This window comes from Achromobacter ruhlandii (assembly GCF_902859695.1).
Classification (GTDB): Bacteria; Pseudomonadota; Gammaproteobacteria; order Burkholderiales; family Burkholderiaceae_B; genus Achromobacter; species Achromobacter ruhlandii.
Window position 1 is genome coordinate 1 of sequence record NZ_CADIJL010000028.1, and the last position, 57,671, is coordinate 57,671.

General features: G+C 67.8%; 46 protein-coding genes (1 of these 46 running past the window's edge). 14 read left to right on the plus strand and 32 right to left on the minus strand.

Annotation, left to right across the window (positions count from 1 at the left end; all coding sequences use genetic code 11):
* The first annotated feature begins 966 nt into the window (after window positions 1-966).
* Entirely contained in the window at window positions 967-2,448 is a 1,482-nt protein-coding gene (rng, locus tag HV742_RS24920; protein WP_049072669.1) for a ribonuclease G, read from the plus strand.
* Between the two features lie 288 nt (window positions 2,449-2,736).
* Window positions 2,737-3,441, plus strand: a complete 705-nt coding sequence (locus HV742_RS24925; protein ID WP_049072664.1) for a DUF3053 domain-containing protein — start codon at window positions 2,737-2,739, stop codon at window positions 3,439-3,441.
* 66 nt (window positions 3,442-3,507) lie between these two features.
* On the opposite strand, the gene HV742_RS24930 is transcribed toward HV742_RS24925, so the two are convergent.
* Window positions 3,508-4,995 carry a sensor domain-containing diguanylate cyclase gene (locus HV742_RS24930; RefSeq protein ID WP_049072663.1) on the minus strand — a complete coding sequence of 496 codons (1,488 nt, stop codon included), beginning with the start codon at window positions 4,993-4,995 and terminating at the stop codon, window positions 3,508-3,510.
* A gap of 146 nt (window positions 4,996-5,141) precedes the next feature.
* Here HV742_RS24930 and HV742_RS24935 point away from each other — a divergent pair, with 146 nt between their 5' ends.
* Window positions 5,142-6,287: a GGDEF domain-containing protein gene (locus tag HV742_RS24935; protein ID WP_054418317.1), complete on the plus strand. Its 1,146-nt coding sequence runs from the start codon at window positions 5,142-5,144 to the stop codon at window positions 6,285-6,287.
* Between the two features lie 48 nt (window positions 6,288-6,335).
* Here HV742_RS24935 and HV742_RS24940 read toward each other — a convergent pair whose 3' ends face one another.
* The 3 genes from HV742_RS24940 to msbA all read right to left on the minus strand — a co-directional run bounded on the left by HV742_RS24940 (window position 6,336) and on the right by msbA (window position 10,350).
* The gene (locus HV742_RS24940; protein ID WP_175146640.1) at window positions 6,336-6,563 is read right to left on the minus strand and encodes a hypothetical protein; all 228 of its coding nucleotides are present in this window, start codon (window positions 6,561-6,563) and stop codon (window positions 6,336-6,338) included.
* A gap of 145 nt (window positions 6,564-6,708) precedes the next feature.
* Window positions 6,709-8,526, minus strand: a complete 1,818-nt coding sequence (locus HV742_RS24945; protein WP_175146641.1) for a monovalent cation:proton antiporter-2 (CPA2) family protein — start codon at window positions 8,524-8,526, stop codon at window positions 6,709-6,711.
* Between the two features lie 48 nt (window positions 8,527-8,574).
* Window positions 8,575-10,350 carry a lipid A export permease/ATP-binding protein MsbA gene (msbA, locus tag HV742_RS24950; RefSeq protein ID WP_049072658.1) on the minus strand — a complete coding sequence of 592 codons (1,776 nt, stop codon included), beginning with the start codon at window positions 10,348-10,350 and terminating at the stop codon, window positions 8,575-8,577.
* A 109-nt stretch (window positions 10,351-10,459) separates the two neighbouring features.
* On the opposite strand from msbA, the gene HV742_RS24955 reads away from it, so the two are divergent.
* From HV742_RS24955 to HV742_RS24965, 3 genes are read left to right on the plus strand one after another with little or no spacing between them, the layout of a single operon-like run.
* Window positions 10,460-11,431, plus strand: coding sequence for a glycosyltransferase family 9 protein (locus tag HV742_RS24955; RefSeq protein WP_175146642.1), 972 nt, complete (start codon window positions 10,460-10,462; stop codon window positions 11,429-11,431).
* Window positions 11,432-11,446: 15 nt separating this feature from the next.
* Entirely contained in the window at window positions 11,447-12,211 is a 765-nt protein-coding gene (locus HV742_RS24960; protein WP_049072656.1) for a YdcF family protein, read from the plus strand.
* Between the two features lie 2 nt (window positions 12,212-12,213).
* Complete coding sequence (locus HV742_RS24965; RefSeq protein WP_049077601.1) at window positions 12,214-12,489, plus strand: YkgJ family cysteine cluster protein; 276 nt, start codon at window positions 12,214-12,216, stop codon at window positions 12,487-12,489.
* An 82-nt stretch (window positions 12,490-12,571) separates the two neighbouring features.
* On the opposite strand, the gene HV742_RS24970 is transcribed toward HV742_RS24965, so the two are convergent.
* The 7 genes from HV742_RS24970 to dnaE are packed head-to-tail and all read right to left on the minus strand — an operon-like array spanning window position 12,572 to window position 21,729.
* A complete protein-coding gene (locus tag HV742_RS24970; protein WP_175146643.1) occupies window positions 12,572-13,720 on the minus strand; it encodes a glycosyltransferase family 4 protein in 1,149 nt (382 codons plus the stop codon).
* Window positions 13,695-14,420, minus strand: coding sequence for a polysaccharide deacetylase family protein (locus tag HV742_RS24975; protein WP_100504340.1), 726 nt, complete (start codon window positions 14,418-14,420; stop codon window positions 13,695-13,697). Before HV742_RS24975 ends, HV742_RS24970 begins: the two co-directional genes overlap by 26 nt.
* A gap of 17 nt (window positions 14,421-14,437) precedes the next feature.
* Window positions 14,438-15,553 (minus strand): glycosyltransferase family 4 protein, encoded by a 1,116-nt coding sequence (locus HV742_RS24980; RefSeq protein ID WP_175146644.1) that lies wholly within the window; start codon window positions 15,551-15,553, stop codon window positions 14,438-14,440.
* Window positions 15,550-16,305: a glycosyltransferase family 2 protein gene (locus HV742_RS24985; protein WP_049072650.1), complete on the minus strand. Its 756-nt coding sequence runs from the start codon at window positions 16,303-16,305 to the stop codon at window positions 15,550-15,552. Before HV742_RS24985 ends, HV742_RS24980 begins: the two co-directional genes overlap by 4 nt.
* Complete coding sequence (locus tag HV742_RS24990; protein WP_059269705.1) at window positions 16,302-17,150, minus strand: polysaccharide deacetylase family protein; 849 nt, start codon at window positions 17,148-17,150, stop codon at window positions 16,302-16,304. The genes HV742_RS24985 and HV742_RS24990 overlap by 4 nt, the downstream gene beginning before the upstream one ends.
* A complete protein-coding gene (locus tag HV742_RS24995) occupies window positions 17,147-18,238 on the minus strand; it encodes a glycosyltransferase family 4 protein (RefSeq protein WP_175146645.1) in 1,092 nt (363 codons plus the stop codon). Before HV742_RS24995 ends, HV742_RS24990 begins: the two co-directional genes overlap by 4 nt.
* Window positions 18,238-21,729: a DNA polymerase III subunit alpha gene (gene dnaE, locus HV742_RS25000; RefSeq protein WP_059269703.1), complete on the minus strand. Its 3,492-nt coding sequence runs from the start codon at window positions 21,727-21,729 to the stop codon at window positions 18,238-18,240. Before dnaE ends, HV742_RS24995 begins: the two co-directional genes overlap by 1 nt.
* A gap of 129 nt (window positions 21,730-21,858) precedes the next feature.
* Here dnaE and lpxO point away from each other — a divergent pair, with 129 nt between their 5' ends.
* Window positions 21,859-22,758 carry a lipid A hydroxylase LpxO gene (gene lpxO, locus HV742_RS25005; RefSeq protein WP_049072645.1) on the plus strand — a complete coding sequence of 300 codons (900 nt, stop codon included), beginning with the start codon at window positions 21,859-21,861 and terminating at the stop codon, window positions 22,756-22,758.
* 71 nt (window positions 22,759-22,829) lie between these two features.
* Here the strand turns inward: lpxO and HV742_RS25010 are convergent, their stop codons facing one another.
* The 3 genes from HV742_RS25010 to hrpA all read right to left on the minus strand — a co-directional run bounded on the left by HV742_RS25010 (window position 22,830) and on the right by hrpA (window position 29,976).
* Window positions 22,830-24,125 carry an ABC transporter ATP-binding protein gene (locus HV742_RS25010; RefSeq protein ID WP_049072643.1) on the minus strand — a complete coding sequence of 432 codons (1,296 nt, stop codon included), beginning with the start codon at window positions 24,123-24,125 and terminating at the stop codon, window positions 22,830-22,832.
* 9 nt (window positions 24,126-24,134) lie between these two features.
* A complete protein-coding gene (locus HV742_RS25015; RefSeq protein WP_175146646.1) occupies window positions 24,135-25,868 on the minus strand; it encodes an ABC transporter permease in 1,734 nt (577 codons plus the stop codon).
* 169 nt (window positions 25,869-26,037) lie between these two features.
* Complete coding sequence (gene hrpA / locus HV742_RS25020; RefSeq protein WP_175146647.1) at window positions 26,038-29,976, minus strand: ATP-dependent RNA helicase HrpA; 3,939 nt, start codon at window positions 29,974-29,976, stop codon at window positions 26,038-26,040.
* A gap of 136 nt (window positions 29,977-30,112) precedes the next feature.
* On the opposite strand from hrpA, the gene argA reads away from it, so the two are divergent.
* The 3 genes from argA (at window position 30,113) to HV742_RS25035 (ending at window position 33,952) form a co-directional block, all read left to right on the plus strand.
* Entirely contained in the window at window positions 30,113-31,471 is a 1,359-nt protein-coding gene (gene argA, locus HV742_RS25025) for an amino-acid N-acetyltransferase (protein ID WP_059269702.1), read from the plus strand.
* 120 nt (window positions 31,472-31,591) lie between these two features.
* Window positions 31,592-31,864, plus strand: a complete 273-nt coding sequence (locus HV742_RS25030; protein WP_006384045.1) for an oxidative damage protection protein — start codon at window positions 31,592-31,594, stop codon at window positions 31,862-31,864.
* A gap of 135 nt (window positions 31,865-31,999) precedes the next feature.
* Window positions 32,000-33,952, plus strand: a complete 1,953-nt coding sequence (locus tag HV742_RS25035; protein WP_175146648.1) for a phosphocholine-specific phospholipase C — start codon at window positions 32,000-32,002, stop codon at window positions 33,950-33,952.
* 87 nt (window positions 33,953-34,039) lie between these two features.
* On the opposite strand, the gene phoU is transcribed toward HV742_RS25035, so the two are convergent.
* The 5 genes from phoU to HV742_RS25060 all read right to left on the minus strand — a co-directional run bounded on the left by phoU (window position 34,040) and on the right by HV742_RS25060 (window position 40,372).
* Entirely contained in the window at window positions 34,040-34,765 is a 726-nt protein-coding gene (gene phoU / locus HV742_RS25040) for a phosphate signaling complex protein PhoU (protein WP_049072639.1), read from the minus strand.
* A 163-nt stretch (window positions 34,766-34,928) separates the two neighbouring features.
* A complete protein-coding gene (gene rpiA / locus HV742_RS25045) occupies window positions 34,929-35,609 on the minus strand; it encodes a ribose-5-phosphate isomerase RpiA (RefSeq protein ID WP_049072638.1) in 681 nt (226 codons plus the stop codon).
* Window positions 35,610-35,647: 38 nt separating this feature from the next.
* On the minus strand, window positions 35,648-37,312 hold the full coding sequence (locus HV742_RS25050) for an isovaleryl-CoA dehydrogenase (protein WP_175146649.1): 1,665 nt from the start codon (window positions 37,310-37,312) through the stop codon (window positions 35,648-35,650).
* A gap of 54 nt (window positions 37,313-37,366) precedes the next feature.
* Complete coding sequence (locus tag HV742_RS25055; RefSeq protein ID WP_054418333.1) at window positions 37,367-38,896, minus strand: amidase; 1,530 nt, start codon at window positions 38,894-38,896, stop codon at window positions 37,367-37,369.
* A 99-nt stretch (window positions 38,897-38,995) separates the two neighbouring features.
* Entirely contained in the window at window positions 38,996-40,372 is a 1,377-nt protein-coding gene (locus HV742_RS25060; RefSeq protein ID WP_407061280.1) for a DNA recombination protein RmuC, read from the minus strand.
* A 178-nt stretch (window positions 40,373-40,550) separates the two neighbouring features.
* Between HV742_RS25060 and HV742_RS25065 the strand changes: the two genes are divergently transcribed.
* A complete protein-coding gene (locus HV742_RS25065; RefSeq protein ID WP_100509485.1) occupies window positions 40,551-41,285 on the plus strand; it encodes a PhoP regulatory network YrbL family protein in 735 nt (244 codons plus the stop codon).
* 14 nt (window positions 41,286-41,299) lie between these two features.
* Here the strand turns inward: HV742_RS25065 and HV742_RS25070 are convergent, their stop codons facing one another.
* From HV742_RS25070 to HV742_RS25110, 9 genes are all read right to left on the minus strand, one after another.
* Window positions 41,300-41,980 carry a DNA-3-methyladenine glycosylase gene (locus HV742_RS25070; protein ID WP_236747607.1) on the minus strand — a complete coding sequence of 227 codons (681 nt, stop codon included), beginning with the start codon at window positions 41,978-41,980 and terminating at the stop codon, window positions 41,300-41,302.
* Window positions 41,981-42,029: 49 nt separating this feature from the next.
* The gene (locus tag HV742_RS25075; RefSeq protein ID WP_049072630.1) at window positions 42,030-42,386 is read right to left on the minus strand and encodes a Spx/MgsR family RNA polymerase-binding regulatory protein; all 357 of its coding nucleotides are present in this window, start codon (window positions 42,384-42,386) and stop codon (window positions 42,030-42,032) included.
* Window positions 42,383-43,192: an ABC transporter permease subunit gene (locus HV742_RS25080; protein ID WP_006384055.1), complete on the minus strand. Its 810-nt coding sequence runs from the start codon at window positions 43,190-43,192 to the stop codon at window positions 42,383-42,385. Before HV742_RS25080 ends, HV742_RS25075 begins: the two co-directional genes overlap by 4 nt.
* Entirely contained in the window at window positions 43,189-44,109 is a 921-nt protein-coding gene (locus tag HV742_RS25085) for an ABC transporter permease subunit (protein WP_049072628.1), read from the minus strand. The genes HV742_RS25080 and HV742_RS25085 overlap by 4 nt, the downstream gene beginning before the upstream one ends.
* Window positions 44,106-45,233, minus strand: coding sequence for an ABC transporter ATP-binding protein (locus HV742_RS25090; RefSeq protein ID WP_049072627.1), 1,128 nt, complete (start codon window positions 45,231-45,233; stop codon window positions 44,106-44,108). The genes HV742_RS25085 and HV742_RS25090 overlap by 4 nt, the downstream gene beginning before the upstream one ends.
* 5 nt (window positions 45,234-45,238) lie before the next feature.
* Window positions 45,239-46,342 carry a polyamine ABC transporter substrate-binding protein gene (locus HV742_RS25095; RefSeq protein ID WP_049072626.1) on the minus strand — a complete coding sequence of 368 codons (1,104 nt, stop codon included), beginning with the start codon at window positions 46,340-46,342 and terminating at the stop codon, window positions 45,239-45,241.
* A gap of 150 nt (window positions 46,343-46,492) precedes the next feature.
* Window positions 46,493-47,158 carry a 3-deoxy-D-manno-octulosonic acid kinase gene (locus HV742_RS25100; RefSeq protein ID WP_254601246.1) on the minus strand — a complete coding sequence of 222 codons (666 nt, stop codon included), beginning with the start codon at window positions 47,156-47,158 and terminating at the stop codon, window positions 46,493-46,495.
* Between the two features lie 55 nt (window positions 47,159-47,213).
* The gene (locus HV742_RS25105) at window positions 47,214-47,636 is read right to left on the minus strand and encodes a group II truncated hemoglobin (protein ID WP_080977355.1); all 423 of its coding nucleotides are present in this window, start codon (window positions 47,634-47,636) and stop codon (window positions 47,214-47,216) included.
* Window positions 47,636-50,167: an ABC transporter permease gene (locus HV742_RS25110; RefSeq protein WP_059269694.1), complete on the minus strand. Its 2,532-nt coding sequence runs from the start codon at window positions 50,165-50,167 to the stop codon at window positions 47,636-47,638. The genes HV742_RS25105 and HV742_RS25110 overlap by 1 nt, the downstream gene beginning before the upstream one ends.
* A gap of 112 nt (window positions 50,168-50,279) precedes the next feature.
* On the opposite strand from HV742_RS25110, the gene HV742_RS25115 reads away from it, so the two are divergent.
* The 3 genes from HV742_RS25115 (at window position 50,280) to HV742_RS25125 (ending at window position 53,161) form a co-directional block, all read left to right on the plus strand.
* Entirely contained in the window at window positions 50,280-51,254 is a 975-nt protein-coding gene (locus tag HV742_RS25115; RefSeq protein ID WP_100504329.1) for a TRAP transporter substrate-binding protein, read from the plus strand.
* Between the two features lie 94 nt (window positions 51,255-51,348).
* Complete coding sequence (locus HV742_RS25120; protein ID WP_047993506.1) at window positions 51,349-51,849, plus strand: TRAP transporter small permease; 501 nt, start codon at window positions 51,349-51,351, stop codon at window positions 51,847-51,849.
* 34 nt (window positions 51,850-51,883) lie between these two features.
* Window positions 51,884-53,161, plus strand: a complete 1,278-nt coding sequence (locus HV742_RS25125; protein WP_049072616.1) for a TRAP transporter large permease — start codon at window positions 51,884-51,886, stop codon at window positions 53,159-53,161.
* Window positions 53,162-54,097: 936 nt separating this feature from the next.
* Here HV742_RS25125 and HV742_RS25130 read toward each other — a convergent pair.
* The 4 genes in view from HV742_RS25130 to HV742_RS25145 are tightly spaced (each overlapping or abutting the next) and all read right to left on the minus strand, a layout consistent with a single transcriptional unit that may run on beyond the window.
* A complete protein-coding gene (locus tag HV742_RS25130; protein WP_175146651.1) occupies window positions 54,098-55,081 on the minus strand; it encodes an ABC transporter ATP-binding protein in 984 nt (327 codons plus the stop codon).
* Complete coding sequence (locus HV742_RS25135; protein WP_049072612.1) at window positions 55,071-56,078, minus strand: ABC transporter ATP-binding protein; 1,008 nt, start codon at window positions 56,076-56,078, stop codon at window positions 55,071-55,073. The genes HV742_RS25130 and HV742_RS25135 overlap by 11 nt, the downstream gene beginning before the upstream one ends.
* The gene (locus tag HV742_RS25140; protein ID WP_175146652.1) at window positions 56,075-57,562 is read right to left on the minus strand and encodes an amidohydrolase family protein; all 1,488 of its coding nucleotides are present in this window, start codon (window positions 57,560-57,562) and stop codon (window positions 56,075-56,077) included. Before HV742_RS25140 ends, HV742_RS25135 begins: the two co-directional genes overlap by 4 nt.
* Window positions 57,562-57,671, minus strand: partial view of an amidohydrolase family protein gene (locus HV742_RS25145; protein WP_175146653.1) — the 3' portion only. 1,084 nt of this gene lie beyond the right edge of the window; the window shows 110 of its 1,194 coding nt (coding positions 1,085-1,194); its start codon lies off the right edge, out of view; the stop codon is at window positions 57,562-57,564. The genes HV742_RS25140 and HV742_RS25145 overlap by 1 nt, the downstream gene beginning before the upstream one ends.

Here is a 57,671-nt window from a genome sequence, read left to right on the forward strand (position 1 = left end):
CTACTTACTGCATCTTCTGCTTTCTTCGGCGATTTCGCTTTCGCGTCGATCGCTGTGTCAGCAGCAGAGAAACGAGATTATGAAGAAGTTTTTATCGTTTGTCAAGTCAGCTTCGTTTGATTCACTTCACTGCCTTGCCTACGACCTCTTCAGGTCTCACCAGGCTCGCGCCTGGCTTTCTCTTTAGCAGCTATCGAAATATCAGGGTTAACCCTAAGTTTTCGGTAACTGCCAAGCCCGAAACTATAACACAACTTTTGCAGATTATGCAACCGGCTTTTGCCTAATTTGCATCCCATCTTGCAACCCCGCCACCTCGTGAATCGCTTCACTTCGCAGCAGCCCCGGATCGCTCCAGAGGTTGGTTACCGCCCAGCCGGCTCGCAACGCCACTCAGACCACCCTATCGGGTAAACCCTGATTTGCCGTCACCAGCCAAGCCCAAGACTATAGCACAATTTTTGCAGATCGTGCAACTGGCTTCTGCCTGATTTGCACCGACTTACGCAAAATTCGCTGGCCGCCGGTTCGAGAAAATCATCGCTGACTCACCGCCTTGCTGCCCTGCGGCAGATTCGTCGCCGTGGCGCCAAATCCGTTGCACTTGCCTGGCTTCGCGGCTCACAAAACTGCGTGAACTGCGAAGGAGCGAGACTATAGCACAGAAATTTGGGCTGTCACACGCCGGACGCAAAAAGTCTGATGAATTTTGCGGGCCGCCCCGATATCTGATTTCCACGGGCCGCCCTCTTCCCCGCCGCGGCACTTGCCCAATGGTGCGTCTCTCTATATAGATAGCGCTATGCCCGCCTGCTCCACCGCGCGGTCACCGGAATCCATGCGGTGTCCGCCTATCTATATATATAGATAGGTCGTCTTGCCCTTGGGCTATCGCAATGCTTGCCCGGCGCTCCGCTACGTTTACTATTCGCCTTGCACTGCCCTTACCCTGGAGATGATGCCCCCATGCCCCCCACCATCGCGTTAAGCGAAGATATCCTGATCAACGTCACGCCCTTCGAGACCCGCGTCGCGCTGGTCGAGCAGGGATCGGTGCAGGAGCTGCACGTGGAGCGCAGCATCCAGCGCGGACATGTCGGCAATATCTATCTGGGACGAGTGGTCCGGGTGCTGCCGGGCATGCAGAGCGCCTTTATCGACATCGGCCTGGAGCGGGCCGCCTTCATCCATATCGCGGACCTGCGCGAGAACCGGAGCGAGCGCAGCCAGGGCCTGACGCCCACGCCCATCGAGAAGCTGCTGTTCGAGGGGCAGACCATCATGGTCCAGGTGGTCAAGGATCCCCTGGGCACCAAGGGCGCGCGGCTGTCGACGCAGATAAGCATGGCTGGCCGCATGCTGGTGTACCTGCCACATGATCCGCACATCGGTATTTCGCAGAAGATCGATTCGGAGTCCGAGCGCATCCAACTGCGGGAACGCCTGCAGGCGCTGATGCCGGCCGAAGAGAAAGGCGGCTTCATCGTGCGCACGCAGGCCGAGGGCGCCAATGACGAGGAGCTTGCGGCCGACCTGGAATACCTGCGCAAGCTGTGGACCAGCGTACAGGCGGCCGCCCGCACCCAGCCTGCGCCGGCACTGCTGCACCAGGATCTGACGCTGGCGCAGCGGGTGCTGCGCGACATGGTCGGCCCGAGCACCGGCGCGATCCTGGTGGATTCCCGCACCACGACCGCGGCAATGCTGGAATGGGCGCGCATCTATACGCCATCCGTGGTTGATCGCATCCAGCACTACAGCGGCGAGCGCCCCCTGTTCGATACGGCCAATGTCGATGAAGAGATCGCGCGGGCATTGTCGCGCCGGGTCGATCTGAAGTCGGGCGGCTACCTGATCATCGACCAGACCGAGGCGCTGACCACGGTCGACGTCAACACAGGGGGCTTCGTTGGCGGCCGCAACTTCGACGACACCATCTTCAAGACCAATCTGGAAGCGGCGCAGGCCATCGCCCGCCAGCTGCGGCTGCGCAACCTGGGCGGCATCGTGATCCTCGACTTCATCGACATGGAGGAACAGGAGCATCGCGAGACCGTGCTGGCCGAACTGAAAAAGGCGCTGGCGCGCGACCGTACCCGCATGACGGTCAACGGCTTCACCCAGCTTGGCCTGGTGGAGATGACGCGCAAGCGCACCCGCGATTCGCTGGCGCATCAGTTGTGCGAACCCTGCCCCATGTGCGAGTCGCGCGGCAACGTGCGCACGCCGCGCACGGTCTGCTACGAGATCCTGCGCGAGATCCTGCGCGAAGCGCGCCAGTTCAATCCCAAGGAATTCCGCATCCTGGCGTCGCAGGACGTCGTGGATCTGTTCCTGGAGGAGGAAAGCCAGCACCTGGCGATGCTGGGCGACTTCGTGGGCAAGCGCGTGTCGCTGGAAGTGGAGAACACATACTCGCAGGAAAAATACGACATCATCCTAGTTTGATGCTCGCTGCCTTGCCGCTACGCGGCAGGTTCCGCATGATGCGTGATACAGGAAAGCCGCCATCGCGGCTTTCCTGCCGTTGGCGCCCCCTTTGGATCATCGCCGTTATCAGTTGCGGCGCAAACTTTCACGTCAATGTGTGTGAATTTTGTATCGCGACACTTCGATTGAAATGAAGTTTGAAACCGATGGCGACGGCGACGATGACCCGATAAGCTCGCCACCGGCTGGCTGGCCCCAGAAGTCAGAGGGCTGCGCCATTTCCCATGTTTTCCGGAGAATCACGTAATGAAAACCCTGTTCCGTCCATTCCTGCTGCTGGCCCTGGCCCTGCCGCTGGTGCTGGCCGCCTGCGGCAACAAAGAACCCGAGCAACGCGCCGCGTTCATGCAGTTCCTGCAGACCCGCATCGTCGACAAGCCCGGCGTGCGCGTGCCGCAGCTGACGGACGAAGAAAAGAAGTCGTTCGGCGACTACGCTGCCCAGTATGCGGTTATCACCGATTTCAATGCCGGCATGGATGCTTCGGTCAAGCCGATGGGCAGCCTGATGCAGAAAGGCGCCGTGCGTTCGCTGAACGATGTGATTGCTCGCCGCGACGACATCAAGACGGTACAGACCGCGCTCAAGGACATGGGCGAGGCCCTGACCAAGGAACAGGGCAAGGCCGACGCCGCGCATGCGCAGCTCAAGCAGCCCGACGACCTGAAGGCGGTGTACGACAAGGCCTATGACAAGACCGTGACCGTGCCGGCCAACACGTTCCGCGAAGTGCTGCCGCAAATCAGCGGCACGCTGGACAGCAGCCTGAAGGTTGCGGAGTACGTGGAAGCCCACAAGACCCAGATCGACCTGTCGGGCCCGGCCCCGCGCGTGCAGGATCCGACCGTGCTGGCCGAGCTGAACAAGCTGCTGCAGGAGCTGAGCGCGCAGGCGCAGAAGGTGCAGCAGGCGCAGACCCGCCTGCAGGCGGTGATGCTGGGCGGACGCTGATCCCGCGTCGTTGATCGACGACAGGACGGCCCGACGCGGCCGTCCTTTTTTTTGCCAGCACGAGGGTCAGCCGGCAGCGGCGGGGTCGTCCGCCATCACCACCCGGTTCCGCCCCATCTCCTTGGCCCGATAGACCGCCGCATCAGCCGCCTCGACCAGGGTGGCGACATCGTCGTCCGGTCCGGGTATCACCGTGGCCACGCCAATGCTGACCGTCACGATGCCGCCCTCGTTGTCCTCATGCTGCGCGCGCAGGCCAACCACGGCCTCGCGGATGCGTTCGGCGACTTCCAGCGCTCGCTCCTTCGGGGTATCGGGCAGCAGCGCGACAAACTCCTCGCCGCCATAACGCGCCGGCAGGTCACGCGGGCGTCGCGCCTTGCCGCGAACCGTCAGCGCCAGCATCTTGAGCAACTGGTCGCCTTCCTGGTGCCCATAGCGATCGTTGTAGAGCTTGAAGCGGTCGGCGTCGAGAAACAGCAACGACAGCGGCTGGCGCTCGCGCGCGGCGCTGGCCCATTCGCGCGCCAGGGCTTCGTCGAACGTGCGGCGATTGGCGATACCGGTCAGGCCGTCGGTCTGGGCCTCTTTCTCGAGTTGGCTCTCGACCTCCCGCCGCAAGCGGGTCTCGCGCCGGTATAGGACGATCTGCGCCATCACCGAGGCGAACAGCGCGAGCGTGACGGGGATGATCAGCATTGCGCGACGCACCCAGGGCTCGAGCACCTCGTCGACCGCCATCGCCACATCGATGATCAAGGGCGCTCCGGGCACGCTGTCAAATGTGTAGAGGCGGTTGACACCGTCGGGCGCCAGCACGCCGACGAACACGCCCTCCCGCCGTGCCACGAACTGCTGGAAATCGAGCGCCTGGCCAATGTCCGAGCCGAGATCCCGCGATGAATAAGGCGTCCGCGCGATCACGACGCCATCGTTACGGTAGATGGTGATGGCGTCGCGGGGGCCGATCGACAGGCTGGCGAAGCGCTCGCGAAAATACGCCAGGCGCAACGAGCCGGAGACCACGCCCGCGAAACTGCCATCCGGATTGGAGATCCGGCGGCTGATGCCGATGCTTTCGTCGCCGCCGCGCAGGCGGCTGAGATAGGGGCGGCTGATGTACATGCCGACATCGGCATTGTCGCGATGGATCTGGAAGAAATCACGATCGGCGAAATTCACGTTCGACGGCAGCAGGCTCTGCGAGTCATAGCGAATATTGCCATCCTTGTCCAGGATGAGGATGGTGCCCAGATACTCGGCGCTGGCGGCGCGGTCGAACAGGAAGCGCTGCAGGGTGGCGCGGGGCAGGCTTTCGATGTCGGGCTCGTGCAGTCGCTCGATGACGCCCTGCAGCGACAGGTCGTAGACGCGGATGGTACGGCCGATATCGGCCGAGAGAACTTCCGCCAGATTGCTGGCGGCCACGTATGCCAGGTTCCAGGTGATGCGCCTGTCCATCCACAGCAACGCGACGGCGGCGGCGCAGATACCGATGGCGATCAGCCCCGCCAGGGCATACAGACTGCGGTGTAATAACCCGTGGGACTTCAAGACGGCGCTCCTTCGCTATCGCGGTGGGGTGTCGTGCATTTTTTACGGGTCATAATGCCGCAAGCCTACCCGCGCAGGCAAGCACGCGTACGCGGCGCTACCATGGCGCGTCGGCGTGACGTTTTCCTATCCCATTTAACAAATCTATGAATAACACGGACAGGATTTACAGCGTGCCCACCCTGCGGTTCACGCGGTGGCTGATCGATCCGGGCCGCAATGTGCCGCCCGATATCCGGGTCGCGCTGGTCCGCGGGCTGTTCGGTTCGCTGCCGATTTTCTTTGGCGGCATCATCAATACGCTGCTGGTGGCCGCGTTGATCACGCTGCGCCGTCCCGACCCGCCGTTCCTGATATGGCTGGCGTTGGAATTGATGATCTGCGCCTCGCGCATCGCGGTACTGGTGTCCGCCCGCCGCTCGGCGCTGGCCGGCCGACCGACCCCGACCGATCTGTACGTCGTGCTGGCGCTGCTCTGGGCCGGCAGCGTCGGCTACGGCACCTTCATCAGCCTCATCAGCGGCGACTGGATCGCGGCGACGCTGGCCTGCCTGTCCGCCGCATCGATGGTCGGCGGGATCTGCGTGCGCAATTTCGGCGCGCCACGCTTGTCTGCCACGATGGTTGCGCTAAGCGTGGGGCCGTGCGCGCTGGCCGCCCTGTTTACCAGGGAACCCATTTTCTGGCTGGTGCTGGTGCAGGTGCCGCTCTATATGGCGACGATGTCGATGGCTTCGTATCGCCTGAACGCCATGCTGGTGTCGACCATGCTGGCCGAGCGCGAAAACGAGCGCCAGGCGCGGCAGGATTCACTGACCGGTTTGCTGAACCGATATGGACTGCTGCGGGCGCTGGATCTGGCCGTGGGCCGCGCGGGCCAGGGCAAGGCCGAGTTCGCGGTGCTGTACCTGGACCTGGACGGCTTCAAGTCGGTCAACGACACGTATGGCCACGGCACCGGCGACGCGCTGCTCAGGCAGGTTTCGGAGCGGCTGCTAGCGCTCAAGCCATCCGATGCCGAGGCGGGGCGCATCGGCGGCGATGAATTCGTGTTGCTGATGCGGCTGGACAGCGCGGAGGACATCCGTCGGTTTGCCGAGCGCATCATCGACAGGGTCCGGCAACCCTATGATCTTCAACAGGAAATGCCGATCTACATCGGTGGCAGCATCGGTATCGCGCTGATTCCGCGGCACGGCGCCGACACCGCGGCGGTGCTGCACGCGGCCGACCGGGCGCTGTACCTGGCCAAGTCGGCCGGCAAGAGCCGGGCGGCGATGGCCCAACTCTGACCGGTAGCCGGGCGCGCGCCCCCCCACGGCCACGCGTCCGGACCGGCGTCAGGTCGCCGTGGCGGCGATGCGGAAGGGAAAGGCCTTGGCGCTGCGGACCTTGTCGGTTTCGCGGTGGGCATTGATGGCCCAGGCCTGACCGGCGCTGCCCGCCGCCTGGACCAGCTGGCGCATGGCGCCGGCGGAAAAGCCGCAACGCAGGGTCATCGCCTGGCGCCTTGCCAGCTCAAACCCGACAACGTGCGGGGTCGTGGAAATCCGATCCGATTGCAGCATGGCAGCCTCCTGGCAGAGACGCTTCGGAAGTGAAGCGCGGTTGGAGATAAATCTACCTCAGCCGCCCGGGCTTGCGCGTGAAATGATGCGTAAAGTAATGCAAAGAGGCTGTAATACGTAAATCGATCGGCCTGTCACACGCCGGTCATGCCGGCGCGCCAGGGTCGGCGTGACCCGCCGGCGCCACCGTTTCGCGGTCCGGTTGGTCATTCCTCCCATCGGCCGGGCCGGTCATGTTGCCGTACAGCAGCGACCGTCCGGCGAACAGCCCGCCGGCCACCTCCAGGTCGAAGCGGTCGCTGTCGCGCCTGCGCACATCGGCCACGACTTCGGCGGCCTCGTCCGGCGGCACGCCGACGGCGCGCAGCGCGGCTTCGCCGAAGACCAGGGCCGATTCAAAGGTTTCACGCACCTGATAGTCGACCCCTTCCTTGGCCAGGGCCAGCGAATGGATACGGTCGTAGGCGCGCACCACCAATTGCACCAGCGGAAATTCGGCCTTGATCAGCTTGACCATGTGGTCGACCGACTGCGGATTGTCGATACAGATGAGGATGGCCTTGGCGGTTTCGGCGCCGGCGGTGCGCAGCATGTCGATACGCGTACCGTCCCCGTAATACACCTTGACGCCCCATTTGGCCGCCGCGCGGATGGCGTCGGTGTCGGTATCCAGGATCGATACCTTCATGTCGCGCGCCAGCATCGCCTGGGTCACGATCTGGCCGAAACGGCCAAAGCCGACGATCAGGGCGCAGCCTTCCAGGTCCTGCGCCACGTCCACCCCCTCCATCGACGGCACGGGTTTGGGCAGCAGCCAGCGCAGCGCCAGCACGCACAGCGGCGTGAACGCCATGGAAATGATGACAACCGCGATCAGCACCGCGGCCAGGTGCGCGTCGAAAATGCCGGCGGCGGCGGCCGCGCCATACAGCACGAAGGCGAATTCGCCGCCCTGCGCCAGCAGCGCGGCGCGGGTCAACGCTTCGCCATGGCTGGCGCGCAGCAGGCGCGCGACCAGGTAGACGCCGATGGACTTGACCAGCATGAACACGACCACGCCGGCCAGGATCAGTTGCCATTCGCGCGCCACGGCGGCCAGGTCCAGTGACATACCGACGCCGAGGAAGAACAGGCCCAGCAGAATGCCGCGGAACGGCTCGATCTCGGCTTCCAGCTGGTGGCGGAAGGTGGACTCGGACAACAGCACGCCCGCCAGGAACGCGCCCATGGCCATGGACAGGCCGCCCAGCTCCATCAGCAGCGCCGCGCCCAGCACCACCAGCAGCGCGGCGGCCGTCATGACTTCGCGCGCGTGCGCCGCGGCCAGCAGGCGGAACAAGGGATTGAGCAGCCAGCGGCCAGCCGCCAGCAGCGCCAGCACGCAGCCGATGGCAATGCCCGCCTGCAGCCACGGATCGCCATGCTCGCCGGTGCCGGCCGGCGCCAGCAGCGCCACCAGGGCCAGCAGCGGCACGATGGCCAGGTCTTCGAGCAACAGGATGGAAACGATGCGCTGGCCCTGGGCGCTGGCGGTCTCGTCGCGCTCGGCCAGGATCTGCATGACGATGGCGGTGGACGACAGCACGAAGCCCATTGCCGCCATGAAGGCCGCCGGGCCCGACAGGCCGGCGGCCAGGCCGACCGCGGTCAGCAATGCGCCGCAGGCCACCACCTGGGCCACGCCCAGGCCGAAGATTTCGCCGCGCAGCTTCCACAGCCGCGACGGCTGCATCTCCAGGCCGATGATGAAGAGGAACATCACCACGCCCAGTTCGGCCACGTGCAGGATGGAGCGGGGATCGGAGAACCAGCCGATGCCAAACGGACCGATGGCCAGGCCGGCAGCCAGGTAGCCGAGGACGGAACCGAGTCCCAGGCGCTTGAACAGGGGCACCGCGATGACCGCCGCCCCCAGCAGAACGACGACGTTGACGAGCTGGTTGCCTTCTGCGGGCAGGGACATGGGCGGCTCCTGGGTGGCCTGGCGCGGCGCGCGCGGCGCCGCGCGCGATCAGTCTTCGCGGAACTGCATGTTGTAGAGCGAGGCGTAGAGTCCGTCCGCGGCCAGCAGCTCGGCATGCGGGCCCTGTTCGACGATCTTGCCGGCGTCCAGCACGATGATGCGGTCGGCGTTCTGCACGGTCGACAGGCGGTGCGCGATGACCAGCGTGGTGCGGCCCTTCATCAGGCGTTCGAGCGAAGCCTGCACCTGGCGTTCGGACTCGTTATCGAGCGCCGAGGTGGCTTCGTCGAGGATGAGGATGGGCGCGTTCTTGATCAGGGCGCGGGCAATCGCCAGGCGCTGGCGCTGGCCGCCGGACAGGCGCGCGGCATTTTCGCCAACGGGGGTGTTGATGCCCTGCGGCAGGCCTTCGACGAAGTCCAGCAGGTTGGCGGCGGCGAGCGCGTCGCGCACTTGCTGTTCGCTGGCCTCGCCCAGGGCGCCGTAGCCGACGTTGGCGGCGATGGTGTCGTCGAACAGCACCACGTCCTGGCTGACCAGCGACAGGTGCGAACGCAGGCTGCGCAGCTTCAGGTCGTTGATCGGCACGTCGTCGACGTAGATGGCGCCGCTGTCGGCCAGCACGAAGCGCGGCAGCATGTTGACCAGCGTGGTCTTGCCGCTGCCGGAGCGTCCCACCAGCGCCACGGTCTGGCCGGGTTCGACCACGAACGACACGTCGTTGACGGTGTCGCGGTCGGCGTCGGAAAAGCGATGGGTGACGTTGCGGAATTCGACCTTGCCGCGCACGGGCTCGGGCAGCTCGCGCGTGCCGGTGTCGCTTTCGGGCACCTGGTCGATCAGGGTGAACACGCTTTCGGCCGACACCAGCATCTTCTGCATGCGGGCGGCCAGGTTGGTCAGGCGTTTGATGGGGTCGAAGATCTGCGCCAGCGCGGCCATGAAGGAAGCGAAGCTGCCGACCGTGAGCGAGCCGTTGTTGGCCTGCCCCAGGGCGACGGCGATGACCGCGCCCACCGAGATCGAGATGCATACCTGCGTCAGGGGCGTCAGGGCGGCGTCGGCGGTGGCGGTGCGCATGGCGAAGCGGCGCAGGCGGCCGCTGACGAAATCGAAGCGGCCGCGTTCGACCTCGTAGCCGTCGAACAGCTTGATGACGCGCTGGCCGTCGATGCCCTCGCTGACCACCCGGGTCAGTTCGGCGTTCATGTTGACGGTGTCGCGGTTGATGCGGCGCAGGCGCTTGATGAAGGTGCGCGCGATCAGCACCGAGACGGGCAGCATGACCAGGATGATCAGGGTCAGCACCCATGAGGTGTACAGCAGCACGCAGATCAGGGCGATGACCACCAGGGTTTCTCGCACCAGCACGGTGATGACGTCGGTGGCGTAGCCGGTGACGTTGCCCGCGTCGATGGTGAAGCGGTTCAGCAGGCGGCCGGTGTCGCCGCGCTTGAAATCGGCGTCCGGCAGGCCCAGCAGGCGTTCGAACATGTCGCGCCGCATGCCCAGCAGGACGTTGTTGGCCACCCAGGCCAGCAGGTAATCGCTGAAGAAGTTACAGACCCCGCGCAGGAAGATCAGGCCCACCACCGCCAGCGGCAATGCCCAGACGTAGTAGGGTTTGGCGCCCGAGAAGCCGTCGTCCAGCAGGGGCTTCATAATGACGGCCAGCGTGGGCTGCGTGGCGGCGGCGCCGGCCATCAGCAGGGTCGCCAGCACCAGCCCCTTCCAGTAGGAGCCAACCCGGCTGTAGATACGGCTCCAGAGTTCGGCTCTGACGGGCTGGGAGCCCGCGGGCGTGTTGCGTGCGGCAGAATTCAATGGAATCACTCGCTTTTATACAATTGTGCCCCGGATTGTACTGGCTACGCGTTGCCGCGCGGGGCCGGGCGTCCCCCCTTTCAGTTCCTATCGCGCGGTGCGCCTGTCCATGTCCGAAATCAGTTGCCTCTACGTTCGCCTGCCCAATTGGGTGGGAGATGTCTGCATGAGCCTGCCCAGCCTGCGCACCTTGCAGGCGGCCGGCCTGCCCCTGGTGATCTGCGCCCGCCCCTGGGCGCGGGACCTGTTGGATGGCGTCGACAAACGGGAGTTCCTGCCGATGCTGGGAAAAGTGGGGCCGGATCGTGCGACGGTCGGCGCCCACCGCCGCTCCCTGGGCGCCGCGGGCCGCCATGCCCGGGGGCTGCTGCTGCCGGATTCGTTGTCCAGCGCGCTGGTGTTCCGCCTGGCGGGCGTGCCGTCGGCCGGCTACCGCGACGACGGCCGCAGCTTCCTGCTACGCTGGCCGGTCGCCAAGCCGGAGGCGACGCTGCATGCGGTGCAGTCCTGGCACCACCTGACGCGCGAAGCGCTGGGCCGCTGGGGACTGCCGACCGGCCCCGCCGAGCCGGGCCCCACGCTCGACCTGCCCCTGACGCCGGCCCACGAGAACGCCGCCGCGCTGGCGCTGGAAGCGGCCGGCCTGGCCGGACAGCGCTTCGTGCTGATCGCCCCCACGGCGACCGGCCTGCACAAAGGCAAGGTCAAGGTCTGGCCCGGATTCGATACACTTACCCGCGCGCTGCAGGCACGGGGCCATACCGTGGTAATGTGCCCCCCTCCAGCGGAAACCGACGAAGCCCGGCGCAACGCCCCCACGGCACAGTTGCTGCCCCCGTTGCCCCTGGGTGCGTTTGCCGCCCTGACGGCGCGGGCCGCGTTGGTGATTTGCAACGACTCCGGCGTGTCGCACGTCGCGGCGGCGGCGGGCGCGCGGGAGCTGACGCTGTTCGGCGTCACGCGGCCCGGCCGCACCGGCCCGTGGTCGCCCCGCGCGGTATGCGTCGGTTCGGAAACGGCGTGGCCATCCAGCGAAGTGGTGGAACAGCGGGCCAACGCGATGCTGGACGATGCGCAGTAAACAGTTTGTCTTGAAATGACCATGTCCAGCTATCTCACGAATCTGATCATTCCCTACAACCTGTGCCTGACCCTGGTGGTGGTCGGTCTCGTCCTGGGCCTGTTCCGGCTGCGCAAGACCGGCGGCGCCCTGATCGTCGCCGGCCTGCTCTGGGCGCTGGCATGGTCGCTGCCGGCGACCTCGCTGTGGCTCGGAGGCGCGCTGGAAAGCCGCTACCCGCACCTGCCGCCCGCCGAATCCCCCACCGCCGACGCCATCGTGGTGCTGGGCGGCAACACCGCCAATGGCCGCGCCAACTGGTTCCTGCCCTATGACAAGGACACCGCCGTGGTGCGCGTCGACACCGCGGCCCAGCTGTACCTGGCGGGCCGCGCGCCGAAGGTGGTGCTGTCCGGCGGCGCGCTGGAAGGCGACGTCAGCGAGGCCCGCGGCATGGCCCACGCCATCCGCCAGCAAGGCGTGCCGGAATCGGCGTTGATCCTTGAGAACGCCAGCCGCACCACCTACGAGAACGCGGCCCTGACCGAAGACCAGCTCAAGACCCGCGGCATCGGCAAGGTGCTGCTGGTGACGTCGGCCCTGCACATGCCGCGCGCCATGGCGGCGTTTTCCAAGCAGGGCGTGGTGGCCATCGCCGCCCCTGCTCCGCCGCAGATCGTGGCGCCGGCCGATGGTTCCCTGAATCCGTGGCTGCCCGACCAGCGCACCTTCGACGCCAGCCGTTCCATCATCAAGGAATACGCCGGGCTGTTCGTCTACTGGCTGCGCGGGTGGGTCTGAGCATGACGGCAACGCTGGCCTGCCGGCCGGGCTGCGGCGCCTGCTGCATCGCGCCGTCGATCACCCGGCCGATCCCCGGCATGCCCGATGGCAAGCCGGCCGGCGTCCCCTGTATCCAGCTGCTGCCGGACATGCGCTGCGCGATCTTCGGCCAGCCGTCGCGGCCGGATTTCTGTGGCGGGCTGCAGGCGCAGGCCGACATGTGCGGTGGCGATCGCGAATACGCGATCCGCTGGCTGGGCGAGCTGGAGCGGGCCACCGCGCCGGCGACGCATTGAATCGCGGACGTATCGATCGCATTGCATGAAAACGGGACCCTGGCGGTCCCGTTGTTGTTTTTGGGCCGCGGCGCGGCGGGGGTCAGCCGCGCTCGGCCAGCACGTCCTGGTACAGCGCCTCGTAGCGCGCCGCCACGGCCTCCCAGCTCTGGTCGCGGGCGATGGCCAGACCGCGCTCGGACAGGGCCGCGCGCAGTTCGGGCTCGTCGCCCAGCCGCTGCAGGGCCTGCGCCAGTTGAGCGCCATCGCGCGGGTCCTGCAGGATCAGGGCGTCCTTGCCCGCCGACAGGTACTGGGCGAAGCCGCAATAGGCGGGCGAACTGACCACCACCGGCAGGCCGTGCGACATGGCTTCCAGCGGCGCCATGGCGTAGCTGTCGTTGAGCGTCGGATGGGCGTAGATGTCGGCCGCCGCGAAATAGCGCGCGACCTCGGGCGTCGGGTCGACCAGCGACACGCGGCTGGCAACGGCGCCTGCCGCGCGCACCCGGTCGCGGGTGGCCTGGTCTGCGCCCACCACCAACAGGCGGTACCTGGGCGGCAGCAGCGCCAGCGCATCGAGCAGCGCCGGCAGGCCCTTGCGCAGCGGATTGCGCGCCACCAGCAGGCAGCCGACGGTGTCGGCATCCCAGCCGACCTGCGCCCGGGTGGCGGCGCGCGCGGCGGCGGACTCGGGCGCCGGCAGCTTGACCCCGGGCGCGATGATCTCGACCGGCAGCCCCGGGCCGTAGCTGCGGTGCAGTTGGTCCATGATCAGGCCGGACACCGCGACCACGCGCCGCGCGGGCGCGCGGCGCACGCGCGATTTCTCCAGCAACAGGTAGGTGGCCAGGCGCGGGCTGAGCCAAGCGAGCGCGCGCTTGAGCGGCTTGACGCGCGTCAGGCGGTTGTAGCGCACCGGCGTGACGTGCATGACCTGGATTTCACCGGCCCAGCCATTCATGTGCGAGTGCACGATGTCATAGCGGCCGCGGGTCAGGCGGTCGGCCTTCCAGGCGAAATACAACACCCGCATCCAGCTGGGCAACCAGCCAGGAAAGCGCACCGGCAGGAAGGGAAAAGGCAGGTCGCTGTCGAAGTCGCGCGCCACCACGGAAACGTCGTGGCGCTGGCCCAGCACGCGCATCAGCTCGACCCCGTAGGCCTCGGCGCCGCCGAAGCGGTTGCCGAAGCGGTCGACCAGCAGTGCGATGCGCAGCCGCCGCTCAGCCGCGCCCGCGCTTGTCTTCATAGCGGGTCAGGCACTTCTGCAGGAAACGGAAAATGCCGGTCGAGCGCGACACCGTCACGCGCGGCAAACCGAAGGGGTCGTCGCTGGCGCTGGCCAGGCCGCGCTTGGTCAGGGTGGCGTTGTCGTAGCCCGCCTCGCGCGCCATGACCAGGTGTTCCGGGCCATGATCGCCGTAGGGATAACAGAAGGCGGTGACGGGCGCGCCCAGGGCCTGTTCCAGCACGTCCTTGGATTCGACCATCTGGCGGCGGGCCTCTTCGGGCGTCATCTCGGGCAGATGGACGTGGTCCAGCGTGTGCGAGCCGACCTCGTGGCCGGACGCGGCCCACTGGCGCATCTCGTCGACCGTCATGAGCGGCGAGAACGGGATGCCGATCTTGGCGTCCCAGACGTTGCCGCCGTCGAATTGGTTGGCCACCAGATAGTTGGTGGCGGTGAATCCCAGCTTGTCCAGTACCGGCATCGCGTTCTGGACCACGTTGCGGTAGCCGTCGTCGAACGTCAGGCCGAACACCTTGCCGTGGCGCTCGCCGCGCACGTACGGCATGATGTCGCGCATCGACAGGCCGCGGTAGCCCAGGAAGCGCATCCAGCGCATCTGACGCGCGAAATCATCCGGGTGCACCGTCAGGCCGCGAAACGGCGTGCCCTTGGGGTTGGGCTCGCCGATCTGGTGGTACATGAGAATTGGGATAGACATGGCGCGATTATAGAGGCTCAGTGTCCGCCCAATGTCCGCTGGTAGACGTCGACCGTGGCTTGCGCGAAACGCGCCAGGTTGAAGTCGCGCTCGGCGGTCTGGCGCGCATGGGCGCCCATGGCGCGGACCTGCGCCGGGTCGTCCAGCATGCGGCGCAGGCGCGCGGTCATGGCGGTCACGTCGCGCACCGGCACGATCCAGCCGTCGACGCCGTCGGTGACGTTCTCGGGCAGGCCGCCGGCGTCGGTCACCAGCGCCGGCAGGCCCAGGCCCATGATCTCGCGGCAGGCGAACGACAGGGCCTCGCGGTACGACAGCACGAAGCCGGCGTGGCACGAGGCCAGCGCCGCGCGCACGTCGTCGAGCAGGCCGGGAAAGCGCACCTGGTCGAGCATGCCGAGGTCGCGCACGCGCTCGAGCTTGGCCTCGGACGGCGGGTCGCCGGCCACCAGCAGCAGCACGCGCTCCCTGTCGCCCGGCGGCAGCGCCGCCACGGCGGCCACCAGGTCGAGCCAGCCCTTGTCGTAATCGGTACCGCCGGCGCTGCCCAGCAGCAGCTTGCCGCGCCAGTCCGGGCCGAAGAAAATCTCGCGCAGCTTGTCCAGGCTGTCGGGCGGAGGCGGCGCGAAAAAGCGCGTGTCGATGCCATGGCGGATCGTGGTGATCGGCCGCTTGCGGTAGGGCGAATCGGCCAGCAGCCGATGGATGTAGTCGCTGACCGCGATGCTGTGGTCGGTGGCCAGCGCCACGCGCAGCTTGTGGCCGAAGCTGGAGACCGGGTGGTCGTTGTGCTTGGTGAACACGATGCGCGGGCGGCGCGCCATCGCCAGCGTGGCCAGCATGACCTGCTTGTGGTCGGCCGAGCCGTTGGCGTGGATGATGTCGAAGCGGCCCTGCTTGATCAGGCGGCGCAGCCGCGCCCGGTCGCCGAACCAGGATGACGGCCGCGTGGTGTAGCGCATGTCCACCACCGTGACGCCGGGAATCGCCTTGGCGTAGCGGTACAGCCGGCTGCTGGCCGGCGCGGCCACCGTGATCTGGTGATCGGCCGCCAGGGCGCGACACAGGTTGATGATGTAGGTGACGTGTCCACCGCCGTTGCCGGCGTGGAAATTGGTGTAGAGGATCTTCACTTGTTCTTCTCGGCCAGGAACATCAGCTTCGAATAACGGAAGAAACTGCCCGCCGCCGCGGTCACGGCCAGCACCAGCCCATGGCGGCCGTCGAGAAAGCCGCGCCGGATCAGGTAGATGCGCACGAAGGTCCAGAAGCTGTGGCCCAGCGCGCCGAACACCGAGGTGCGCTTGCCCTTGGCGTACATCATGGCGGCGGCGTCCGACGAATAGCGGTTGATCTTGGTGACCAGCGCGTCCAGGTTGTCGTACGGGTAATGATGGAAATGGCCCTTGAGCTGCAGCGGCGGCTGGCCATTGGCCGGCACCACGCGTTCATGCACGGCGGCGTCGTTGAAGCGCGCCGCGCCGCGCTTGAACAGGCGCAGCACGTAGTCGGGCCACCAGCCGCTGTGGCGGATATCGCGACCGCAGAAATTCGACAGGCGGGCGATCTCGTAGGTGTCGGCGCGCGGCGCGGCCAGGGTGTCCTGGATCTCGCGAGCCAGCTCGGGCGTGACGCGTTCGTCGGCGTCGATCGACAGCACCCAGTCGCCGCTGGCCAGATCGAGCGCGCGGTTCTTCTGCGGGCCGAAACCGGGCCAGTCGGACGTCACCTCGACCCGCGCGCCCAAGGCCCGCGCCAGCTCCACCGTGCCGTCGGTGCTGCCCGAATCCACCACGATGAACTCATCGGCGAAGGCGACCGACTTGAGGCACTCGGCGATATTGGCCGCTTCGTTCTTGGTGATGACTATGACTGATAACTTCATCCGCGATTCCTAAGACGCTTTTTCCAGGCCTTCCAGGCGTGATAGCGCGGTCCCCAGAAGGGATCGCGCGACAGCCAGATGCGCCGGTTCAACCAGGAGCCGCCCTGATTGCGCACCGCGAAGCGGTAGATGTGGCCGGGGTCGGCGCCAGGGGTGTTCTGGCCGAAAGGGTCGGTAGTGTACAAGTGGCGAAAGCCCGCCTGCCGGGCGGCCGCCACGTAGTCGGCGTCGAAATAGCCCTGCGGCCAGCACAGATGATCGCTGACCGCGCCCAGGCGCCGCGTCAGTGTCTCTCGTGAATCGGACAGTTCCTGCGCAATGTGGGCCTTCTTGGCCTCGACATCGGCGCCGCAGACCTTGTCCCAGCGCGTGTGGGTGTGGGTATGCGAATGGAATTCGAAGGTGCCGGCGGCCCGCATTGCTTCGATTTCGCTCCAGCGCAGCATGACATCGTCGGCGCGGCCGTCGGCGATCAGCTTCTTGCTGGCGTCGTGGTCGGGCGTGGCCGGCAGCGGCAGGCCCTGGCCGGCATGCGGACGCACCGGGCCGTCGCCGATCCAGCCTGTGATGGTGAACAGCACGGCGCGCATGCCATGGCGCGCCAGCACCGGATGGGCGTGGACCCAGTTGTTGAGATAGCCGTCGTCGAAGGTGATCAGCACCGAGCGCTCGGGCGCCGGCGCGCCGGCCAGGTAGGCGGCGAACTGGTCGGCCGACAGCGACTGGTAGCCGGCGCGCGCCAGGCGCGCGATCTGGGCCTCGAACACGTCGGGCATGGCGTTGATCATGCCGCCGGCCGGCGTGACGTGGTGGTACATCAGCACCGGGACGTTGGGCGCATTCATCGGCGCCGCTCCGCCAACCAGCGGGTGTAGACGGCCTCGGTGGTTTCGGCCAGGCGGGCGGGCGAGAACACGCCCTCTTCCCAGACCATCTTGCGGCCAGCCTCGCCCATGCGCTGGCGCAAGGCGGCGTCGTCGATCAGCCTTTCGAGCGCGGCGGTGAGCGCGGCCGGGTCCTTGGGCGGCACCAGGATGCCGGTTTCGCCGTCGCGGAACATCTCGGACACGCCGCCGACGTCGGTGCCGATGACCGGCAGGCCGCTGGCCTGGGCTTCGACGTAGACGGTGCCGGAGGCCTCCTGCTGGGTCGCCAGCGCGAACAGGTCGCAGCCGGCCAGCAGATTGGGCACATCGCGGCGCGTGCCCATCAGGTGGATGCGATCGGCCAGGCCGCGTTCGGCCACGTAGGCCTGGGTCTGCTCGAACACCGGCGAGCCGCCGCCCACGAACACCAGGTGCAGCTTGGGCCGGGTGGCCATCAGCGGCGCGATGGCGTCGATCAGGTCCTTGTGGCCCTTGGTGGCGCGCATCACGGCGACACAGCCGACCACCAGATCGTCCGGCGCCAGCCCGAGTTCCTCGCGCAGGGTCGAATGCTCGACCGGCGGCGGCAGCACGATCGGCGAATAGACCGTGGCGACGCGATCGGCCGGCACGCCGCGTTCGATCAGGTGCTCGCGCACGTGGTCGCTGACGGTGGTGACGCGATGCGGCAGGCGCGTGTACGACCAGAGCGAGCCGACCTTGTTGGACAGGTGGCGGGTGCGCACGATCAGCGGCGTGCCCGCCAGGCGGCCAGCCGCCGCGGCGATCACGGTGTCGCGCCGGCTGTGGGTGTTGAGCACGTCGAAGCGCCCTTCGCGCAGGATGCGGCGGATGGCGGCGACGCCCTTCAGGTAATTGACCGGCCCGTCCATCTCCAGCGTGTGGACGGTGAAGCCGGCGTCCGACAGGCGCTCGGCCAGCAGCGCGGTCGGCTGGCAGATGGCTTCCAGGTGATGGCCACGCGCGCGCATGGCGTTCATCTCCTTGAAGATGCGGCCTTCCTGGCCGCCGAAACTGGTGGCGGCTTCCGAGTGGACGATGTGCATCAGTACGTGACCTCCACGCCATTCGGCTTGGTCCAAGCGTTCAGGTTCTCGAGCAGCGTGTCGGCCATGCGCACGCGCCATTCCTCGCCCAGCCGCACCGTGCAGAGGAAATTGTTCTTGGTGTAGACGATGTCCACCGGCACGCCGGGGATGCCGTTCTCGGGCTCGGCGCGGAACGGGTTGAGCATCTGTCGCAGGCGCGCGGCGTCGGCGCCGCCGTTGAGCTTGACGCGCAGCGACTTGGCGCGCGCCTCGCGCGCCAGTTGCAGGTCGTACAGTTGCTCGGCGACGATGCGCATGCCGCCCGAATAGTCATCGTTGCTGACCTTGCCCTGGACGATGACCAGCTGGTCTTCGCGCAGGCGGTTGCGGTGCTTTTCGTAGAGTTCGTTGAAAACCGAGATCTCGACCTGCGCGGTGCCGTCGTCCAGCACCGCGAACACCATCTTGCCCCGGCGCGTCATCATGACGCGCACGCTGGCCAGCACCCCGCACATCCATTGCAGGTCACGCTGCGGCTCGACCCGCGCGAGCTGCATCGGCACGATCTGGCGCACTTCGTCGCGCCAGGCGTCGAACAGGTGGCCGCTATAGTAATAGCCCAGCGCCGATTTTTCCTCGGTGAGCTTCTTGTGCAGGTCCCACGGCGCCACCTTGGCCAGCTCGCCGGCCACCACGTCGCTGCTGTCGTCGCCGAACAGCGAGGACTGGTTGGCGCTGCGGGCAGCCTGCTCGGCCGCTTCCATGGCGGTCGGCACCGAAGCCAGCATGGCGGCGCGGTTCGGCTCGATGGTGTCGAACGCGCCGGCCTTGATCAGGGCCTCGATGGTGCGGCGGTTGACCGCGTGCTTGCTGACGCGGCGGCAGAAGTCGAACAGGTTCTGGAACGGGCCGCCTTCCTTGCGGGCGCGCAGGATGTCCTCGACCGCGCCCTGGCCGGTGCCCTTGACCGCCCCCAGGCCGTAGCGCATGGTGCGCGGCGGCTTGCCCTTTTCGGTGTACTTGTCGGCCACCGGCTCGAAGCGGTAGCCCGAGAAGTTGACGTCTGGCGGCAGCACCTCGACGCCGTTGTCCTGGGCGTCGCGGCAGAAGATCTGGACCTTGTCGGTGTCGTCCATGTCGGAGGACATGGTGGCGGCCAGGAACTCGGTCGGGTGGTAGGCCTTGAGCCAGGCGGTCTGGTACGAGATCAGCGCGTACGCGGCCGAGTGCGACTTGTTGAAGCCGTAGCCCGCGAACTTCTCCATCAGGTCGAACAGCTTGACCGCGAGATCCGGATCGTGGCCCTTTTCCTTGGCGCCCTTCTCGAACAGCTCGCGGTGCTTGGCCATTTCCTCGGGCTTTTTCTTGCCCATGGCGCGGCGCAGCAGGTCGGCGCCGCCCAGCGAGTAGCCGCCGATGATCTGCGAGATCAGCATCACCTGTTCCTGGTAGACGATGACCCCGTAGGTGCTCTTGAGCGTGCTCTCCAGATCGTTGTGGAAGTAGTCCACCGCGGCACGGCCGTGCTTGCGGTTGACGAAGTCGTCCACCATGCCCGATTCCAGCGGCCCCGGACGGTACAGGGCCAGCATGGCGATGATGTCTTCGAAGGTGTTGGGCCGCAGCTTCTTGAGCAGTTCCTTCATGCCGCGCGATTCCAGCTGGAATACGGCGGTGGTGTTGGCGTCGCACAGGATCTTGTAGGCGGCCGGATCGTCGAGGCTGAGCGCCATGACATCGAAGTCGCGCTTGTCCTCGTTGAACTGGCGCACGTAGCGCACGGCCCAGTCCAGGATGGTCAGGTTGCGCAGGCCCAGGAAGTCGAACTTGACCAGGCCGGCGGCTTCGACGTCGTCCTTGTCGAACTGCGAGACGGCGCTGTTTTCCTGCCCCGGCTGGCAATACAGCGGGCAGAAGTCGGTGAGCTTGCCGGGCGCGATCAGCACGCCGCCGGCGTGCATGCCGATGTTGCGGGTCAGGCCTTCGAGCGGCTTGGCCAGGTCCACCAGCGCGCGCACTTCCTCTTCCTGCTCATAGCGGTCTTTGAAGGCCGGCTCGTCCTTCAGGGTGCGTTCGAGCGTCCACGGATCCATCGGATTGAACGGGATCAGCTTGGACAGGCCGTCGCAGAACATGTAGGGCATGTCCAGCACCCGGCCGGCGTCGCGCACCACGGCCTTGGCGCCCAGGGTGCCGAAGGTGGCGATCTGGCTCACGGCGGCGCGGCCGTACTTTTCCTTGACGTAGTCGATGACGCGTTCGCGGTTGTCCTGGCAGAAGTCGATATCGAAGTCGGGCATCGAGACCCGCTCGGGGTTCAGGAAGCGCTCGAACAGCAAGTCGTAGCGGATCGGATCAAGGTCGGTGATGCCCAGCGCGTACGCCACCAGCGAACCGGCGCCCGAACCCCGGCCCGGGCCGACCGGCACGCCGTTGTTCTTGCCCCAGTTGATGAAGTCCTGCACGATCAGGAAGTAGCCCGGGAAGCCCATCTGGATGATGGTCTTGCATTCCCAGCGCAGACGCTCGTAGTACTGCTCGCGCTTGGATTCGCGTTCGGCCTCGTCCGGGAACAGGAAGGCCATGCGCTTTTCCAGGCCCTCTTCGGACAGCTGCACCAGGTAGTCGTCCAGCGACACGCCGTCGGGCGTGGGGAAATTCGGCAGGCGCGGCTTGCCCAGCACCAGGCTGAGGTTGCAGCGCTTGGCGATCTCGACCGTATTGGCCAGCGCCGAGGGCACGTCGGCGAAGCGGCGCGCCATTTCTTCGGAACTGAGCAGGTATTGCTCTTTGGTGAAGCGGCGCACGCGGCGCGGATTGGCCAGGATCTCGCCTTCGGCGATGCAGACACGGGCCTCGTGCGCCTGGAATTCGTATTCGTCCAGGAACTGCACCGGGTGGGTGGCCACCACCGGCAGGCCGGCCTCGCCTGCCAGGCGCATGGCGGCCTGGGTGTAGGCTTCATCGCCATCCATGCCGGCGCGTTGCAGTTCGATGTAGTAGCTGCCCGGGAACAGGTGCGCCCACTGGCGCGCCAGCGCCAGCGCCGACACTGCGTTGCCGGCGTCCAGCGCCTGGCCGACGTCGCCGCCGCGGCCGCCCGACAGCACGATCAGGCCGTCCTGGCCCTGCAGCCATTCGCGGCGGATTTCGGCGCGGCCCTTGCCCTGGTTGGTCAGGAACGCGCGCGACAGCAGTTCGCACAGGTTCAGGTAGCCCTGGTGGTTGCGCACCAGCAGCAGCACGCGGAACGGCTTGGCGGGATCTTCGTCGTTGCTCAGCCAGACGTCGCAGCCGGCGATGGGCTTGATGCCCGCGCCGCGCGCGCCCTTGTAGAACTTGATCAGGCCGAACAGGTTCGACAGATCGGTCAGGGCGACCGCGGGCTGGCCCAGCTTGGCCACGCGCTTGATGAGGTCGGGGATGCGCACGATGCCGTCCACCACCGAGAACTCGGAGTGGACACGCAGGTGGACAAATGGGGACGGGGTTGTTACGGCTTCGGACATGGTAGGAATTGTACCCAGTCGGGCGGTCGAAAAGCGCCGCCGGAGCGATCGCGCCGACGTGCGTCCGGCGCCCCTGTGTAACAATAGACGATTAGACCTGACTCACCCGCCGCAGGACGAGATTTACGTATGAAATGGCTGATACCCGGGATCTGGCTCGCCGCCATCCTGTTCGCGCACTTCCGTGGCCGCGTCAAGCTGCCGCTGGGCCGGCAATTGCTGGATCACTCGGTGCTGCTGGCGCCGATCAACGCCTTCATGGTGCTGAGCTCGCGCGTGCCGTCGACGCCCTACCTGACCACCAGCGAAATCGCCGAGCTCAAGGTGCTGGACGACAACTGGGAGACGATCCGCGACGAAGCCCTGCAGATGGCCGAGATGCGCCGCATCAAGGCGGCCGACAGCCACAACGACATCGGCTTCAATTCGTTCTTCAAGTACGGCTGGAAACGCTTCTACCTTAAGTGGTATGACGCCCGCCACCCCTCGGCCGAGGAACTGTGCCCCAAGACGGTGGCCATCCTGAAGACGCTGCCCAAGGTCAAGGCGGCCATGTTCGCCGAACTGCCGCCAGGCGGCCAGCTCAATCCGCACCGCGACCCGTTCGCCGGGTCGCTGCGCTACCACCTGGGCCTGGCCACGCCCAACGACGACCGCTGCCACATCATCGTCGACGGCGAAACCTACAGCTGGCGCGACGGCGAAAGCGTGGTGTTCGACGAGACCTACGTGCATGAGGCCTACAACCACACCGACCAGAACCGCATCATCCTGTTCTGCGACGTCGAGCGGCCGCTCAAGTGGGGCTGGGCCGAAGCCTTCAACCGCTGGTTCGGCCGCGTGGTGATGTCGGCGGCCAGCTCGCCCAACGACGGCGGCGACCAGACCGGCGCCATCAACAAGCTGACCCATGCGCACTGGGTCATCGACCAGAAGCGCAAGGCCTTCAAGGCCTGGAACCGCAACGTCTACAAGGCCACCAAGTACGGCCTGATCATCCTGGTGATCGCGGGCTTCATCGCCCTGTGATCGGATCGACCGCGCGGATCGCGCGGTCATCACGCCAGCACGGCGGGCCGTCCGGCCCGCCGCTCCCCACCCTACCCCGCGGCGCGCTCCGGCAAGGTCAACAGGCCGGTGTGGTAGTCGTAGCCGTAGATTTCGCCATAGCGCCCCCATTCCACCGCGATCTTCAGCACGCGCTCGGCTTCGTCGGGCTTGAGGAATTCCTCCAGCGAATCCAGGAAGTTCTTTTCCGGCAACTCGCCGGCAGGCTCCTGCTCCAGGCTGTGGCGAATGTGCGCGGCCAGCGGCACGTGCGCCAGCAGCTGGCGGCCGAAGATGGCCTGCTTCTGGCCCTGGTCGGCCTGCACGTAGCGCTGGCCAAGCGGCGTCAGGAAGATGTCGCCCTTGTCGATCTGGGCCAGGCCGAACAGGCCCAGCGCTTCGCAGGCCGGCAGCAGGTCGTCGTCCGAGATCTCGGCTTCCTCGGCCAGCTTGGGCAGGTCGGCGCGGCCATTGAACGGCGCCTCCGCCAGCACGTCCAGCACGCCCTCCATGCGCTCGACCTCGGTCTGCGGAAAGCGGTAGCCCAGGCCCTGCTGGCGCGGCGTCGGCACGTCGTGCGCCGGGCGCTGCGTCATCAGCGCATAGACCTCGTCGATCAGCGCCCGCACCTGCGGCGAATCGGCGTTGCGCGGCCGCGGCAGGCCGATCTGCACCTGGCTGCGGATGCGGCCGGGGTCGCTGGAGAACACGATGATGCGGTCGGCCATCATGACCGCTTCCTCGATGTTGTGCGAAACGATCAGGATGCCCTTGGTCGAGATGCGGCTCTCGTCCCACAGCTCCAGCATGTCGTCGCGCAGCGTTTCGCCGGTCAGCACGTCCAGGGCCGAGAAGGCTTCGTCCATCAACAGCACGTCCGGGTTCATGACCAGCGCGCGGGCGATGCCGACGCGCTGGCGCATGCCGCCGGACAGCTCGCGCGGCAAGGCGCCGCCGAAACCGCCCAGGCCCATCAGGTCGAGCACCGCATCGGCGCGCCTGGCGCGTTCGGCCGGCGCCACGCCCTGGGCCTCCAGGCCCAGCTCGACGTTCTGCTGCGCGGTCAGCCAGGGAAACAGCGCGAACGACTGGAACACCATGGCGATGCCCGCCGCCGGGCCGTACACCGGCTGGCCGCGGTAGGTGACGGTGCCCTGGTCGGCGTTGACCAGCCCCGCCATGATGCGCAGCAGCGTCGACTTGCCCGAGCCGGACTTGCCCAGCAGGGCCACGATCTCGCCTTCGCGCAACGTGAAGTCCACGTGTTCCAGCACGTGCCGGGCGGTGCCGTCCGCGGCGCGGAACGACTTGCCGACGTCGTGCAGTTCGATCAGGAAATTGGAATTCATGAGGACTCCCTACCGGCCGCGGTCTTCGGCCAGCAAATACAGTTTGCGCCAGAAAAACCGGTTCAGCAGCATGACGAAAATGCTCATGACGCCGATGCCGAGCGCGATGCGGTGGAAATCGCCCTGCTCGGTCATCTGCTTGATGTAGCTGCCCAAGCCGTCGGCCACCAGGGAAGTATTGCCCCAGGACACGTACTCGGCCACGATGCTGGCGTTCCAGGAGCCGCCGCTGGCCGTGATGGCGCCGGTGATGAAGCTGGGGAACACCGCCGGCAGGTACACCCGGCGCCATAGCAGCCAGCCCTTCAGGCCGAGGTTGCTGGCGGCCAGGCGCAGTTCGTTCGGAATGGTCGAGGCGCCGGCCACCACGTTGAACAGGATGTACCACTGGGTGCCGAAGATGATCAGCGGGCTGAGCCAGATGTTGGGGTTGAGCTTCAACGCCACCATCACGAACACCACCGCCGGGAACAGCAGGTTGACCGGAAACGCCGCCAGGAACTGCGCCACCGCCTGCACCCGCTGCGAATATTTGGGTCGCAGGCCGATCCAGACCGCGATCGGCACCCAGATCATCGACGCCAGCCCGATCAGCACCATCACCCGCACCAGGGTGATGCCCCCCAGGCCGATCACGTGCAGCACCTCGCTCCAGCCCACCTCCGCGTGCACGAAGACGACCAGTTTGTAGGTGGCCAGCAGCGCGCCGGCGGCCAGCAGCGCATCCCAGACGCGCGTCCAGCGCGGGTCTGGCGCCTTGGCGCGGGCGCGGATCGAGGTGCCGTCGTACGACACGCTGAACCAGCCCAGCGCGCGCCGCATCTGCGCCCAGAACATATTGGACAGCGCCTGCATCCAGCGGCTGCGGCGGGTCCAGTCCAGCAGCCAGGACTGCTGCGCCACGTCGGCCTGCGATTCCTCGAAGCGGAACTTGTCGGCCCAGGCCAGCAGCGGCCGGAAGAACAACTGGTCGTAGAGCAGGATGCCGGCCATCATGGCGCCGATGGCCCAGGCGATGGCGCGGCCGTTCTCGGCGTCGATCGCCACGGCGATGTAGGAGCCGATGCCAGGCAGCTTGATGTCCTGCCCGGCCACCGAGATGGCCTCGGCCGCCACCAGGAAGAACCAGCCGCCGGACATGGACATCATCATGTTCCACAGCAGGCCCGGGGTGGCATACGGCAGTTCCAGGCGCCAGAAGCGCTGCCAGCCGGACAGCCGGAACACGCGCGCGGCCTCATTCAGTTCGGCCGGCACGGTGCGCATCGACTGGTACAGGCTGAACGCCATGTTCCAGGCCTGCGAGGTGAAGATGGCGAAGATCGCCGCGCACTCGACCCCCAGCAGGTTGCCGGGAAACAGCGCGATGAAGGGCGCGATGGCGATGGCCTGGAACCCCAGGATGGGCACCGACTGGAGGATGTCCAGCATCGGGATCATGGCTTTTTCGGCGGTGCGGAACTTGGCCGCGATGGCCGCGAAGATAAAGCTGAACAGCAGCGAAAAGGCCAGCGCCGTGAACATCCGCAGGATGGTGCGCAGCAGGTAATACGGCAGGTAGATCGGATCCAGCGAGATTGGCAGCTCTTCGCCGACGGCGAAGGGACGGCTCATTTGCGAGGCGCCGTAGGCCATCGCGGCCAGCACCACCAGCACCAAGGGAAGAAGCGCCCAGTCCCAGCGATTGGGCGAAGAGCGGGACGACGAGGACGGGCGCGTCCGGGTGCTGAAGAGCTCGAACATGTCGGCAATGCTCCAGGGAGCGGGGTGAAGGCCCGCGCATTGAAGCATAACCAGATGACGCGTCACTGAACAGAAAACGACTGAAATCTGGGTGTAATACGGGACGGCTCAAACCGCCCCGTATTACACCGATGAAAAGGCCACCGCCCGCGTCGCCCGGCCCCGCAAATCAGCGTTGTAGGGACTCCCAGCTTTTCATCAGGCGCTTGACCGACACCGGCATCGGCGTGCGCAATTCCTGCGCAAACAAGGCCACCCGCAGTTCCTCCAGCAGCCAGCGGAACTCGTCCAGGCGGGGGTCGGGCGCCCCTTTCAGGGCCGAGCGGGCCCGCTGGTACTGGGTCAGGAGCGGCGCCATCTCGGCCACCAGCTTGGCGTCGCGGCCGGGGTCGGCGCGCAGCTTGTCGATGCGCGCCACCGCCGCCTTCAGGTAGCGGGGGAAATGCGACAGCTGGGCGTAGGGGGTGTCGCGGATGAACCACTTGGGCATCAGCGCCCCCAGCTGCTGCTGCAGGTCGGCGTAGGCGGCGGCGTGCGGCTTGGCCTGTGGCAGCTTGCGCTGCAGGGCCGCGTATTCCGTCAGCACCGCGCCCGCCAGGCGCGCCACTTCCTGGGCCAGGAGGCCCAGCCGGCCTTTGCCCTCGGCCCGGCGCGCCTCGAACTGCTGTTCATTGACCGGCCAGGGCTCGGCCAGGCAGGCCTGGCCGAGCGCGCAGTCGATGATCTGGTCGCGCAGTTCCTCCTGCGTGCCCAGTGTCATGTAGAGCATGCTGATTTTGGTCAGGTCGGCCAGGTTCTTTTCCAGGAACTTGACCTGCTCGCGCAGGCCCAGCCGGAACAGCTTGAGCAGGCCGGCGCGGTGCGCCTTGCGCGCCTCGTCCGGGTCGTCGAACACGTCCAGGTCGCAATGCGCGCCGCGATCGACCAGCGCCGGGTAACCGATGACCGATTGCCCGCGGCGCTTGATCTCCATGATTTCCGGCAGCGGGCCAAAGGTCCAGGACGTCAGGTTCTCGTGCGCCAGCGCCTGCGCCACCTGGGTGTCGCTGGCGGCCAGCTGCTGGAAGGTAGCCTGGGCCTGCTTGCCGAACTCGGCGCGCAGCTGCGCCAGGTTGCGGCCGGCGGCCAGCATGCGGCCGTGCTCGTCGACCACGCGGAAGTTCATGAACAGGTGCGCCGGCAGCGTCTCGAGCTTGAAGTCGGCGGCGGCCGGGCGCACCTGCACCTGATCCCACATGTCGGCGATCAGCGCGTCCACCAGGCCGGTCTGCGGGTCGCCCAGGCGCTCGAACCCGCGGTCGTAGAAGCCGGCGGCATAGTCGGGCAGCGGCACGCAGTGGCGGCGCAGCTTCTGCGGCAGCGACTTGAGCAGCAGGTGCACCTTCTCCTTGAGCATGCCGGGCACCAGCCATTCGCAGCGCGCCGGATCGATCTGGTTCAGGGCGAACAGCGGCACCGCCAGCGTCACGCCGTCGCGCGGCGAGCCGGGCTCGAAGTGGTAATCGAGCGCCATCGACACGCCCTGCCACTCCACCTTCTTGGGGAAGACGTCGGTGGTGACGCCGGCGGCCTCGTGCCGCATCAGTTCATCGCGCGTCAGCAGCAGCCTGGCGGCTTCGGCCTTGTCGAGGCCGTTGACCCACTTTTCAAGCGTCGCGGTCTGCGAGATGTCGGCCGGCAGCTGGCGGTCGTAGAAGGCGTAGATCAGCTCGTCGTCGACCAGGATGTCTGGGCGGCGGGTCTGGTGTTCCAGCTTTTCGATGCCGGCGATCAGCTTGCGGTTGTGGGCCACGAAGGCCAGGCGCGTGTCGATCTCGCCCGGCACCAGCGCCTGGCGGATGAACAGCTCGCGCGCCTCGCGCGGATGGACCCGGCCGTACTGGATGCGGCGGCCGCTGTAGATGGTCAGGCCGTAGAGCGTGGCGCGTTCGTTGGCCACCACCTGGCCGGCCTTCTTTTCCCAGCGCGGGTCGGACCAGTTCTTGCGGATCAGGTGGGCGCCGACCTTTTCCAGCCAGACCGGGTCGATGCGCGCCACGCAGCGCGCGTACAGGCGGGTGGTCTCGACCAACTCGGCGGCGACGATCCAGCGCCCGGCCTTCTTCACCAGGCGCGAGCCCGGATGGATGTGGAAGCGGATCTCGCGGGCGCCCTGGTAATGGCCGCCCTCGTCGCTCTTGAAGCCGATGTTGCCCAACAGGCCCGACAGCAGTGCCATGTGCAACTGCTCGTAGGTGGCCTCGACCTGATTGACGCGCCAGCCCTGCTCGCCCACCAGGGCGGCCAGCTGGGTGTGGACGTCGTGCCATTCGCGCAGCCGGATGGGCGACAGGAAGTTCTGCCGCAGCAGGCCCACCAGCTTGCGCTGCGAGGCCTTGTGCTGCACCTGCTCGCCGTACCAGCGCCACAGCTTGAGGAACGAGATGAATTCGGACTTGTCGTCGGCGAACTTGGCGTGCGCGGCCTCGGCCGCCTCGCGCTCCTGCATGGGGCGGTCGCGCGCGTCCTGCACCGACAGCGCCGAGGCGATGATCAGCATTTCCGCCAGGCACTGGTGCTCGCGCGCGGCCAGGATCATACGGCCGATGCGCGGGTCTACCGGCAGCTTGGCCAGTTCGTGGCCGGTGCGGGTCAGGACGAACGAGGCGCCGGTGCGGCTGGCGTCGTCGCCGTCGTCGGCCGCGGCCAGCTCGATCGCGCCCAGCTCCTGCAGCAGGTGGTAGCCGTCGGCCACCGCGCGCCCGGGCGGGGCCTCGACGAACGGGAACTGCTCGATGTCGTCCAGCTTGAGCGACTTCATCCGCAGGATCACGGAGGCCAGCGAGGAACGCAGCACCTCGGGGTCGGTGAAGGCGGCGCGGGCGTTGAAGTCGGCTTCGTCGTAGAGGCGGATGCAAAGGCCCGGGCCGACGCGGCCGCAACGGCCGGCGCGCTGGTTGGCCGAGGCGCGGCTGACCGGCTCGATGCGCAGTTGCTCGACCTTGTTGCGCCAGGAATAGCGCTTGACGCGCGCCAGGCCGCTATCGACCACGAAGCGGATGCCGGGCACCGTCAGCGAGGTTTCCGCCACGTTGGTGGCCAGCACGATGCGGCGCGCGTTGCCGCGCGGATGGAAGATCTGTTCCTGCTCGGCCTGCGACAGGCGCGCGTACAGCGGCAGCACCTCGGTGCCGGCCGGGTGGCGCTTGCGCAGCGCCTCGGCCGATTCGCGGATCTCGCGCTCGCCCGGCAGGAATACCAGCACATCGCCGGGGCCGTGGCGGGCGCACTCGTCGACCGCGTCGACGATGGCGTCGATCAGGTCGCGTTCCTCGTCGCCCGACATGCGCTCGCGGTCGCGGCCCGGCTTGGCCGGCGCGGCGTCTTCCTCGGCTTCCTCGCGCACCGGGCGGTAACGCACCTCGACCGGGTACAGCCGGCCCGAGACCTCGATCACCGGCGCCGGCTTGTCCTCGGACGCGGCGAAATGGCGGGCGAAGCGCTCGGCGTCGATGGTGGCCGAGGTGATGATGACTTTCAGGTCGGGGCGGCGCGGCAGCAGCTGCTTCAGATAGCCCAGCAGGAAGTCGATGTTCAGGCTGCGTTCGTGCGCCTCGTCGATGATGATGGTGTCGTAGCGGCGCAGGAGCGGGTCACGCTGCGACTCCGCCAGCAGGATGCCGTCGGTCATCAGCTTGATCGACGCATTGGGGCCGGTGCGATCGTTGAAGCGCACCTGGTAGCCCACCACCTCGCCCATCGGCGTGTTCAGCTCCTCGGCGATGCGCTTGGCCACCGAGGTGGCGGCCAGCCGCCGCGGCTGGGTGTGGCCGATCATCTTCTGGCGGCCGCGGCCCAGTTCCAGGCAGATCTTGGGCAACTGGGTGGTCTTGCCCGAGCCGGTCTCGCCGCTGACGATGACCACCTGGTGGCCGGCGATGGCGCGCGCGATTTCCTGGCGCCGCGCGCTGACGGGCAGGTCCTCGGGGTAGGTCACGGCGGGAATGGGCCGCTCGGGGCGGGGCGCCTGGCGCGCCGCCGGGGCCGCGGCGTCGGCGCGCGGCTTGCCCGGGGCCCGGGTCGGCCCGTCGGCCTGTACGGGCGGCCGCGGGCGGGAAGATTCTGGCATGTACGATTTGTCCGGTTAGCTGCCTATTATATAAACGCCGCGCGGCCATATAATTTCGCCACGCCGTCCCGTGACGGCGCGTTGACGCGGCCCCGGGGCCGCGTTGTTGCCACTCTCAGGAATTGCCCCGCCCATCATGCCCGACCTGGAACCAGACACCGTCTCCGCCCTTGAAGCCCCCGAATTCGCCCCTGCCCAGTTCGTCCGATGGTTCCGAGACGTCGCGCCCTACGTGCATGCGTTCCGAGGCAAGACCTTCGTGGTGGCGTTTGGCGGTGAGTTGGTGCAGGCCGGGGCGCTGAACGCGCTGGTGCAGGACCTGTCGCTGCTGTCGTCGCTGGGCATCCGCCTGGTGCTGGTGCACGGCTCGCGCCCCCAGGTCAATGAACAGCTGCGCCTGAAGGGCTTCACCCAGCAATTCGACCGCGGCCTGGCGCCCACCGACGCCGCCGCGCTGGAATGCGCCAAGGAAGCCGCCGGCGAGATCCGCCTGGACATCGAGGCCGCCTTCAGCCAGGGCCTGCCCAACACGCCGATGTCGCACGCGCACATCCGCGTCATTTCGGGCAATTTCGTCACCGCCCGCCCCACCGGCGTGCTCGACGGGGTGGACTACAAGCACACCGGCCAGGTGCGCAAGATCGACGTCGACGCGCTCAAGTTCGCCATCGAGAAGGGTTCGTCGGTGGTGCTGCTGTCGCCGCTGGGTTTCTCGCCCACCGGCGACGCCTTCAACCTGGCCATGGAAGACCTGGCCACCAGCGTGGCGGTGGCGCTGCGCGCCGAAAAGCTGATCTTCCTGTCCAGCGAACAGGGCGTGCTCAATGACGACGGGTCGGTCGACACCGAGCTGGCCCGGGTCGACGCCGACGCGCTGCTGGCGGCCGGCTCGCTGGACGAGGAAACCGGCGCCTACCTGCAATACGCGTCGCTGGCGGTCAAGCGCGGCGTGGCCCGCGCCCACCTGGTGCCGTTCTCGCTGGACGGCAGCGTGCTGCTGGAAATCTTCACCCACGATGGCGTCGGCACCATGGTGGTCGAAGACACGCTGGACGACCTGCGCCCGGCCACGCTGGATGACGTCGGCGCCATCCTCAGCCTGATCGAGCCGCTGGAAGCCGACGGCACGCTGGTGCCGCGCCCGCGCAGCGTGATCGAGCGCGACGTCGAGAACTTCACCGTGCTCGAGCACGACGGCGTGATCTACGGTTGCGCCACGCTGCACAACTTCCCCGAGGATCACATGGCCGAGATGGCCTGCCTGATCGTGCACCCCGAATGGCAGGGGTCCGGCGAGGGCGAGATCCTGCTGCGCCACATGGAATCGCGCGCCCGCGCCAGCGGCGCCAAGCGGCTGTTCGTGCTGACCACCCGCACTTCGCACTGGTTCATGAAGCGCGGCTTCGTGCAGGGCGGCATCACCGACCTGCCGCGCGAAAAGCAGAACAACTACAACCGCTCGCGCAACAGCCTGGTGTTCATCAAGAAGCTGTGATGCGGGCCCGCCCCCGCGGTTTTTTGGGGGCCCTACCCGCAGTGCCCGCAGGGGCTTGGCGGCCTTGTGGCGCCAAGCCCGCTAAAATGACGCATTACCCATTCTTTCCGGCAGCGAACCATGGCCCGTACCGTCAACTGTGTGAAATTGAAGCGTGAAGCCGAAGGGCTCGATTTTCCGCCCTACCCCGGCGAACTCGGCACCCGCATCTGGCAGAGCATTTCCAAGGAAGCTTGGGAAGAGTGGAAGCAGGTGCAGACCCGCCTGGTCAACGAAAACCGCCTGAACCTGGCCGACGCCCGCGCCCGCAAGTACCTGCAGCAGCAGATGGAACGCTTCCTGTTCGAGGACGGCAGCGTCGAAGCCCAGGGCTACGTTCCGCCCTCGGCCTGATGCCGCCGCGCCGCCATGCGCGGCACGCCTGCGAAGCCCCTCGTCCGCGAGGGGCTTCTTGCTTCTGGCCGGCCGCCGTGGCGCCGCCCGGGCCTGGCTTAAGATTCCGTCATTGCTGGCCGTATTAACGCTGTCATGAAAGAAGATCCGAGTTCCGCCTCTTCCTCCGACCTGCCCCGGATCATCCGGCGCGCGCTGGCGGTTGCCCCCGATCGCAAGCACGGCACGCTCAACGACGTGCGCCATGTCGTCATCCTGATGCAGGAAAACCGGTCATTCGACCACTATTTCGGCGGCCTGGCGGGGGTGCGCGGCTTTGCCGACCCGCATCCGGCGCCCACCACGGCCGGCGACGTCCTGACACAAGCCGACGGCGCCGAGCGCGCGCGGCCCTATGCGCTGCAGGGCGAGTACGCCAGCGACACGCCCGTGGGCTACATCACCCCGCATACCTGGGACGACGCCCAGCGCGCCTGGAACGATGGCCGCATGGACCAATGGCTGGTCGCCAAGCGCCGCCTCGGCATGGGCGCCTACCGCCCGGCCGAGGTGCCATTCCAGACGGCGCTGGCCAACGCCTTCACGCTGTGCGACGCCTACCACTGCTCGATCCAGGCAGGCACCAATCCGAACCGGCTGTTCCTGTGGACCGGCACCAACGACCCGCTGGGCCGCGCGGGCGGCCCGGCATTGGTCAACACTTTCGACCGCCTCGGGCCGGCCGACCAAGGCTACGGCTGGACCACCTACCCGGAACGCCTGCAGGCCGCCGGCATCGACTGGCGCATCTACCAGGACATGGCGGACAACTTCCACGACAATCCGCTCGCCGGCTTCCGCCAGTACCGCCGCCAGCACGATGCCGGCGGCGCCGACGCGCCGCTGCGCGACCGGGGCCTGTCCACCCACACCCTGGACGACCTGGCGCGCGACGTGGAACAGGGCGCGCTGCCGCAGGTCTCCTGGATCATCGCCCCCGCCGCCGACTCCGAACATCCCGAGGTCTCGTCGCCGCGCCAGGGCGGCGCCTACACCGAACGCGTGCTCGATATCCTGACGCGCAACCCGGCCGTCTGGAGCGGCTGCGTGTTCCTGGTCACCTACGACGAGAACGACTGCTTTTTCGACCACATGCCGCCGCCCGCCCCCCCGGCGCGCGACGCCGATGGCCGCTCCGGCGGCCTGTCCACCGTGGAACTGGACGGTGAATACCACGACACGCGCCACGGCTCCAGCGCGGCCACGCCGGACGATCCCCCGGCGCTGCATGGTCGCGCCTTCGGCATGGGTCCGCGCGTGCCGATGCTGGTGGTATCCCCCTGGAGCCGTGGTGGATGGGTCAATTCGCAGGTGTTCGACCACACCTCGGTGATCCGCTTTCTCGAAGCCCGCTTCGGCGTGGCCGAACCCAACATCAGCGCCTGGCGCCGCGCCGTGGCCGGCGACCTGACCTCGGCCTTCGATTTCGCCGGCGACCGCGCCGCGCTGCACGCCGACAGCGTGCGCCACGCCTGCGCCCTGCCCTATGCGCTGGAGGCCGTGGGCCGCATGACCGCCGACGGTGAACACTACCGCCTGACCTTCCGCAACCCCGGCACCGTGGGCGCGGTGCTGCATGTGTACGACCGCCTCGCGCTCGCGCGCGCCCCGCGCCGCTACACCATCGGCGCCGGCGCGCGGCTGGACGACGGCTGGCGCCTGGATGCCGAGGGCGCCTACGACCTGTGGCTGCTCGGCCCGGACGGCTTTCATCGGCGTTTTCGCGGCGACGCGCGGGATGCCGGCCTGCTGGAGGCGCAACTGGTGCCGGTAAGCTCGGGCGTACGCCTGCGGCTCGTCAACCACGGCGACACGCCCCTGCCCGTGCAGGTCGAATCGCGCATGGGCGATGGCTGGCGCGCCATGGCCCACGTGCAGGCCGGTGGCGCGCTGGAACTGAAGTACGCCGGCTGCGAGGGCTGGTACGACCTGGAGGTCGGCGCCCAAGGCCTGCCGGCCTTCGGCCGTCGCCTGGCTGGCCGCATCAACGCGGGCAAGTCCGGCGTGCCGGATCCGCGGCTGTGCCAGGGCGCCGAACTGCCGCTGTAGGCGCACGCGCAACGAAAAACCCCAAGCGCCGAGGCGTCTTGGGGTTTTTTTGTTGCCTGACGGCGGGCGACCGGCCGGCCGCGGCGATCAGTCGTCCTGTTCGGGGGTGTCTTCTTCGCCGCGCGCCAGGCGCTCGGTGTTCTTGACGCCGGTGTGGCGCACGTCGGCGCCCTTGACCATGTAGATCACGCGTTCGGACATGTTCTTGGCATGGTCGCCGATGCGTTCGAGCGCGCGGGCGATGAAGATCATGTCGATGGCGCGCGAGATCGTGCGCGGATCTTCGATCATGTAGGTGATCAGGTGGCGCAGCGCCCCCTTCCATTCCTTGTCCACTTCCTTGTCGCTGCGCACGACGGCGGCAGCCAGGATGGGATCGAGACGGGCGAAGGCGTCCAGCGCCTGGTGCAGCATGGTGCGCACGTTCGAGGCCATGTGGCGCAGCTCGATCACCGGGATGTGACGGACTTCCGATTCGTGGATGCGACGCGCCACCGTGGCCACTTTCTCGGCCTCGTCGCCGGAGCGTTCCATGTCGGTCAGCATCTTCGACACGGCCATCAGCATGCGCAGGTCGATGGCGGTGGGCTGGTGGCGGGCGAGGATGCGGCTGATGCTTTCGTCGATCTCCACTTCGTGGCGATTGACTTCCTTTTCGCGCTCGCGCACCTTTTCAACCAGCGTCAGGTCGCCGCTGGCCAGCGCGTCGATGGCCTCCTGGATCATGGCCTCGACCACGCCGCCCATTTGCAAGAATTGCGAACGGACGCTTTCCAGATCAGCGTCGAACTGCTTGTTTGTATGCTCCGTCATCCGGGCTCCCTGCGTGGTTGGTCTCATTGCATTGCCCCGATATGAAAGCGTTTCAATCAAGTATGGGCCTGCACAACCGGCAAGGTTATGACCCAAGTGTGACAGGATTATGAATCGCGGCCGGAGCGCCCGCAAGCGCGCGCGATCCGGCCCCTGGACGCACTCAGGCGCGGCGATCGAGGCGGCGGATGCCGCCCTGGGTGGCCAGCAGCGCCACGTCGGCGCCGGCGATGGCGAACAGGCCGCAGGTGACCACGCCCGGCAGGTTGTTGATGCGGGCTTCCAGGCCGGTGGCGTCGGTGATCGACAGGCCGGAGACGTCCAGGATGATGTTGCCGTTGTCGGTCACGAAGCCTTCGCGCAAGCGCGGCTGGCCGCCCATGGCCGTCATGGCGCGGGCCACCGCTTCACGCGCCATCGGGATGACCTCGATCGGCAGCGGGAACTTGCCCATGACATCGACCAGCTTGGATTCGTCGGCAATGCAGATGAAGCGGTCGGCCACCGAAGCCACGATCTTCTCGCGCGTCAGCGCGCCGCCGCCGCCCTTGATCATGTGCAGGTTGGCGTCGATCTCGTCGGCGCCGTCGACGTAGATCGGCATCGACGTCACGTCGTTCAGGTCCAGCACCTTCAGGCCATGGCCGGCCAGGCGCGCGGCGCTGCGCTCGGAACTGGCCACGGTGCCAGCGATCCGCCCCTTGAAACGCGCCAGGCCGTCGATGAAGAGATCGGCCGTGGAACCGGTGCCGACGCCGATGATGACATCGGGTCCGGCGACCTGTTCAACCAGTTCCAGGGCCGCGTCGGCGGCTTGTTGCTTGAGTTCTTGTTGCGAGAGCATGGCGGAGTGCGCAAAAAAGGTGGGTGAAGCCGGGAAATTTAGCATGCGGCCGCGGCGGGCCAGGCCCGCGCCAGCACCGCCGCCACGTCGGCGCCGGCCGCCAGCTCGCCGAACACGCCGCCCGCCGCGCCCAGCCGGCTGTGGACAAAGCCTTGCGCCACCGGCTCGGGCGCGTGCCGGATCAGCAGCGCCGCCTGCCACAGGCGCGCCAGGCCGCAGGCAATGCGACGGGCCTGGAACTCGGCCTGGGCCGCATCGGCCAGCAGCGCGCGCCAGCGCGCCAGCGCCGCATCGAATTCCGGGTAGCGGCCGCTGGCGGGCGCGAATTCGCCTTCCAGCGCCGGCAGCGCCTCGGGCTCGCGTTGCAGCGCGCGCAGCACGTCCAGCGCCATGACGTTGCCCGAGCCCTCCCAGATCGAATTGACCGGCGTTTCGCGGTACAGGCGCGGCATCGGGCCTTCTTCAATATAGCCGTTGCCGCCCCAGGCCTCCATGCATTCGGCCACCGCCGCGATCGCGCGCTTGCAGACCCACAGCTTGGCGGCCGGCGTGCCGACCCGCGCCAGGGCGCGCGCGCCGGCGTCGCCGCGCTCGTCCACCGCGCGCGCCAGGCGCAGCGCCAGCGCCTGGGCGGCTTCCGACTCCAGCGCGAGGTCGCCCAGCACATTGCGCATCAGCGGCTGCGCCAGCAACGGCTTGCCGAAAGCCTGGCGGTGGCAGGCATGGTGCAGCGACTGCACCAGGGCCTGGCGCAGCAACGCGGCGCTGCCCAGCACGCAATCGAGGCGGGTGGTGGCGGCCATCTCCAGCAGCACCGCCAGGCCGCGCCCGGGTTCGCCGACCATGACGCCCCACGCGTCCTCGAACTCGACTTCGGCGCTGGCATTGCTGTGATTGCCCAGCTTGTCCTTCAGGCGCCGGATGCGGACCGCGTTGCGCGGGCCATCCGGAATCCAGCGCGGCACCAGAAAGCAGCTAAGCCCCTCGTCGGTCTGCGCCAGCACCAGATGGGCGTCGGCCTGCGGCACCGAGAAGAACCATTTGTGGCCCACCAGCGAATAGGCGCAACCGCGCCCGATCGCGCCCAGCGGCGCGGCGCGTGTCGTGACCGCGCGCAGGTTGGAGCCGCCCTGCTTCTCGGTCAGGCCCATGCCGATCAGCGCGCCGCGCTTGCCGGCCAGCGGCGCGTCGGCGCCGTCGAATTCGCGCGAATAGAGCGCGGGCAGCCAGTCGCCGGTGTAGTCGATCACGCCCGCCGGCTCGCGTTGCAGCAAAGGCACGGCGGCAAAGGTCATGGTGGTGGGACACAGCGTGCCAGCCTCGACCTGGCCCTGCATCAGGTAGGCCGCCGCACGCGCCACCTGCGCGCCCGGCACCGGCTGGGCCCAGGCGCGGCTGTGCAGGCCGCGCGCCACGATGCCGCTCATCAACAATTGCCAGGCGGGATGGAAATCGACGTGGTCGATGCGATGGCCGGTCCGGTCATAGGCCTGCAGCCGCGGCGGATAGCGGTTGGCGTCGACGCCGGCGGCCAGGGTCTGGGCGCGGCCGAGCCAGGCCCCATGCGCGCCGAGGTCGCCGAGCCAGGCGCCGGCGCCCTCGCGGACCGCCGCCTCGCGCAACGCCGGGTCGGTCTCGAACAGCGAATAGTCCTCCAGGGGCGGGACCTGGTTGAGTACGGTGTGGGTCACGAACGACGGCATGCTGGCTCCTCTTCGTTGATGCGCCGTGCACCTCGGCGCGCCCCGCCCGCGGGTCTATCTGGCGATGGGCGCCACCCGCTGCCAGGGCCGCAGGGCCTCGACCTGGGCGGCCAGTTCCAGCAGCCAGGCCTCGCTGCCCAGCGGGCCCATGACCTGGATGCCGATCGGCAGGCCGTCGGCCGACAGGCCGAACGGAATGGAAATGGCGGGCATGCCCGTCAGGTTGGCCAGGGGCGCGAACGGCGAATAGCCGATCACGCCCTTCTTGCCCAGGCGATAGGCCAGGTAATCGGCGTTGTCCATCGCATAGCGGCCGATGGGCGCCGGCGGTTGCGCCAGCACCGGCGACAGGAACAGGTCGTGGCCCTGCGTGCCCTCGCGATGCAGGAAGCGGCCGATGCGGCGCGTGATCTCGTGGCAGGTATCGACGCAAGCCACGTACTGCGCGCCGGAAATCGCGCGGGCGTACTCGCGCGCGCCCAGCGTGGTCGGCTGCAATTCGTCCGCGGCAAGGCGACGATTGCGCGCGCCGACGAAGCTGTCGATGGCATTGGCGGCGGCGCTGGCGATCAGCGGCAGCATCGGCGACAGCACTTCCTCGGAACCCACCGGCGGCGCGGCCACCACCAGTTCGTGGCCCAGGCCGGCGAACAGGCGCGCGGCCTCGTCGACCGCCGCCGCGACCTCGGGATGGATCGCCTCGCCTTCGTAGGTGGTGTTGATATAGGCAATGCGGCGGCGCGGCGATGAGCGCGGATCGGCCGACACCCGCGCCACGATGTCGCGATAGGATTCGCCCGGCCTGGCCGGCGCCGCATAGGGCGCGCCAACGTCGGCGCCGGCGCTGATATCCAGCGCCGCCGCGCAGTCGCGCACCGACAGCGTCATCATGTGTTCGGTGGCCAGGCCGCCCCAGCCCTCGCCCTTGAGCGGGCCCAGCGGCATCATGCCGCGCGAGGGCTTCAGGCCCAGCACGCCGCAGCACGAGGCCGGGATGCGGATCGAACCGCCGCCGTCGCTGCCGTGGGCGATGCGCACCATGCCGCTGGCCAGCGCCGCGCCCGCGCCGCCGCTGGAGCCGCCAGCGCTGTGCCCGGCCTTCCAGGGGTTCTGGGTGGGCGCGCCGTAGACGGGCGATTCGCTGGTGGGGCTCAGGCCCAGTTCGGCGCTGGTGCTGCGGCCGAACGGGATCAGGCCGGCGCGGCGGTAGCGCTTGACGATCTCGGCATCGACGCTCCATTCCACCTGGCCGTACAGCACCGAGCCCATGGCGCTGGGCAGCCCCAGCGCGGCGGTGCCCAGGTCCTTCAGCAGCGTCGGCACGCCCAGAAACGGACGTTCGCGCAGCAGCGCCAGGCGTTGTGCGGAAGACAGGGTCGCCAGTTCATCGTCGAGCGCGCGCGCCAGGTCCAGGCCGAGTTCGGCACGCACGCCGCAGGCCGCGTTGATCGACGGGTTGCGCGCCGCCACCCGTTCCACCGCCTGCTGCATCGCGGCAAGCGCCGTCGTGGCTCCCTGGGCGATATCGGCGCCCAGCGCCATCGCGTCGAAGGAAGAGGAATCAACTCGGTCAGCCGTGCCCATGCTTACGATGCTCCAGATATCGACGGCGGAATGCCGCAAGTACGAGGATATCGACAGAGTGGCCGGGTCACAAGCCGAACCCGGCGGCCCGCGCGCGGATCAGGGGCCGGAACCGGACGCGGCGGGCGTCTCGCTGGCGGCCGGATCGTCCGCGCCATCGTCGACCGCCACGCCCTCGGCGCCCAGCAGGCGCAGCGCCTCGGCCTCGGGCAAGGCCTCGACGCTTTTCAGGTTGCGCAGCATGGCGCGCGTGCGCACCTCGGTCTGGCCGATCTTGCTGCTGGCGGTGTCCAGGGTTTTCTTGACGCCGGCCAGCGCGTCGCCGAACTTGCCGAACTCGGTCTTGACCGCGCGCAGCACCTGCCAGACCTCCGATGAGCGCTGCTCGATGGCCAGCGTGCGAAAGCCCATCTGCAGGCTGTTGAGCAGCGCCGCCAGGTTGCTGGGACCGGCCACGTTGATGCGCAGGTCGTGCAGGCGGTCCAGCAACCCAGGACGCCGCAGCACTTCGGCATACAGGCTTTCGGTCGGCAGGAACATGATGGCGAAATCGGTGGTGTGTGGCGGCGCCACGTACTTGTTGGCGATCAGCCGCGCCTGCAGTTCGACCGCCTTGCCCAGCGCGGCGCCGGCCGCCTTCACGCCCTCGGCGTCGGCGGCTTCCTGCGCATCCATCAGGCGCTCGTATTCCTCCTTGGGAAACTTGGCGTCGATCGGCAGCCAGACCGGCGCGCCGCCATCGCCCCGCCCCGGCAGGCGGATGGCGAACTCGACCACCGCGTCGCTGCCCGGCACCGGCTTGATGTTGGCGGCGTACTGCTCGGGGGTCATGTTGTCTTCGATCAGCCTTGCCAGCTGCACCTCGCCCCAGGTGCCGCGCGACTTGACGTTGGTCAGCACACGCTTGAGGTCGCCCACGCCGGCGGCCAGCGCCTGCATCTCGCCCAGGCCCTTGTGAACGGCTTCGAGGCGGTCCGATACCTGCTTGAAGGATTCGCCCAGGCGCTGCTCGAGCGTGGCGTGGAGCTTTTCGTCGACGGTGCGGCGCATGTCGTCGAGCTTGGCGCTGTTGTCATTCTGCAACGCTTGCAGGCGCTGATCGACCGTGGCTCGAACCTCCATCAGGCGCCGCTCGTTGATCTGGATCAGGCCCTGCAGCTGTTCGCCGAAACCGGCCGCGAAACGCGCCAGCGACTCGGCCGACTCGGCCCGCGCCGCCTGCGCATCGCGCGTCAGGGCGGCGCGCAGGTCGCCGTGCGACTGGGCCAGTTCCTGCCGCAGACCGCGAGTGGATTCGGCGAATTCGGCGCGCAGGCCGCGCTGGCTTTCCGCCATGTCGGCGCGCAGGGCCCGTTCGGTGCGCTCCAGGCCTTCCAGCAACGCATCGAGCCGGTCGTCGCGCGCCGGCCGCGACAGCCACGCCAGCAAGGCGATCAGGCAGGCCAGCACCGCGCCGCCGGCGGCAACCCAAAGCAAGACATCATTCGACAAAGTGGCCCCTTCAAAACGCCGCGCGCCCACGCCGGGCGCCTGAAATTATAGGACTGTGATCCGGCCCCGGTAGTCATCGGAAACGACTTCCCGGCCGCTTTAAAGGCGAAAAGCAAGCAACGGCATTAAACTGTTAACAACTTACCTATAACCTTAAAAACAGTTGAATACAGCTGATCTCCCAACGTTCTGTCCGCCCCCCGTAGCCTTCGACTCGGTCTTCGGCCCCTTGGATCTCGATGACGAGACGCCGGTCGCGATGGGGGGCGACCGCCACATCTTCCAGCACCCCCATGCCCCCTCCCTGCTGGTCAAGGTCATGGACATGCAGGCGCGCGCCGTCTACCTGGAAGCCCGTCCGTTCAAGCGCTGGTACAAGCAGTACCAGCGCGAAAGCGCATACCGCGTCTATCTGAACGAAATCACCGAATACGTCACCACCACCACGCGCCCGTCGGGCGTGTGGCAGGTGCCGATGGCGCGCATCCTGGGCGTGGCGCAGACCTCGCTGGGCCTGGGCCTGCTGGTCGAGAAGATCACGGACGAGGCCGGCAACATCGCGCCCACGGTGGCGGACCTGGCGCGCCAGGGCAAGATGAACGACACCTTGTCGGCACAACTGGACGAATTCGTCGAGGACCTGGCCGACGCCCACGTGGTGCTGCACGACCTGTCGCCGAGCAACATCGCCTGTGGCCTGAATGCCGACGGCAAGTCGGGACTGTTCCTGATCGACGGCTTCGGCGTGCTGCCGCTGGTGCCGGTATACGCCTGGAGCAAGCGCCTGAACCGCAAGCGCATCCAGCGCAAGTACGCCGACATGCGGGCCGCCATGGCCCGGCGCGCCCGCGAAGCGGCGCTCAGGGCGGCGAATCGGGCCGACGGCCCCAAGACCTGACCTGAATCGCTTCCTCAGGGCGGCCGCTTGAGCGGCGCTCCCTGGCGGTCCACCCAGTGATAATCGCGCCCCGCCACTTGCCCGCGGCGCAGGGGATTGCGGGTGCACCACGCCGCGTAGGCCGGATCGACGTAACGGTATTCCAGGTGTTCGTCGCGTCCGGCGGGAATGCCCAGCCGGGTAGTGCTGATGAGCACCTGGGGCGACTCGCCCACGTCCTCGACGTACAGCGCCTCGGGATCGAAGCGCCGCGCGTCCCAGTCCGGCACTTTCAGACCCAGCGCGCGGCACAGCAACGTCTGGCCGGCGCACAGCCGGCCCGGCGGCCGCGGCCGCCCCTGGGCATCGGGGTTCAGGGCCTGCATGCGGGCCAGCGCGTCGGGACCGGACAGGGCGTCGACCCAGGGATAGGCGGACTTGATCAGCACGGCATTGCCGGGACCGCCGGCGCTGAAGTTGAGCGAGTCGCCGCCGCGGGCGTAATACATGTAGACCACGCCGCCGTCCATGAACAGGGCGCGGCGCTTGTGGGTGTAGCCGAGCGAGGCGTGGCTGCCCTTTTCTTCCAGGTAGTAGGCCTCGGTCTCGATGATGCGCGCCGACAGCCACAGGCCGTCGACCCGATGGCGCACCACCTTGCCCAGCAGTTCGCGCGCCAGCTGGCGCGCATCGCGATTGAAAAAGGCATCGGGCAACGCCTTGCCGGCGCCGCGCGATGCCTTGTCGGCCCTGGCCGCCACGGGATCAGGCGAAGCGTTCGCCGTAACGCTTTTCGCTGAAACCGACGCCGACCTCGCCATCGGGCGTCACCGCCACCGGGCGGCGCACCAGCGCCGGGAACTCGGCGATCAGCTTGGTCCACTGGGCGTCGGTGCTGGCCGTCTTGCGCTCGTCCGGCAGGTTGCGCCAGGTCATCGAGGCGCGGTTGACCAGCTTTTCCCAGCCGCCGAGCTGGCCGGCCCATTCCTTCAGGGTGGCCGCCGGCACCGGATGATCGCGATAGTCGATGAACTGGTGGTCGACACCGTGCGCGGTGAGCCACTCGCGCGCCTTGACGCAGGTGCTGCACTTGGTCAGGCCATACAGGGTGGTTTGCTTCATTTGGGTTCGGACTCCTTGCGCCATTGCATGCGGTTGGCCAGGATGACGCAGGTGCCCACCGCCAGGATGAACAGCGTCGCCAACGCATTGATCTCGGGTTTCAGGCCCAGCCGCACGCGCGAGAAGACTTCCATCGGCAGCGTGCTGGAGCTGGGGCCGGACAGGAACGACGCCAGCACCACGTCGTCCAGCGACAGCGTGAAGGATAGCAGCCAGGCCGAGGCCAGCGCCGGCGCGATCAGCGGCAGCGTGATCTTGAAGAACACGGTGATGGGCGTGGCGCCCAGGTCCAGCGCGGCCTCTTCGAGCGAGCGGTCGAGGTCGCGGATGCGGGTCTGGATCACCACCGCCACGAAGGCCATGCACAGCGTCACGTGGCCGACCCAGATGGTGAAGATGCCGTTCTCGGCCGGCCAGCCGAGGTGGCCGCGCAGTTCCACGAACATCAGCAGGAGCGAGATGCCCAACACCACTTCGGGGATCACCAGCGGCGCGCTCAGCATGCCGACGTACAGCGCGAAGCCGCGGAAACGGCCCATGCGCCCCAGCACGTAGCCGGCCCAGGTGCCGATGATGACGGCCGCGGTGGCCGTCATGGCGGCAATGCGGAACGACAGCCAGGCCGCGCGCAGCAGCGCATCGTCGTTGAACAGCGAGTGGTACCAGCGGAACGAGAAACCGGTCCAGGAAGTGACGGCGGGCGACTCATTGAACGAGAACACCATCAGGCTGATGATGGGCACGTACAGGAAGAAGTACCCCAGTCCCAGCACCACGGCGCGCAAGGTCTTGTTGGGACCGTTCATTTGCGGCCTCCGCTGGCCAGTTCCTGCTGCTTGACCTGGTTGTACTGGAACAGCGCCAGCGGCACCAGCAACAGCAGCACCATCACGCAGGTCACCGCCGAGGCCATCGGCCAATCGGTATTGTTGAAGAACTCGTTCCACATGACGCGGCCCATCATCAGCGTGTTGGCGCCGCCCAGCATTTCGGGGATGACGTATTCGCCGACCGCCGGGATGAACACCAGCATGGCGCCGGCGATCACGCCCTGGCGCGACAGCGGCACGGTGATCTGCCAGAACGCCTGCCATGGCTTGGCGCCCAGGTCGTAGGCGGCTTCCAGCAGGCGCAGGTCCATCTTCACCAGCGTGGCGTACAGCGGCAGGATGAAGAACGGCAGGTAGGCATAGACCATGCCGATGTACACGGCCAGGTCGGTGCGGTAGATCTCCAGCGGGCTGGAGATGATGCCGAGCCATTGCAGGAAGTTGTTCAAGAGGCCGTCGTTGCGCAGGATGCCGACCCAGGCGTACACGCGCAACAGCAGCGAGGTCCAGAACGGCAGGATCACGCCCAGCAGCAGCAGGTTGCGCACGCGCGGCGACGAGCGCGCGATGTAGTACGCCATGGGATAGCCGATCAGCACACAGGCCAGCGTGGTGATGGCGGCGATCTTGACCGAGCTGAGGTAGGTGGCGAAGTACAGGCTGTCGGTGAACAGCAGGATGTAGCCGCGCAGGTGCAGGCTGAACTGCACCGCCTCGTCCTTGAATTCGGCCAGCGAGGTGTACGGCGGAATGCCGAACTTGAGCTCGGCGAAGCTGATCTTGAACACCAGCAGGAACGGCACCAGCAGGAACAGCACCAGCCAGGCGAACGGCGGCACCACCGCCAGCGCCCGGCCCGAGGGCAGCCAGTCGCGGGGCGAGAAGCGGCTCATGACGCCAGCACCGTCGCGCTGTCGGCGTCCCAGCTGACGAAGATGTCTTCGTCGATGCCCGGGGCGTCCAGTTGGGCCAGTTGCAGGCTGGGCACGCTGGCCTCGACCATGGCGCCGGAGTCCAGGCGGATCTGGTAGAGCGCGTAGCTGCCCATCCAGGCCATGTGGCTGACCATGCCGTGGGCCCAGTTGTAGTCGCCCGTCGGCTGTTCGCGCGACACCACCATGCGCTCGGGGCGGATGGAGACGTGCACGTCCATGCCCAGCGGCTCGCTGACGCCGTGGCTGACGTACAGCGGACGGCTCAGTTCGGGGCTTTCGATGGCGACGTGGTCGGGTTCATCGACCACGATGGTGCCGGTGAACATGTTGGTCGAGCCGATGAAGCTGGCGACGAAGCGCGAGTTGGGGAAGGCGTAGACATCCTGCGGCGTGCCGCACTGGACGATCTGGCCCTCGGTCATGACCGCCAGGCGGTGCGCCATGGTCATGGCCTCTTCCTGGTCGTGCGTGACCATGATGCAGGTCACGCCGACCTGCTCCAGGATCTTGACCAGCTCGATCTGGGTCTTCTGGCGGATCTGCTTGTCCAGCGCCGACATCGGCTCGTCCAGCAGCAGCAGCTTGGGCCGCTTGACCAGGCTGCGCGCCAGCGCCACGCGCTGCTGCTGGCCGCCGGACAGCTGATTGGGCTTGCGGCGCGAATAGCCGGCCATCTGCACCAGGTCGAGCGCCTCGAACACGCGGTCGTGGATCTCGGCGCGGTCCACGCCTTCCTGCTTCAGGCCGAAGGCCACGTTGGCCTCGACCGTCATGTGCGGGAACAGCGCGTACGACTGGAACATCATGTTAACCGGCCGCCGGTACGGCGGCACGCTGGTGATGTCCTCGCCATCGAGCAGGATCTGGCCCGAGGTGGCTTCCTCGAAACCGGCCAGCATGCGCAGCAGCGTCGACTTGCCGCTGCCGGAACTGCCCAGCAGCGCGAAGATCTCGTTGCGCTTGACCGAGAGATTGACGGAACGGACGGCGACCACGTCGCCGAAGATCTTGACCACGTCGGCGACGCGGACGAACTCGTCCGGATCGGCCGCATGCTGCGCCGAGTAACGGCTATCGCTCATGATGCTCAGCGCCCCGACTTCAGCTCGGCCCACATGCGCGTCTGCAGGCGCTGGATGTTCAAGGGCTGGGCCTTGATGACATACAGCGACTTGGAGACCTCGGGCGACGGGTAGATCATGGGGTTGTCGGCCACGTCCTTGACCACGTACTTGCGCGCCTCTTTGTTGGCGTTGGGGTAGAACATGGTGTTGGTGATGGCGGCGTGCACCTGCGGCGTCTCGATGTAGTTGATGAACGCCAGGGCCTCTTCCGGATGCGGCGCGTCCTTCGGGATGACCATCAGGTCGAACCAGGCCGGGGCGCCGCCCTTGGGAATGAAGTAGTTCACTTCATACGGCTTCTTGGCCTCCTGGGCGCGCTTGCGGGCGATCATGACGTCGCCCGAGAAGCCGTAGACCATGCACAGGTCGCCCACGGCCAGCTCGTCGATGTAGCCCGAGGAGCTGAACTGGCGGATGTACGGGCGGATCTGCTTGAGCACGTCCAGCGCGGCCTTGTAGTCGTCCGGGTTGGCGCTGTTGGGGTCCTTGCCCAGGTACTTGAGCACCGCCGGGAACACCTGCGCGGCCTCGTCCAGCATCGAGATGCCGCATTCCTTGAGCTTGGCGGCGTTCTCGGGCTTGAAGATCATGTCCCAGTTGGCCAGGTCGACGTTGTCGCCCATGATCTGCTTGACCTTGGTGACGTTGTAGCCCAGGCCGTTGGTGCCGTAGCCCCACGGAATGGCGTATTCGTTGCCGGGATCGACCGAGGCGACCAGCGCCATGACGTCGGGATCCAGGTACTTCCAGTTGGGGATCTTGGACTTGTCCAGCTTCTGGAACAGGCCGGCCTCGATCTGGCGCGAGGCGTAATGCGTGGACGGGACAACGACGTCGTAACCCGATTTGCCGGCCAGCAGCTTGGCCTGCAGCGTGTCGTTGCTGTCGTAGACGTCGTAACGGACCTTGATGCCGGTTTCCTTCTCGAAACCCGAGATCGTGTCCGGGGCCGTGTACTCGGCCCAGTTGTAGACGTTGACGACCTTGTTCTGCGCCATCGCCGCCGACGTGGCTGCCGCGACCAGCATCGTCCCCAGCGCCCAGCGCATTCCCGCCCGTAGTTTCATTACCAGCCCCCCAGCGATATGCCGTAAGTTACAGGAGTACCAAAAGGCGGAATCATAAAGCCTTTTAGCGCTGGCCTGCCCAACTTTACCGGGAGATTTAGCGTAATTTGGCGCAATTGGGCCCGGATCAGGCCCGTGGCGCGGCCCACCTCAGGGCTGTACGCCGACCCCCCAGGCGGTCCAGTAGCTATCGCGCAGTTTGAGCCAGAAACGCTCGCCTTCCTCCCCGGCCACCTTGACCAGGGAGCGGCGCAGGCGTTCCAGGTTGCCCTGGCGCTGGCGGTCGGACAGGCCGCCCTGGGTGCCGCGGTCGAAATCGATCAGCCAGACCCGGCCGTCCGAGCCGATCAGGATGTTGAAGGCGTTCAGGTCGGCGTGCCAGACGCCGGCCCGGTGCATGCGCACGATGGCCTCGGCCACCGGCTGCCACAGGGGTTCGGCCAGCGCCTGGGCCAGCGGCCGCACGCCCGGGATGCGCTCGACCACGATGGCGGCGCGGTAGGTCGGGCCCTGGCGCCAGTAGGCCGCGGCCAGGGGAGCCGGCACCGGCAGCCCCTGGGCGCGCATGGCGGCCAGCAGGCGGAACTCACGGAAGCTGCGGGTGCGGGCCTCGCCCGCCCACAGATAGGTGTCGCGGCTGAGCTTGGCGATCAACCCGCCGCGCCGGTAGCGCCGCAGCACGCCCTGCCAGCCCGGCCCCTGCACGAACCACGCCGCCTGGCGGCCGCCGGCGTCCACCGGCCGGGCGCGCTCGCCATAGTGGGCCGGGTTGAACAGTTCGGGGCCGGATTCGCCCAGGCGCGGATCGGCCAGCATGGCGCCGGCCAGCGGCGCCGGCCAGCGGTGGCGCCGGGCGCCGGAGGGATCCCGCTCAACCTTCACGGTTGCGCATCCAGTCGGCCACGCCGAAGAACGATTGCAGCAGGCGCTCGACCAGGGCGGGGTCGATGCCCTCGTCCTCCATGGCGCGGCCCATGCAGGCCACCCATTGGTCGCGCTCGATCTCGCCGATCGAGAACGGCAGGTGCCGCGCCCGCAGGCGCGGATGGCCGAAGCGCTCTATATAGTGGTCCGGGCCGCCGAAATAGCCGCACAGGAACCAGAACAGCTTGTCGCGGGCCTGGTCCAGGCTGGGGCCATGCGCGGCGCGCAGTTCCTTCAGGTCCGGCTCCATGTCCATCAGGTCATAGAAACGGTCGACCAGGGCGCGCACGCCGGGCTCGCCGCCCAGGAGATCGAAAATGCTGCGGGAGGTTTCCACGGGTTCGGCAGGGGTTTGGACGGAAGTCGTCATCAGGTTTCTCTCAGGGTGACCAGCGGCGGGGTGCGCAGCACGCCGCGCAGCGCCAGCGCGCCACCGGCCCAGGCGCCGAGCATACCCGCGCCGACCCCCACCAGCCAGGGCCAGAGGCTGAGGGTAATCGTGAAATCGAACACCTGGGTTGATAAAACCCAAGCGATCGCGCTGGCGCCGGCCGCCGCCAACAGGCCGGCCAGGCCGCCCACGGCCCACAGCTCGATGCGCTGCGAACGCGCCAACTGGCGCCGGGTGGCGCCCAGCGCGCGCAGCACCGCGGCTTCGCGCATGCGTTCGTCGCGGGTGGCGGTCAGCGCGGCCGACAGCACCAGCACGCCGGCCGCCAGCGTGAACAGGAACAGCAGCTGCACCGCGCGGCCGACCTCATTGAGCACCGACTGCAGCTGTTGCAGGATGGCGCCCACGTCGAACACCGTCAGGTTCGGGAACTGCCGCACCAGCGCGGGCAGCACCTGGGCCTTTTCCGGCGGCAGGTAGAAGGACGTGATCCAGCTTTGCGGCATGTCGGCCAGGGTCTCGGGCGTGAGGATGGCGAAAAAATTGACGCGCATCGTATCCCAATCCACCCGCCGGGTGCTGGAGACGGCCACCTCGAACTGCTGGCCGGCCACGTCGAAGGTCATCTTGTCGCCCAGCTTGATGCCCAGGGTCTTGGCCAGGCCCGACTCCAGCGACACCTCGGCCGAACCCGGCTTGAGCCAGCGGCCCTGCTCGATGCGGTTGGACGACGGCATCTGCTCGCCGTAGGACAGGTTGAATTCGCGGTCCACCAGGCGCTTGGCGCGCGGTTCCTCGTAGTCGTCCGGTCCCACCGGCTTGCCGTTGACGGCGATCAGGCGGCCCCGCACCATCGGCGACAGCACGATCTGGCCCAGCCCCTCGCGGGTCAGCGCGTCGGTCACGGCCTGGCGCTGGTCGGGCTGCACATTGATGAGGAAGCGGTTGGGCGCGTCCGGCGGCAGCGTGCGCTGCCAGCCCTGGATCAGATCGGTGCGGGTCATGGCCAGCAGCAGCAGGGCCATCAGGCCCACCGCCAGCGCGCACACCTGGGTGATGGTGGCGGCGCGCCGGCGCACCACGCCGGCCAGCGCGAACCGCAGCGCCGGCAGGCCGGCGGCCAGGCCGCGCAGGCGCGCCAGGCCCAGGATGCAGAGCCAGGCCACCAGCGCGAACAGCGCGAACGCCCCCAGGAACCCGCCCGCCACCACGCCGCCCAGCTTGGCGTCGCCGGCGAACCACCAGATCAGCAGCGCGAAGCCGACCGCGCCAACGCCATAGCCGAGCGCGCTGCGGGCGCTGATGACGTCGGCGTCGCGCCGCAGCACCCGCGCCGGCGGCACGTGGCGCAACTGCGCCAGGGCCGGCAGGGCGAAGCCCAGCAACAGCAGGAGGCCGGTCAGCAGCCCCTGCAGGGCCGGAATGGCCGAGGGCGCGGGCAGCGTCGTGTCGATCAGCGTGCCCAGCAGCATCACCAGCACCTGGTGCACCGCATAGCCCAGCAGGCAGCCCGCCGCCGAAGCGAACAGGCCGACCAGCGCGAATTCCAGGGTCAGCATGCGCGAGACCTGCGACTGCACCGCCCCCAGGCAGCGCATCACGGCGATGCCGTCGCGATGCCGGGTCATGTAGCGGCCCGCCGCCAGCGCCACCGCCACCGCCGAGATCAGCACCGCCAGGAGCGCCACCAGCGACAGGAAGCGCTGCGCCCGGTCCAGGGTGCGGCGCACCTCGGGCCGGCCCGATTCCAGCGTGGCGACCTTCTGGCCGCGCTTGAGATTCTGGCCCAGCCAGGCCGAATAGCCGGCCACCGCGTCCGGCTGGCCCGCCACCAGCAGGGCGTAGCCGATGCGGCTGCCGGGCGCGATCAGCCCGGTGGCCGGCAGGTCGCTGGCGCGCAGCATCACCCGCGGCGCGACGTTGACGAACTGCATGCCGCGGTCCGGCTCATAGGTGATGACCCGGTCGATGCGCAGGTGGGCGTCGCCCACGTTGAGGGTGTCGCCGACCTTCAGGCCCAGCAGCGACAGCAGTTGGCCGTCCACCCAGACCGCGCCCTCGGGCGGAATGTCGCGGGTGGGACCGTCGGGATTGAACGGCGCGTCGGTCACCCGCAGGGCGCCGCGCAGCGGATAGCCCGGTTCGACCGCCTTCAGGGCCGCCAACTGGGCGCCGTCGCCGGCGCTGACCATGGACGGGAACTGCCAGGTATTGGAGACGGACAGGCCCCGCTCGCGGGCCTGATCGAGAAAGGCCGCCGGCACCGGTTCGTCCGCGTCCAGCACCAGGTCGGCGCCCAGCATCTGGCCCGCGTCGCGCTCCAGCGCCCGGCTGACCCGGTCGGCCAGGAAGCCGACGCTGGTGACGGCGGCCACCGCCACCACCAGGGCCAGCACCAGCAGCCGCAGCTCGCCGGCGCGGGCGTCGCGCATCATCATGCGGGCGCCCAGCGCCAGGGTGGTCCAAAAGCCGGGGCGCCTGGCCCGTGAGACATCAGGGAAATCCATCATCTGCCAATGTTAACCAACGGCCGGAATGGGGGCCGAATCCCGCTATCATGCGCGAAGCGCCTTGCGGCGCCGCACACCCACTGAAAAAAATACCGAATCCCTGGAGAAGACAATGCGTAAATCCTGGCTCGCGGCCACGATCCTGGCCGCCTGCGCGGTCGCCGCGCCCCTGGCCGCCTCGGCCCAGACTCCCCTGAAGATGGCCTATGCCCTGTCCACGTCGTCGCACTATGGCGCCGGCGCCGACGCCCTGGCCAAGTCGATCGAGGCGTCCAGCAACGGCAAGTACAAGGTACAGCAATTCGCCAACAGCGCGCTGGGCGGCGAACGCGAGGTGATCGAAGGCCTGCAGATCGGCACCATCGACCTGGCCATCGTCTCGACCGGCGCCACCCTGAACTTCGTGCCCGAGACCGGCGTCTTCGACATCCCCTTCCTGCTGCGCGACCTGCCACATGCGCGCAACGTGCTCGACAGCAAGATCGGACAGGATATGCTGGCAAAGTTCCCCAGCCGCGGCATCATCGCGCTGGCCTGGGGCGAACAGGGCTTTCGCCATCTGACCAACAACGTGCGCCCGGTCAAGACGCCGGCCGACGCCAAGGGCCTGAAGATCCGCACCACGGAAAACCCGATCCACATCACCGCCTTCCGCCAGATCGGCATCCTGCCGACCCCGATGGCCTGGCCGGAAGTGGCCACCGCCCTGCAGCAGGGCACCATCGACGGCCAGGAAAACCCGCTGTCGGTGATCACCTCGGCCAAGCTGTCGCAGATGCAGAAATACTTGTCGCTGACCGGCCACGTCTACGGCCCGGCGCTGGTGCTGATGTCGGCCAACGTCTATGACGGCCTGTCGGCCGACGACAAGGCCAAGTTCGACAAGGCCGGCAAGGAATCGGCCCAGGCCATGCGCGCCTACGTCGACAACATCGAGAAGACCGGCGTCGAGCAGCTCAAGAAGGAAGGCATGCAGGTCACGGAAGTCGACCGCGCCGCCTTCGCCGCCGCCGTCGAGCCGGCCTACCCCGAGTACTACAAGAAGTTCGACAAGAAGCTGATCGACTCGATCCGCGACACCAAGTAAGCGCAAGGTCGGCGCGGCCGCGGACGGCGGACGGAAGCGATTTCCGCCCGCCCCCTGCCGCCGCGCGCCCTGTCATCCGCTCCTGGAAATCCTCATGCGTCTGCTCTGCGCCTTCGACCGCGTCCTGTTCAAACTGGTGTCGGTCATCGCCCAACTCCTGCTGGTGGCCGCCGCGGCCGCCGCCTTCTACCAGGTCATCGCCCGCTTCGTGCTGCATTCGCCCGCCGACTGGAGCGAGGTGCTGACCCGCGCCCTGCTGATCTGGACGGTGCTGCTGGGCGTGGCCCTGGCCTTCCGTCATGGCGCCATGATCAGCGTCGAACTGCTGCGCAACCTGCTGGGCGGCATGCGCCGCCGCGTGCTGGAGGCCGTCATCGGCCTGATCTGCGCCGGCTTTCTCGGCTTCATCGCCTGGATCGGCGGCCAGATGACCTACCGCGTGCGTTTCCAGAACGTGCCCAGCCTGGACATCTCGATCTCCTGGATCTACCTGGCGATCCCGGTGGGCGCGACGCTCGCCGCCATCGCCGTGCTGGCGCGCTGGTGCGCCGGCGAGGAAGACAACACGCCCGTGCGCAACGACGCGCAGGGTTGAGCCCCGGTCCCGAATCCAAGCAGCCGATATCGCCATGTCCCAATTAATGATTGTCTCGATGCTGATTTTCTTCGGGCTGTCCGTGCCGGTCGCCGTGTCGATCGGGCTGGCCAGCCTGGCGGGGGTCGGCGCCGCCAACCTGCCCTGGCTGGTGGTGGCCCAGCAGCTTTATGCCGCGCTGGACAAGTACCCGCTGGTCGCGATCCCGTTCTTCATTCTGGCCGGCAACCTGATGGAAGCCGGCGGCATCTCCGAACGCATGGTGGAGTTCGCCAAGAGCGTGGTCGGCGGCATCCAGGGCGGCCTGGCCTGCACCTGCGTGCTGACCTGCATGATCTTCGCAGCCGTGGCCGGCTCCAGCGTCGCCACCACCTTCGCGGTGGGCGCCATCCTGATCCCGGCCATGATCCGCCACGGCTATCCCGCCCCCTTCGCCGCGTCATTGCAGGCCAGCGCGGCCGAGCTGGGCGTGATCATCCCGCCGTCGATCCCGATGATCCTGTTCGCGGTGTCCACCGACACCTCCACCGGCGAGCTGTTCATCGCCGGCGTCATGCCCGGCATCCTGATCGGCCTGGCGCTGATGTTCTACGTCTGGTTCTACGCCAAGCGCAACAACCTGGGCAAGCGCGACGGCGAAGGCCGCCTGCCGCTGTGGCCAGCCTTCAAGCGCGCCTGGCTGGCGCTGATGATGCCGGTGATCATCCTGGGCGGCATCTACGGCGGCGTCTTCACCCCGACCGAGGCCTCGGTGGTGGCGGTGATGTACGCGGTGGTGGTGGGCAAGTTCATCTACCGCCGCCTGAGCTTCAAGCAACTGTCGGACACGCTGCACAAGTCGGTGGTGTCGACCGCCGTGATCATGTTCGTGATCGCCAACGCCGGCGTCTTCAGCTTCCTGCTGAACCGCGCCGGCATCCCCGATGCGCTGGGCGTGTGGCTGGCGCAGCTGTTCGACACCCAGTTCTCATTCCTGATGGGCGTGAACCTGGCGCTGTTCGTGATCGGCATGTTCATCGAGACCTCGGCCTCGATCGTGGTGCTGGCCCCGCTGCTGCTGCCGGTGGCGCTGAAGTTCGGGCTGGACCCGGTGCACTTCGGCATCATCATGGTGGTCAACCTGGCCCTGGGCATGATCACGCCGCCGTTCGGGGTGAATCTGTTCGCGGCCTGCGCGGTGGCGAAGCTGCCGCTGGAGCGGTTGATCAAGCCCTTGATTCCGTTTGTGGGGGTGGTGATTGTTTGTCTGATGGTGATTACTTATTGGCCGGGGTTGTCATTGGGACTACGGGATTTGGTTTATTCGAAGTAGGTTTATTGATTGCGGTGGTGGCTTCGTAGGCCGCCTGTTGCGGCGGGGTGGGCCGGGTGGGGCGCCAACGATTGCGGTCCGGAGCGTTCGCTCCGGACTGCCCCATCCTCATCCTCGTAGTCGCCTGCGGCGACTGCCTTCGGATTCCGTCGGGCGCATCGACGGCGCCCCACCCGGCCCACCCCGCCGCAACAGGCTACCGGCATCCAGACATGGGGCGCTGCTACATCGAGGTGTGGGGAGAGAGATTTGCGGGGCCCGCCCCAAATGGCCGCGCGGGCGGCCTTTTGGGGCTTACGCGGGGTCTTGCGATTGGTGATGCCGCTGCGCGCTTGCGGGGAATGGTGCGGAGGGAGCCGCCTCAAAGCGGCCGCGCGGGCGGCCTGATGAGGCCTACGCGACGTCTTGCGATGCGTGATGCCGCTATCGCGTGTGGGAACGGCGAAATCGAGTGCTATTGAGAGATCGTTGGCACCAAGACTGTTTGTGGTCGGCGCGCGAAACTCGCCACGCGCAACACAGCCGACATCGCGCCGACCACCACCGCCCCTCCCCCTGACGTGCGGAACCACCAGAAAGCCGCTCGCCACCCGCGCACAGCGCACCCGCCCCACTTTCAAATGCACAGACGCCCAGCGTGGCCGTCCGCGCGGCCGCGATGGGCAACCCTGCAGGTTTCATGCCCTGCACACAGGTCTAGCAACGCAACAAGCCAAGACGCTCGTAGCCCCTCGGTCGGGCGGACCCGATGGCGGGCAACCTCGATGCGCCCGACGGAATCCGAAGGAGTCGCCGAAGGCGAGGACGAGGATGAGGCAGGGGCAGTCCGGAGCGAACGCTCCGGACCGCAATCGTGGGCGCCCGCCATCGGGTCCGCCCGACCGAGGGGTGACCTACGAAGCCCGCTCCCGCACCAAAACCCCACCAGGAAAGCCATCAAGCCGCCTGCAGAACCGCCCACTCCACGGCATGACACCGCACCTCACGCCCGCCAACAACCGCCACCTCAGGCGCCCTCTCCCGACACACCGCCCTCGCATTCGGGCACCTCGGATGAAACGTGCATCCGCTCGGCGGCTGAATCGGATTCGGCACCTCGCCGCCCATCGGCTCGCGGTCGCGCCTGGGGGAGTCCAGATCTGGAATCGTATCCAGCAGCATTCTTGTGTACGGATGTTCCGGCGCATCGAACAACTCGTCCGCCGGCGCCTGCTCCACGATCCGGCCCAGGTACATCACCGCCACCCGGTCCGACACGTGGCGCACCACCGACAGATTGTGGCTGATGAACACATACGTCAGGCCGAACTCCTTCTGCAGATCGCCCATCAGGTTCAGGATCTGCGCCTGCACCGACACATCCAGCGCCGAGGTCGGCTCGTCGCACACCAGGAATTCGGCCTGCGTCGCCAGCGCCCGCGCGATCGAAATGCGTTGGCGCTGGCCGCCCGAGAACTCGTGCGGATAGCGCGACGCGTCGTTCGGCGACAGGCCCACCAGAGTCAGCAGCTCCTCCACCCGGCGCCGCGTGTCCGCCGGCGTGGCGCGCAGGCCTAGCGTGACGATAGGCTCGGCCACGATCGCGCCCACCCGCCAGCGCGGATTCAGGCTGGCGTACGGGTCCTGGAAGATCATCTGCGGATGCAGCGCGCCGCCCGTGCGGCTGCGACCATAACGCAGCGTGCCGCGGGTCGGCGCCACCAGGCTCACCAGCAGCTTGGCCAGCGTCGACTTGCCGCAGCCGGACTCGCCGACAATGCTCAGCGTGGTGCCGCGCGGCACCGCCAGCGACACGCCGTCGACCGCCTTGAGCGTCTGCGGCGGCTGGCGCGACAAGGTGCGTTCGAGCCAGGGCGGCGAAACGTCGAACCAGCAGGCCAGGTCATCGGCCCGCAACAGGATGTCATCGTCATGCGGCATGGGCTACGCCTCCTTGGTGCAGCCAGCAGGCGCTGAGGGTCGCGCCCGACGGAGTGGACGCCAGCGCCGGGCGGTCCATGCCGCAGCGCGGACCGGCCATGGCGCAGCGGGGATGGAACGCGCAGCCGTCCGGCATCGCGTGCAGGCGCGGCATGGCGCCGTCGATCTGGTTCAGGCGCGCGGCGCGCTGGCGCAGGCCGGGAATCGCGTTCATCAGGCCCTGCGTATACGGATGGCCGGGACGCCGCAGCACCTCCAGCACCGGGCCGATCTCGACGATGCGGCCAGCGTACATCACCGCCACCCGGTCAGCGGTCTCGGCGATCACGCCCATGTCGTGCGTCACCAGCAGCACCGAGGTGCCCTGCTCGCGGCACAGCCGGCGCAGCAGCGCGGTGATCTGCGCCTGCACCGACACGTCCAGCGCGGTGGTCGGCTCGTCGGCGATGATCAGCCGCGGCCGCGCCGCCAGCGCCAGCGCGATCACCACCCGCTGGCGCATGCCGCCGGAGAACTGGTGCGGATAGTGGTCGATGCGACGGTCCGCCGCCGGAATGCCGACCGCCAGCAGCAGTTCGAGCGCGCGCTGGCGGGCCGCGGCGGCCGACACCCTGTCGTGGTGGCGGATGGTCTCGACCAGTTGGTCCCCTACGGTGAACAGCGGGTGCAGGCTGGTCAGCGGATCCTGGAAGATCGCGCCGATCTCCTTGCCACGCAGTTGCTGGCGCGCGCGGGCCGGCAGGTTGTCGATGCGGCGGCCAGCCAGGTGGATCTCGCCGCCGCCCAGGCGGCCCGGCGGTTCCAGCAGGCCGATCACGGCCATGCCGGTCAGCGACTTGCCGGCGCCGGACTCGCCCACCATGCCCAGGATCTCGCCCGGCTGGATGTCGAAACTGATATCGCGCGTGGCCACCAGGAGGCCGTGGCGGGAAGGAAACTCCACCGACAGGCCGCGCACCGACAGGGTGGGCGCGGCGGGATTCGGAACGGTCGTCATGACGGGCTCCTGGGAAATCTCGGGTAGCTGGAGGAAAAGATCTCGTCGACCGGCGGATGGCCCCAGGTGCGGTCGGGGTAGCGTGCCACCAGCCGGTCGAACTGCGCTTGCGCCTGGTCCTGCGCCAGCCGGGCATCGAAGCCGGGAATGCGGCCATTGACCATGACGAAGCGGCCGTCGATCACCACCTGCGACACGTCGCGGCCGCTGCCGCCGACCATCAGCGTCTGAATCGGATCGATCAGCTGGCCGTTGCGGTCGTGGGAAAAATCGAACACCACGATGTCAGCCTTGGCGCCCGCCGCCAGCCGCCCCAGGTCGGCGCGGCCCAGCGCGTCGGCCCCGCCCAGCGTGGCGGCGTCGTAATAGTCTTCCGAGCGCACCGCCTCGGTGGATTGGTCCATCACCCGGCACAGCATCATGCCGACCTGCATGTTCAGCACCATGTCCGGCGGCCAGGTGTCGGTGCCCATGCCGATCTTCACGCCCAGCTCGCGATAGCGGGCGAACGATTCCAGCGTGGCGCCGTGGCGCGCCGACACCAGCGGACAGTGCACCACCGTGGCGCCGCCGTCGCGGATGATCTCCAGGTCCTGCCCCGGCCGTTCGATCTGGCGCGAGCCTGACACGTAGGTGCCGTGCGGCAGCAGCGCGCGCTCGGACAGGAAGCCCAGGCTGCGCAGCCATTCCGGCGGGCTCATGCCGTGCTGCGCCAGCACCAGGTCGTATTCCAGGCGCGACTGGCAGCAATGCAGGCGGATCGGGATGGCGCGTTCACGCGCCGCGGCGGCCGAGGCGCGCAGCAGCTCGGGCGTGCAGGTCTCGATGCGGTCCGGCGACAGCATGGCGCGCACCCGGCCGTCGTACAGGCCCTCGACCTCGTCGGCGAACGCCACCGCCTGTTCCAATCCGGCCATGCCGCGCGCCGCGTCGTAGTGGCAGCGGATGCGCCCTTCCCCGTCCACATAGGTGTGGCCGCTGCGATAGGCCGGCCCCAGGTAGACGCGCAGCCCCAGTTCGCCGGCGGTGCGCGCCGCCGACAGGAATTCATCGCGGGTCTCGCCCCACACGCGGTAGAACAGCGAGGCGATCGGCAGCGCGGTGGTGATGCCGTTGCGGATCAACTGGGCGAAGGCGTAGCGCTTCTGGAACGCCAGCTCGTCCGGCGTATACATCTCGTACGGGCCGCGCTGCATGTACGTGTCGGGCCAGATGCGGCCCTTGCGCCAGGCCGGCGAGTTGTCGAAACCCAGGATGGTCGTGTCCAGGTCAGACAGCGCGTCCAGGTCGACGAAGCCCGGGCCGATCAGGGCGCGGCCGTAGTCGTGGCGCCGCGCCACCGCGCCGGGATAGCGCGGGCCGACGTAGACGATGCGGTCGCCCTGGAACACCACCTCGCCGTTCTCGTAGAGGCAGTGGCGGCCGTTTTCGTGGCCGACCACCCAGCGCGCGGTCAGCAGCGTGGCGTCGTCGCGAGCGGCCATCACGGCGCCTCCACCAGCGCGCGGCCATCGCGCGCCACCACCCGGCCGCGCTTGACCACCAGCTTGCGCACCGGGCGCGAGACGATCGCCTCGGCCACCGTCTCGGCGT

What these genes read in the sequence shown, in the direction of transcription:
- HV742_RS24970 (WP_175146643.1), bottom strand. Translation starts at nt 13,720, where the DNA reads ATGAAGACAAGCGCGGGCGCGGCTGAGCGGCGGCTGCGCATCGCACTG.
- HV742_RS24995 (WP_175146645.1), bottom strand. Translation starts at nt 18,238, where the DNA reads ATGCACATCGTCCACTCGGAAGCCGCCACCAGTTTCGGCGGCCAGGAA.
- HV742_RS24940 (WP_175146640.1), bottom strand. Translation starts at nt 6,563, where the DNA reads ATGCTGCAATCGGATCGGATTTCCACGACCCCGCACGTTGTCGGGTTT.
- HV742_RS24955 (WP_175146642.1), top strand. Translation starts at nt 10,460, where the DNA reads ATGTCCGAAATCAGTTGCCTCTACGTTCGCCTGCCCAATTGGGTGGGA.
- HV742_RS24945 (WP_175146641.1), bottom strand. Translation starts at nt 8,526, where the DNA reads ATGTCCCTGCCCGCAGAAGGCAACCAGCTCGTCAACGTCGTCGTTCTG.
- HV742_RS25130 (WP_175146651.1), bottom strand. Translation starts at nt 55,081, where the DNA reads ATGCCGCATGACGATGACATCCTGTTGCGGGCCGATGACCTGGCCTGC.
- rng (WP_049072669.1), top strand. Translation starts at nt 967, where the DNA reads ATGCCCCCCACCATCGCGTTAAGCGAAGATATCCTGATCAACGTCACG.
- HV742_RS25010 (WP_049072643.1), bottom strand. Translation starts at nt 24,125, where the DNA reads ATGAATTCCAATTTCCTGATCGAACTGCACGACGTCGGCAAGTCGTTC.
- HV742_RS24960 (WP_049072656.1), top strand. Translation starts at nt 11,447, where the DNA reads ATGACCATGTCCAGCTATCTCACGAATCTGATCATTCCCTACAACCTG.
- HV742_RS25140 (WP_175146652.1), bottom strand. Translation starts at nt 57,562, where the DNA reads ATGGCCGCTCGCGACGACGCCACGCTGCTGACCGCGCGCTGGGTGGTC.
- HV742_RS25135 (WP_049072612.1), bottom strand. Translation starts at nt 56,078, where the DNA reads ATGACGACCGTTCCGAATCCCGCCGCGCCCACCCTGTCGGTGCGCGGC.
- HV742_RS25015 (WP_175146646.1), bottom strand. Translation starts at nt 25,868, where the DNA reads ATGTTCGAGCTCTTCAGCACCCGGACGCGCCCGTCCTCGTCGTCCCGC.
- phoU (WP_049072639.1), bottom strand. Translation starts at nt 34,765, where the DNA reads ATGACGGAGCATACAAACAAGCAGTTCGACGCTGATCTGGAAAGCGTC.
- dnaE (WP_059269703.1), bottom strand. Translation starts at nt 21,729, where the DNA reads ATGTCCGAAGCCGTAACAACCCCGTCCCCATTTGTCCACCTGCGTGTC.
- HV742_RS25075 (WP_049072630.1), bottom strand. Translation starts at nt 42,386, where the DNA reads ATGAAGCAAACCACCCTGTATGGCCTGACCAAGTGCAGCACCTGCGTC.
- argA (WP_059269702.1), top strand. Translation starts at nt 30,113, where the DNA reads ATGCCCGACCTGGAACCAGACACCGTCTCCGCCCTTGAAGCCCCCGAA.
- HV742_RS25100 (WP_254601246.1), bottom strand. Translation starts at nt 47,158, where the DNA reads ATGCTGGCCGATCCGCGCCTGGGCGAATCCGGCCCCGAACTGTTCAAC.
- HV742_RS25090 (WP_049072627.1), bottom strand. Translation starts at nt 45,233, where the DNA reads ATGAGCGATAGCCGTTACTCGGCGCAGCATGCGGCCGATCCGGACGAG.
- HV742_RS25030 (WP_006384045.1), top strand. Translation starts at nt 31,592, where the DNA reads ATGGCCCGTACCGTCAACTGTGTGAAATTGAAGCGTGAAGCCGAAGGG.
- HV742_RS25125 (WP_049072616.1), top strand. Translation starts at nt 51,884, where the DNA reads ATGTCCCAATTAATGATTGTCTCGATGCTGATTTTCTTCGGGCTGTCC.
- lpxO (WP_049072645.1), top strand. Translation starts at nt 21,859, where the DNA reads ATGAAATGGCTGATACCCGGGATCTGGCTCGCCGCCATCCTGTTCGCG.
- HV742_RS25080 (WP_006384055.1), bottom strand. Translation starts at nt 43,192, where the DNA reads ATGAACGGTCCCAACAAGACCTTGCGCGCCGTGGTGCTGGGACTGGGG.
- HV742_RS25095 (WP_049072626.1), bottom strand. Translation starts at nt 46,342, where the DNA reads ATGAAACTACGGGCGGGAATGCGCTGGGCGCTGGGGACGATGCTGGTC.
- HV742_RS24935 (WP_054418317.1), top strand. Translation starts at nt 5,142, where the DNA reads ATGAATAACACGGACAGGATTTACAGCGTGCCCACCCTGCGGTTCACG.
- HV742_RS25120 (WP_047993506.1), top strand. Translation starts at nt 51,349, where the DNA reads ATGCGTCTGCTCTGCGCCTTCGACCGCGTCCTGTTCAAACTGGTGTCG.
- HV742_RS25110 (WP_059269694.1), bottom strand. Translation starts at nt 50,167, where the DNA reads ATGATGGATTTCCCTGATGTCTCACGGGCCAGGCGCCCCGGCTTTTGG.
- HV742_RS25115 (WP_100504329.1), top strand. Translation starts at nt 50,280, where the DNA reads ATGCGTAAATCCTGGCTCGCGGCCACGATCCTGGCCGCCTGCGCGGTC.
- HV742_RS24965 (WP_049077601.1), top strand. Translation starts at nt 12,214, where the DNA reads ATGACGGCAACGCTGGCCTGCCGGCCGGGCTGCGGCGCCTGCTGCATC.
- HV742_RS24975 (WP_100504340.1), bottom strand. Translation starts at nt 14,420, where the DNA reads ATGTCTATCCCAATTCTCATGTACCACCAGATCGGCGAGCCCAACCCC.
- HV742_RS24925 (WP_049072664.1), top strand. Translation starts at nt 2,737, where the DNA reads ATGAAAACCCTGTTCCGTCCATTCCTGCTGCTGGCCCTGGCCCTGCCG.
- HV742_RS24985 (WP_049072650.1), bottom strand. Translation starts at nt 16,305, where the DNA reads ATGAAGTTATCAGTCATAGTCATCACCAAGAACGAAGCGGCCAATATC.
- hrpA (WP_175146647.1), bottom strand. Translation starts at nt 29,976, where the DNA reads ATGCCAGAATCTTCCCGCCCGCGGCCGCCCGTACAGGCCGACGGGCCG.
- HV742_RS25055 (WP_054418333.1), bottom strand. Translation starts at nt 38,896, where the DNA reads ATGGGCACGGCTGACCGAGTTGATTCCTCTTCCTTCGACGCGATGGCG.
- HV742_RS25050 (WP_175146649.1), bottom strand. Translation starts at nt 37,312, where the DNA reads ATGCCGTCGTTCGTGACCCACACCGTACTCAACCAGGTCCCGCCCCTG.
- rpiA (WP_049072638.1), bottom strand. Translation starts at nt 35,609, where the DNA reads ATGCTCTCGCAACAAGAACTCAAGCAACAAGCCGCCGACGCGGCCCTG.
- HV742_RS25085 (WP_049072628.1), bottom strand. Translation starts at nt 44,109, where the DNA reads ATGAGCCGCTTCTCGCCCCGCGACTGGCTGCCCTCGGGCCGGGCGCTG.
- HV742_RS24990 (WP_059269705.1), bottom strand. Translation starts at nt 17,150, where the DNA reads ATGAATGCGCCCAACGTCCCGGTGCTGATGTACCACCACGTCACGCCG.
- HV742_RS25105 (WP_080977355.1), bottom strand. Translation starts at nt 47,636, where the DNA reads ATGACGACTTCCGTCCAAACCCCTGCCGAACCCGTGGAAACCTCCCGC.
- HV742_RS25035 (WP_175146648.1), top strand. Translation starts at nt 32,000, where the DNA reads ATGAAAGAAGATCCGAGTTCCGCCTCTTCCTCCGACCTGCCCCGGATC.